Origin of the sequence: Streptomyces sp. BK208 (genome assembly GCF_004364245.1) — a bacterium.
GTDB lineage: Bacteria > Actinomycetota > Actinomycetes > Streptomycetales > Streptomycetaceae > Streptomyces.
Genome location: NZ_SOAV01000009.1, coordinates 57,672 through 115,342 on the forward strand (window position 1 = coordinate 57,672; position 57,671 = coordinate 115,342).

The 57,671-nt window shown below is 69.5% G+C and carries 51 protein-coding genes and 1 tRNA gene (1 of these 52 only partly in view); 22 read left to right on the forward strand and 30 right to left on the reverse strand.

Annotation, left to right across the window (positions count from 1 at the left end; translation table 11 throughout):
* Positions 1–28: 28 nt before the first annotated feature.
* Positions 29–886: an HAD family hydrolase gene (locus tag EV562_RS22295; RefSeq protein WP_208298398.1), complete on the forward strand. Its 858-nt coding sequence runs from the start codon at positions 29–31 to the stop codon at positions 884–886.
* Positions 887–1,308: 422 nt separating this feature from the next.
* On the opposite strand, the gene EV562_RS22300 is transcribed toward EV562_RS22295, so the two are convergent.
* Complete coding sequence (locus EV562_RS22300) at positions 1,309–2,133, reverse strand: Fic family protein (RefSeq protein ID WP_133888612.1); 825 nt, start codon at positions 2,131–2,133, stop codon at positions 1,309–1,311.
* A gap of 111 nt (positions 2,134–2,244) precedes the next feature.
* Here EV562_RS22300 and EV562_RS22305 point away from each other — a divergent pair, with 111 nt between their 5' ends.
* Positions 2,245–3,225: an ATP-binding protein gene (locus tag EV562_RS22305; protein WP_166661947.1), complete on the forward strand. Its 981-nt coding sequence runs from the start codon at positions 2,245–2,247 to the stop codon at positions 3,223–3,225.
* Between the two features lie 55 nt (positions 3,226–3,280).
* On the opposite strand, the gene EV562_RS22310 is transcribed toward EV562_RS22305, so the two are convergent.
* The gene (locus tag EV562_RS22310) at positions 3,281–4,573 is read right to left on the reverse strand and encodes a hypothetical protein (protein ID WP_133888614.1); all 1,293 of its coding nucleotides are present in this window, start codon (positions 4,571–4,573) and stop codon (positions 3,281–3,283) included.
* Positions 4,574–4,826: 253 nt separating this feature from the next.
* On the opposite strand from EV562_RS22310, the gene EV562_RS22315 reads away from it, so the two are divergent.
* From EV562_RS22315 to EV562_RS22340, 6 genes are all read left to right on the forward strand, one after another.
* Positions 4,827–7,385, forward strand: coding sequence for a SulP family inorganic anion transporter (locus tag EV562_RS22315; RefSeq protein ID WP_133888615.1), 2,559 nt, complete (start codon positions 4,827–4,829; stop codon positions 7,383–7,385).
* Positions 7,386–7,653: 268 nt separating this feature from the next.
* A complete protein-coding gene (gene acs, locus EV562_RS22320; protein WP_133888616.1) occupies positions 7,654–9,609 on the forward strand; it encodes an acetate--CoA ligase in 1,956 nt (651 codons plus the stop codon).
* A 177-nt stretch (positions 9,610–9,786) separates the two neighbouring features.
* Positions 9,787–11,211 (forward strand): Na+/H+ antiporter NhaA, encoded by a 1,425-nt coding sequence (gene nhaA, locus EV562_RS22325; protein WP_133888617.1) that lies wholly within the window; start codon positions 9,787–9,789, stop codon positions 11,209–11,211.
* 135 nt (positions 11,212–11,346) lie between these two features.
* A complete protein-coding gene (locus EV562_RS22330; RefSeq protein ID WP_133888847.1) occupies positions 11,347–11,835 on the forward strand; it encodes a phage holin family protein in 489 nt (162 codons plus the stop codon).
* Positions 11,832–12,800: an alpha/beta hydrolase gene (locus tag EV562_RS22335; protein ID WP_133888618.1), complete on the forward strand. Its 969-nt coding sequence runs from the start codon at positions 11,832–11,834 to the stop codon at positions 12,798–12,800. Before EV562_RS22330 ends, EV562_RS22335 begins: the two co-directional genes overlap by 4 nt.
* Before the next feature lie 149 nt (positions 12,801–12,949).
* Complete coding sequence (locus tag EV562_RS22340; RefSeq protein WP_123625497.1) at positions 12,950–13,135, forward strand: hypothetical protein; 186 nt, start codon at positions 12,950–12,952, stop codon at positions 13,133–13,135.
* Between the two features lie 125 nt (positions 13,136–13,260).
* On the opposite strand, the gene EV562_RS22345 is transcribed toward EV562_RS22340, so the two are convergent.
* The 3 genes from EV562_RS22345 to nth are packed head-to-tail and all read right to left on the reverse strand — an operon-like array spanning position 13,261 to position 16,420.
* The gene (locus EV562_RS22345) at positions 13,261–14,466 is read right to left on the reverse strand and encodes a MarP family serine protease (RefSeq protein ID WP_133888619.1); all 1,206 of its coding nucleotides are present in this window, start codon (positions 14,464–14,466) and stop codon (positions 13,261–13,263) included.
* A 45-nt stretch (positions 14,467–14,511) separates the two neighbouring features.
* Positions 14,512–15,255, reverse strand: a complete 744-nt coding sequence (locus tag EV562_RS22350) for a CoA pyrophosphatase (protein ID WP_133888620.1) — start codon at positions 15,253–15,255, stop codon at positions 14,512–14,514.
* A gap of 52 nt (positions 15,256–15,307) precedes the next feature.
* Positions 15,308–16,420 carry an endonuclease III gene (gene nth / locus EV562_RS22355; RefSeq protein ID WP_166661961.1) on the reverse strand — a complete coding sequence of 371 codons (1,113 nt, stop codon included), beginning with the start codon at positions 16,418–16,420 and terminating at the stop codon, positions 15,308–15,310.
* A gap of 437 nt (positions 16,421–16,857) precedes the next feature.
* Between nth and EV562_RS22365 the strand changes: the two genes are divergently transcribed.
* Positions 16,858–17,532 (forward strand): Crp/Fnr family transcriptional regulator, encoded by a 675-nt coding sequence (locus tag EV562_RS22365; protein WP_003975365.1) that lies wholly within the window; start codon positions 16,858–16,860, stop codon positions 17,530–17,532.
* Positions 17,533–17,569: 37 nt separating this feature from the next.
* Here EV562_RS22365 and EV562_RS22370 read toward each other — a convergent pair whose 3' ends face one another.
* The 5 genes from EV562_RS22370 to EV562_RS22390 all read right to left on the reverse strand — a co-directional run bounded on the left by EV562_RS22370 (position 17,570) and on the right by EV562_RS22390 (position 21,412).
* On the reverse strand, positions 17,570–18,412 hold the full coding sequence (locus EV562_RS22370) for an MBL fold metallo-hydrolase (protein WP_133888621.1): 843 nt from the start codon (positions 18,410–18,412) through the stop codon (positions 17,570–17,572).
* On the reverse strand, positions 18,409–19,332 hold the full coding sequence (locus EV562_RS22375) for an NUDIX hydrolase (RefSeq protein ID WP_133888622.1): 924 nt from the start codon (positions 19,330–19,332) through the stop codon (positions 18,409–18,411). The genes EV562_RS22370 and EV562_RS22375 overlap by 4 nt, the downstream gene beginning before the upstream one ends.
* A gap of 59 nt (positions 19,333–19,391) precedes the next feature.
* Entirely contained in the window at positions 19,392–20,369 is a 978-nt protein-coding gene (locus EV562_RS22380; RefSeq protein WP_133888849.1) for an alpha/beta hydrolase, read from the reverse strand.
* Between the two features lie 417 nt (positions 20,370–20,786).
* The gene (locus tag EV562_RS22385) at positions 20,787–21,254 is read right to left on the reverse strand and encodes a RidA family protein (protein WP_133888623.1); all 468 of its coding nucleotides are present in this window, start codon (positions 21,252–21,254) and stop codon (positions 20,787–20,789) included.
* On the reverse strand, positions 21,251–21,412 hold the full coding sequence (locus EV562_RS22390) for a DUF4177 domain-containing protein (protein WP_003975360.1): 162 nt from the start codon (positions 21,410–21,412) through the stop codon (positions 21,251–21,253). Before EV562_RS22390 ends, EV562_RS22385 begins: the two co-directional genes overlap by 4 nt.
* A gap of 106 nt (positions 21,413–21,518) precedes the next feature.
* Here EV562_RS22390 and EV562_RS22395 point away from each other — a divergent pair, with 106 nt between their 5' ends.
* Together EV562_RS22395 and EV562_RS22400 are read left to right on the forward strand one after the other, a co-directional pair.
* Complete coding sequence (locus EV562_RS22395) at positions 21,519–22,496, forward strand: ArsA-related P-loop ATPase (protein ID WP_133888624.1); 978 nt, start codon at positions 21,519–21,521, stop codon at positions 22,494–22,496.
* A complete protein-coding gene (locus tag EV562_RS22400) occupies positions 22,493–23,932 on the forward strand; it encodes an ArsA family ATPase (protein ID WP_133888625.1) in 1,440 nt (479 codons plus the stop codon). The genes EV562_RS22395 and EV562_RS22400 overlap by 4 nt, the downstream gene beginning before the upstream one ends.
* Positions 23,933–23,959: 27 nt before the next feature.
* Here the strand turns inward: EV562_RS22400 and wblA are convergent, their stop codons facing one another.
* The gene (wblA, locus tag EV562_RS22405) at positions 23,960–24,298 is read right to left on the reverse strand and encodes a transcriptional regulator WblA (RefSeq protein ID WP_208298399.1); all 339 of its coding nucleotides are present in this window, start codon (positions 24,296–24,298) and stop codon (positions 23,960–23,962) included.
* 460 nt (positions 24,299–24,758) lie between these two features.
* Between wblA and EV562_RS22415 the strand changes: the two genes are divergently transcribed.
* Both EV562_RS22415 and EV562_RS22420 read left to right on the forward strand, forming a co-directional pair.
* Entirely contained in the window at positions 24,759–27,035 is a 2,277-nt protein-coding gene (locus EV562_RS22415) for a transglycosylase domain-containing protein (protein WP_133888626.1), read from the forward strand.
* 203 nt (positions 27,036–27,238) lie between these two features.
* Entirely contained in the window at positions 27,239–27,745 is a 507-nt protein-coding gene (locus EV562_RS22420; protein ID WP_133888627.1) for a hypothetical protein, read from the forward strand.
* Positions 27,746–27,833: 88 nt separating this feature from the next.
* Here the strand turns inward: EV562_RS22420 and EV562_RS35145 are convergent, their stop codons facing one another.
* On the reverse strand, positions 27,834–28,040 hold the full coding sequence (locus EV562_RS35145; RefSeq protein ID WP_166661942.1) for a hypothetical protein: 207 nt from the start codon (positions 28,038–28,040) through the stop codon (positions 27,834–27,836).
* Between EV562_RS35145 and EV562_RS22425 the strand changes: the two genes are divergently transcribed.
* Positions 27,987–28,205, forward strand: coding sequence for a LuxR C-terminal-related transcriptional regulator (locus EV562_RS22425; RefSeq protein WP_241965560.1), 219 nt, complete (start codon positions 27,987–27,989; stop codon positions 28,203–28,205). The genes EV562_RS35145 and EV562_RS22425 overlap by 54 nt on opposite strands.
* A gap of 16 nt (positions 28,206–28,221) precedes the next feature.
* Here the strand turns inward: EV562_RS22425 and EV562_RS22430 are convergent, their stop codons facing one another.
* The 4 genes from EV562_RS22430 to EV562_RS22445 form a co-directional block, all read right to left on the reverse strand.
* Positions 28,222–28,974 (reverse strand): hypothetical protein, encoded by a 753-nt coding sequence (locus EV562_RS22430; protein ID WP_133888628.1) that lies wholly within the window; start codon positions 28,972–28,974, stop codon positions 28,222–28,224.
* Between the two features lie 4 nt (positions 28,975–28,978).
* Positions 28,979–29,458, reverse strand: coding sequence for a hypothetical protein (locus EV562_RS22435; protein ID WP_133888629.1), 480 nt, complete (start codon positions 29,456–29,458; stop codon positions 28,979–28,981).
* A gap of 5 nt (positions 29,459–29,463) precedes the next feature.
* Positions 29,464–31,704: a glycoside hydrolase domain-containing protein gene (locus tag EV562_RS22440; RefSeq protein WP_133888630.1), complete on the reverse strand. Its 2,241-nt coding sequence runs from the start codon at positions 31,702–31,704 to the stop codon at positions 29,464–29,466.
* A 415-nt stretch (positions 31,705–32,119) separates the two neighbouring features.
* Entirely contained in the window at positions 32,120–32,584 is a 465-nt protein-coding gene (locus EV562_RS22445) for a GatB/YqeY domain-containing protein (protein ID WP_133888631.1), read from the reverse strand.
* A 119-nt stretch (positions 32,585–32,703) separates the two neighbouring features.
* Here EV562_RS22445 and EV562_RS22450 point away from each other — a divergent pair, with 119 nt between their 5' ends.
* The 4 genes from EV562_RS22450 (at position 32,704) to EV562_RS22465 (ending at position 36,069) form a co-directional block, all read left to right on the forward strand.
* Entirely contained in the window at positions 32,704–33,633 is a 930-nt protein-coding gene (locus tag EV562_RS22450) for a metallophosphoesterase (RefSeq protein WP_133888632.1), read from the forward strand.
* A gap of 414 nt (positions 33,634–34,047) precedes the next feature.
* A complete protein-coding gene (locus EV562_RS22455) occupies positions 34,048–34,800 on the forward strand; it encodes a Pr6Pr family membrane protein (RefSeq protein WP_133888633.1) in 753 nt (250 codons plus the stop codon).
* A 67-nt stretch (positions 34,801–34,867) separates the two neighbouring features.
* A tRNA-Pro gene (locus tag EV562_RS22460) sits at positions 34,868–34,941 on the forward strand.
* A 270-nt stretch (positions 34,942–35,211) separates the two neighbouring features.
* The gene (locus EV562_RS22465) at positions 35,212–36,069 is read left to right on the forward strand and encodes a hypothetical protein (RefSeq protein WP_030404619.1); all 858 of its coding nucleotides are present in this window, start codon (positions 35,212–35,214) and stop codon (positions 36,067–36,069) included.
* Here the strand turns inward: EV562_RS22465 and EV562_RS22470 are convergent.
* The 5 genes from EV562_RS22470 to EV562_RS22485 form a co-directional block, all read right to left on the reverse strand.
* A complete protein-coding gene (locus EV562_RS22470) occupies positions 36,057–36,914 on the reverse strand; it encodes an aldo/keto reductase (RefSeq protein ID WP_132900777.1) in 858 nt (285 codons plus the stop codon). The genes EV562_RS22465 and EV562_RS22470 overlap by 13 nt on opposite strands.
* Positions 36,848–38,044, reverse strand: coding sequence for a cupin domain-containing protein (locus tag EV562_RS22475; RefSeq protein WP_133888634.1), 1,197 nt, complete (start codon positions 38,042–38,044; stop codon positions 36,848–36,850). Before EV562_RS22475 ends, EV562_RS22470 begins: the two co-directional genes overlap by 67 nt.
* 89 nt (positions 38,045–38,133) lie before the next feature.
* On the reverse strand, positions 38,134–38,301 hold the full coding sequence (locus EV562_RS35150) for a hypothetical protein (RefSeq protein WP_158716767.1): 168 nt from the start codon (positions 38,299–38,301) through the stop codon (positions 38,134–38,136).
* Between the two features lie 155 nt (positions 38,302–38,456).
* Positions 38,457–38,765, reverse strand: coding sequence for a hypothetical protein (locus tag EV562_RS22480; RefSeq protein WP_051783696.1), 309 nt, complete (start codon positions 38,763–38,765; stop codon positions 38,457–38,459).
* The gene (locus tag EV562_RS22485; protein ID WP_243860115.1) at positions 38,765–39,259 is read right to left on the reverse strand and encodes an ATP-binding protein; all 495 of its coding nucleotides are present in this window, start codon (positions 39,257–39,259) and stop codon (positions 38,765–38,767) included. The genes EV562_RS22480 and EV562_RS22485 overlap by 1 nt, the downstream gene beginning before the upstream one ends.
* Before the next feature lie 251 nt (positions 39,260–39,510).
* Between EV562_RS22485 and EV562_RS22490 the strand changes: the two genes are divergently transcribed.
* The 3 genes from EV562_RS22490 to EV562_RS22500 all read left to right on the forward strand — a co-directional run bounded on the left by EV562_RS22490 (position 39,511) and on the right by EV562_RS22500 (position 43,659).
* Positions 39,511–40,854, forward strand: a complete 1,344-nt coding sequence (locus EV562_RS22490) for a transcriptional regulator (protein ID WP_133888636.1) — start codon at positions 39,511–39,513, stop codon at positions 40,852–40,854.
* 72 nt (positions 40,855–40,926) lie between these two features.
* Entirely contained in the window at positions 40,927–42,099 is a 1,173-nt protein-coding gene (locus EV562_RS22495; RefSeq protein ID WP_133888637.1) for a serine hydrolase domain-containing protein, read from the forward strand.
* A gap of 270 nt (positions 42,100–42,369) precedes the next feature.
* A complete protein-coding gene (locus EV562_RS22500; RefSeq protein ID WP_243860116.1) occupies positions 42,370–43,659 on the forward strand; it encodes a restriction endonuclease in 1,290 nt (429 codons plus the stop codon).
* Positions 43,660–43,740: 81 nt separating this feature from the next.
* Here EV562_RS22500 and EV562_RS22505 read toward each other — a convergent pair whose 3' ends face one another.
* The 6 genes from EV562_RS22505 to EV562_RS22530 form a co-directional block, all read right to left on the reverse strand.
* Positions 43,741–44,502 (reverse strand): DUF6339 family protein, encoded by a 762-nt coding sequence (locus EV562_RS22505; protein ID WP_030404626.1) that lies wholly within the window; start codon positions 44,500–44,502, stop codon positions 43,741–43,743.
* Positions 44,502–45,404 (reverse strand): hypothetical protein, encoded by a 903-nt coding sequence (locus tag EV562_RS22510; RefSeq protein ID WP_133888639.1) that lies wholly within the window; start codon positions 45,402–45,404, stop codon positions 44,502–44,504. Before EV562_RS22510 ends, EV562_RS22505 begins: the two co-directional genes overlap by 1 nt.
* Positions 45,401–47,281, reverse strand: a complete 1,881-nt coding sequence (locus EV562_RS22515; RefSeq protein ID WP_133888640.1) for a hypothetical protein — start codon at positions 47,279–47,281, stop codon at positions 45,401–45,403. Before EV562_RS22515 ends, EV562_RS22510 begins: the two co-directional genes overlap by 4 nt.
* Entirely contained in the window at positions 47,278–48,267 is a 990-nt protein-coding gene (locus EV562_RS22520) for a PD-(D/E)XK motif protein (RefSeq protein WP_243860137.1), read from the reverse strand. The genes EV562_RS22515 and EV562_RS22520 overlap by 4 nt, the downstream gene beginning before the upstream one ends.
* Positions 48,268–48,290: 23 nt before the next feature.
* Positions 48,291–50,873, reverse strand: a complete 2,583-nt coding sequence (locus tag EV562_RS22525) for a Z1 domain-containing protein (RefSeq protein WP_030404630.1) — start codon at positions 50,871–50,873, stop codon at positions 48,291–48,293.
* 271 nt (positions 50,874–51,144) lie between these two features.
* A complete protein-coding gene (locus EV562_RS22530) occupies positions 51,145–52,590 on the reverse strand; it encodes a DNA cytosine methyltransferase (protein ID WP_243860117.1) in 1,446 nt (481 codons plus the stop codon).
* A gap of 137 nt (positions 52,591–52,727) precedes the next feature.
* Here EV562_RS22530 and EV562_RS35645 point away from each other — a divergent pair, with 137 nt between their 5' ends.
* Positions 52,728–53,393: a very short patch repair endonuclease gene (locus tag EV562_RS35645; RefSeq protein WP_238156415.1), complete on the forward strand. Its 666-nt coding sequence runs from the start codon at positions 52,728–52,730 to the stop codon at positions 53,391–53,393.
* Here EV562_RS35645 and EV562_RS22540 read toward each other — a convergent pair.
* The 3 genes from EV562_RS22540 to EV562_RS22550 all read right to left on the reverse strand — a co-directional run.
* A complete protein-coding gene (locus EV562_RS22540) occupies positions 53,374–53,562 on the reverse strand; it encodes a hypothetical protein (RefSeq protein WP_030404633.1) in 189 nt (62 codons plus the stop codon). The genes EV562_RS35645 and EV562_RS22540 overlap by 20 nt on opposite strands.
* Positions 53,563–53,726: 164 nt before the next feature.
* Positions 53,727–55,529: a DUF1998 domain-containing protein gene (locus EV562_RS22545; protein WP_030404634.1), complete on the reverse strand. Its 1,803-nt coding sequence runs from the start codon at positions 55,527–55,529 to the stop codon at positions 53,727–53,729.
* On the reverse strand, positions 55,510–57,671 hold the 3' portion of the coding sequence (locus EV562_RS22550) for a helicase-related protein (RefSeq protein WP_030404635.1). It continues 1,018 nt past the right edge of the window; only the last 2,162 of its 3,180 coding nucleotides appear in the window; the start codon falls outside the window, past its right edge — the gene reads right to left on this strand; its stop codon occupies positions 55,510–55,512. The genes EV562_RS22545 and EV562_RS22550 overlap by 20 nt, the downstream gene beginning before the upstream one ends.

Below are 57,671 nucleotides of genomic sequence, written 5' to 3' on the forward strand. Positions count from 1 at the left end.
CCCACCTTACGCCGAATGGGCTGCGCCTATGCTCAGGGTCGTGGAAAACCACTCCTCGCCCCACTCCGCGCCGCACTCCATGCCTCGCGCGGCGGCCTTCTTCGACCTGGACAAGACGGTCATTGCGAAGTCGAGCACACTCACGTTCAGCAAGTCGTTCTACCAAGGCGGCCTGATCAACCGCAGGGCCGTGTTGCGTACCGCATACGCCCAGTTCGTCTTCCTCGCCGGCGGCGCCGACCACGACCAGATGGAGCGCATGCGCGCGTACCTCTCGGCGCTGTGCCGCGGGTGGAACGTCCAGTTGGTCAAGGAACTGGTCGCCGAGACGCTGCACGACCTGATCGACCCGATCATCTACGACGAGGCGGCCTCCCTGATCGAGGAGCACCACACCGCCGGCCGCGACGTCGTGATCGTGTCCACCTCGGGTGCCGAGGTCGTCGAGCCGATCGGTGAGCTGCTCGGCGCCGACCGGGTGGTGGCGACGCGCATGGTCGCGGGTGACGACGGCTGCTTCACCGGAGAGGTGGAGTACTACGCGTACGGCCCGACGAAGGCGGAGGCGATCCGGGAGCTGGCCGGGTCCGAGGGATACGACCTGTCCCGCTGCTACGCCTACAGCGACTCGGCGACCGACGTCCCCATGCTGGAGGCCGTGGGTCACCCGCACGCCGTCAACCCCGACCGGGCACTGCGCAAGGAGGCCCTCGCGCGCGAGTGGCCGATTCTCGACTTCCACCGTCCGGTGCGACTGAAGCAGCGGTTCGGGCGGTTCTCCGTGCCACCGCGGCCCGCGCTCGTCGCCGCTGCGGCGCTGGGCGCCGCGGCGGCCACGGCCGGCCTCGTCTGGTACGCGAGCCGGCGCCGCTCCCCGTCGGCCTGACCTCGGCGCCCCCGCCGCCCACCGGATCGGCTCCCTGCCCTGCCGGGCCGCCCGATCAGCCGTTTCACCCGCGTGTGAGCGCAAAAGTAAAGAAGTGCGACGAACACTTCCGCTTGCTCCGGCCCAGGAGTACAAAGGAATCAACGGCCCGCGAGACCAAGGACATCCGAAAGGATCACCTTAAACACGCAGTTGGCCCCACGGACCGAGCACGGACACCGGGCACCCACGCGACGTCGACCCGTCGATTACGGGCCAGCCGCACCAGGTGACGGGCGAAGTTCCCGACCTGATGGGCACATCCGAGGACGCTTGGTAACCCGGTGGTCGTGCCAGCGGCGGTACGAGGATTCGTACCGCCGCATTTCTGTACCCGGCTCCGCACCCGGCCTGCCGGACAGCGCGCCGTGCGCGCTACGCCGCTACGCCGCCCCGCGCTGGAGTGCCTCGCACACCGCCGTCGACTCGCGGGCGCCCAGTGCCACCGCCTTGCCGCAGTGGCCGATCCAGGCGGCCATGCCCTCCGGCGTCCCGGACACGTACCCGTCCAGCGCCGCCAGGTAGGCCGCCCGGCCCAGCTCGGCGTGGCCGACCTCGGCCGGGCAGACCGACTTGGGGTCCAGACCGCTGCCGACCAGGACGATGCGCTCGGCCGCGCGCGCGACCAGTCCGTTGTGGGAGGCGAAGGGGCGCAGCGCCAGGATCTCCCCGTGCACCACGGCTGCCGTCACCAGCGCCGGAGCCGAACCACCGGCGGCGATCAGCTCGGCCAGGCCGTCCAGACGGCCGTGCGCCTCCCCCGCGTCGGGCAGGGGCAGCTCCACCAGCGGTTCGTCGACCGGTTCGCCCTGCCGACGCGGCCGTCCCACCTCGTCGGCCTGGGTCGCGGCCGCCACCAGGTGCAGCCGGGCCAGCACCCGCAGCGGCGACTGGCGCCAGATGGACAGCAGCTGTCCCGCCTCGGCGGTGAGCCGCAGCGCGGCGCCCACCGCGCGCGCCTCGTCGTCGCCGCTGAAGTCGCTGCGCCGGCGCACCTCTTCCAGGGCCCAGTCCGCCCCGGACAGTGCCGCCGAACCCCGGGCGCCGCGCAGCGCCGCCTCGGAGGTGATCTCGTTGCTGCGGCGTCGCATGATCCGGTGGCCGTAGACACGGTCCACGGCCTTGCGTACGGACTCCACGGACTCGGACACGCCGGGCAGGGCGCCCAGGGCCGCGAGCGGATCGGCGTTCGCGCCTGTCGTACTCATGGGTAAGACCCTACGCAAACCCGCGCCGCGCCCCACGAACGAGTGGTCTTCTTCACCCCTCACCAGCCTCCGGTGCCACGTACAGCTATCGAGCCACTACCGTTGGTGAACATGAAAATTGCTTTCGTCGGGAAGGGCGGCAGCGGCAAGACCACCCTGTCCTCCCTGTTCGTCCGCCATCTCGCCGCCACCGGCGCACCCGTCGTCGCGATCGACGCCGACATCAATCAGCACCTGGGGGCCGCACTGGGCCTCGACGAGGCGGAGGCGGCCGCGCTGCCCGCGATGGGCGAGCACCTTCCGCTGATCAAGGAGTACCTGCGCGGCTCGAACCCGCGCCTCCCCTCCGCCGACACGATGATCAAGACGACACCGCCCGGCGAGGGCTCGCGCCTGCTGCGGGTGCGTGAGGACAACCCGGTCTACGACGCCTGCGCCCGGCCGGTGGAACTCGACGGCGGGGCCGTCCGTTTGATGGTCACCGGTCCTTTCACGGACGCCGACCTGGGAGTCGCCTGCTACCACTCCAAGACCGGAGCGGTGGAGCTGTGCCTGAACCACCTCGTCGACGGCCGTGACGAGTACGTAGTGGTGGACATGACCGCCGGCTCGGACTCGTTCGCCTCCGGCATGTTCACCCGCTTCGACATCACGTTCCTCGTCGCCGAGCCGACCCGGAAGGGGGTCTCCGTCTACCGCCAGTACAAGGAGTACGCCCGCGACTTCGGCGTCACCCTGAGGGTCGTCGGCAACAAGGTCCAGGGCCAGGACGACCTCGACTTCCTGCGGGACGAGGTCGGGGAGGACCTGCTGGTCACCGTCGGGCACTCGGACTGGGTGCGCGCCATGGAGAAGGGCCGCCCACCCCGGTTCGAGCTCCTGGAGGAGGCCAACGGCCGGGCGCTGCGCGCGCTGCACAAGGCCGTCGACGCGGCCTACGAGCGGCGGGACTGGGCGCGCTATACCGAGCAGATGGTCCACTTCCACCTGAGGAACGCCCGCAGTTGGGGCAACGAGCGCACCGGGGAGGACCTGGCGGCGCAGGTCGACCCCGACTTCGTGCTCGGCGAGGAGGTCACCGCACCCGCGTGACCTTCCACGTGAGACCTCCTCGCGCGACCGCACTCGTCGCCCCGGGCGGGCGGCGCTACTGCTTGGCGGCCGGGGCCCCGGGCACACCCTTCGGCGCCGGTGCGGGCGCCGCCGACAGGAAGGACGCCCAGCCCTTCTCGGGGGCTTCCCCGACGCCGAGGGTGCGCAGCTTCTTCAGGACCTTCGGGTCCTGGGCGTCGAGCCAGTCCGCGAGTTGCCGGAAGGAGACGCAGCGCACTTCCTCCTTGGTGCACACCGTCTCCACGACCTCCTCGACGGCGCGCATGTAGGTGCCGCCGTTCCAGGACTCGAAGTGGTTGCCGATGACGAGAGGCGCCCGGTTGCCGTCGTAGGCCCGCTCGAAGCCCCTGAGGAGGCTGTCCCGCATCTGGTCACCCCAGCCCTCGCGCTTGGCGGGGTCCCCCTGGGTGGCGGTGCCCGACTGGTTGACCATGTAGTTGTAGTCCATGGTCAGTTGCTCGTAGGAGTGGCCGGGGAACGGCACGAGCTGCATCGACAGGTCCCACAGGCCCTCCTTCTTCGACGGCCAGACCTGGTTGTTCACGCCGCTGCTGTCGTAGCGGAAGCCCATCTGGCTCGCGGCCTTCGTGAAGTTCTTCTGACCCTCCAGGCACGGGGTGCGGGCGCCGATCAGCTCCTTGTCGTAGTCGAAGGGGAGCGGCGCCGCGTTCTTCGTCCCGGTGTTGGTCTTCCAGGTCTTCACGAACTGCTTGGCCTGCGTGATCTCCTCCTTCCACTCCTCGACGGACCACTCGCCGACACCGCCGCCGGCGGCGCAGAAGTGGCCGTTGAAGTGGGTGCCGATCTCGTTGCCCTCCTGCCAGGCCAGCCGCAGTTGCTTGACGGTGTCGGTGATGCCCTGCTCGTCGTTGAAGCCGATGTCCGAGCGGCCCGGGGAGTGCTGCGGAGGGCTGTACAGGTCCCGCTTCTCCGTCGGCAGCATGTACACGCCGCTCAGGAAATACGTCATCGTGGCGTTGTTCTCCTTGGCCACTTCGCGGAAGTGGGAGAACAGTTTCTGGCTGTCCTCGCCCGCGCCGTCCCACGAGAACACCACGAACTGCGGAGGCTTCTGGCCGGGCTTGAGGCGTTCGGGCCGGGGCAGGTGCGGCTGGGCCCCGGTGTACGCGGTGGAACCGTCGCCGATGAGCCGCACGGCGTTCTTGGGCGCCGGTGCCGCTTTCCCCTTCTCCTTCTCCGAACCTTGCGTCCCTTCGGAGCCGTTGCCGCTGTCGATCGCGCAACCGGCGAGCGACGCGGCGCAGACCGCGGCGACCACGGCGCGCGCGGCCATCCTGTGGGAAGCCATCCTGCGGGTGGCGGCCATGTCCGCCCACCTTCTTCCTTCTCTCGGGCCAACGCCGACGAGGCGATGTCGGGTGCTGAGCCGGGCCGTGCCGTCAGCGCCGTCAAGGTGACACGGAAATGAGAAGGAATTAGTACGACAAGCCGATGAAATAACTGATTCACCCGAATACGCGGGGCACTACTCCATTCGCGGTAAAAAACTATGCCTCTTCTTTACTCTGAATTACTCTCTATTTACTCGCTGTAATCGAACGAGCTCAGGAGTCGGACACATGTCAGCCTGCGTCCCCGCCCGCGCCGACTCGGCCCGGACCGAACACGTTCACCCACCCCACAGCCCTCCGCCCGGCGGCTCCCGGCGCTTCCGCGTCGCGGGCGCCGACGTCTCGGCCGCGGTCGCGGTCTTCCTCATCGCTCTCCCCCTCTCCCTGGGCATCGCCCTCGCCACCGGCGCCCCTCTCCAGGCGGGCCTCGTCGCCGCCGCGGTGGGCGGGATCGTCGCCGGGCGGATCGGCGGCTGCCCGCTCCAGGTCAGCGGCCCGGCAGCCGGACTCACCGTGGTCACCGCCGACCTCATCCAGCGCTACGGATGGCGTACGACCTGCGCCATCACCGTGCTCGCCGGGCTCGCCCAACTGGGCCTCGGCTGCCTGCGCGTGGCGCGCTCGGCGCTCGCCGTGAGCCCCGCGATCGTGCACGGCATGCTGGCCGGCATCGGCGTCACCATCGCCGTCGCGCAGCTGCACATCGTCCTCGGCGGCACCCCGCAGAGCTCCGTCCCCGACAACCTGGTCGCGCTGCCCGCCCAGCTGGCCGACCTGCACCCCGCCGACCTGGCCGTGAGCGTGCTGACCCTGTCCCTGCTGCTGCTCTGGCCCCGCATCCCCGGCCGCGCCGGACAGCTACTGGGCAAGCTCCCCGCCGCGCTGATCGCCGTCGCCGGGGCCACCGCGGTCGCCGCCCTCGCCGGGCTGAGCCTGCCCAAGGTCGACCTGCCGTCCTGGAGCAGCCACGCCCTGGCCACGCTGCCCGACGGTCCCGTGCTCGGCCTCGTCGCCGCCGTCCTCACCACCACGCTGGTGTGCAGTGTGCAGTCCCTGCTCGGCGCGGTCGCCGTGGACAAACTGGTGGCCGCCCGGCCCGTGTCGACCGGTCACGTCAAGCGCTCCGACCTCGACCGCGAACTGCTCGGGCAAGGCGCCGCCAACATCGTCTCCGGGTCGCTCGGAGGGCTGCCCATCGCCGGTGTGGCCGTGCGCAGTTCGGCGAACGTGGCGGCGGGTGCCGTCAGCCGGAACTCCACGATGCTGCACGGCGTTCTCGTAGTGGTCGCCACACTGCTGATGGTCCCGGCCCTGGAGCTCATCCCGCTCGCCTCGCTCGCCTCCCTGGTCATGGCCGTCGGCCTCAAGATGGTCTCGCTCAACCACATCCGCACGGTGACCCGCCACCGTGAGGTGCTGGTCTACGCGGTCACCACCAGCGGCGTGGTGTTCCTCGGCGTCCTGGAGGGCGTCGCGCTGGGCATCGCCGTCGCCGTCGGGGTGGCCCTGCACCGGCTCACCCGCACCCGGATCACCCACGACGACGCGCAGGGAGTCCATCACGTCCACGTGCGCGGCCAGTTGACGTTTCTCGCCGTGCCGCGGCTCAGCCGCGTCCTGCACCAGGTGCCGCACGGAGCGGACGCGGTGGTGGAGCTGGACGGGTCGTTCATGGACCACGCGGCCTACGAGGCGCTGCAGGACTGGCAGAAGACGCACACCGCGCAGGGAGGCGCCGTCGACATCACCGGCCGTCGGCCCGGCACCCGCATCTCCGAACCGGCCGAGGCCGACGGCTGCCGCTGCCGCCCCTGGACCCCGTGGCGCAACCACCAGTGCGAACGACCGCCGTCGGCACCGTCGCCCGGCACGGACCGGCAGGCCGCCACCGACAGACCCCGCGGCGGGCCCCCGGCCGGCACCCCCGGCGCGGCGACCGGAGCGACGCCAGGAGCCGCCGGTCAGGCCCCCGGCCCTGCCACCGGACCGGACGCACCCGGCACGCCCGACGGCTCAACCGTCCCCACCACGTCCACCGGACCCACCGCGTCCGTCGGTCCCACCCGCTCCACGAGACCCGCCAAAGGCGAACTCGCCCGTGGCATCAGCGCGTTCCACCGCAACACCGCCCCGCTGATGCGCCACGAGCTGGCCCGGCTGGCGCGGGAAGGGCAGCAGCCCTCCCAGCTGTTCCTGACGTGCGCCGACTCCCGGGTCGTCACGTCGATGATCACCTCGAGTGGTCCCGGCGACCTCTTCGTGGTGCGCAACGTCGGCAACCTCGTGCCGCTGCCCGGCGAGGAGAGCGGTGACGACTCGGTGGCCGCCGCGATCGAGTACGCCGTGGACGTGCTGAAGGTGCGGTCCGTCACCGTGTGCGGGCACTCCGGGTGCGGAGCCATGCAGGCGCTGCTCGGCGCCGATCCCGGGGGTGCGCGCACACCCCTCCAGCGGTGGCTGCGGCACGGCCTCCCGAGTCTGGAGCACGTGTCCGCGAGCGAAGACGCGAGCGAGGACGCCGCCGGGGGCGGGACCGGCCGTCCTCGGCCGCCCCGGCTGGCCGGACGCGAGCCCGCCGACGCCGCCGAGCGGCTGTGCCTGGCCAACGTCGTCCAGCAGCTGGAGCACCTGCGCGCCCACGAGTCGGTGGCCCGGGCCCTGGGCGCCGGAGACCTGGAGCTGCACGGCATGTACTTCCACGTCGGCGAGGCCCAGTCGTACCTGCTGTCCGAGGACGAGGAAGGCGGCGTGTTCCAGCTCGTGCTGGAGACGGACCTGACCGCCTGACCCCCCGAGCGTCCGGGCGGTCCCGGAAGAGCCGAGGCGCGGGCCGGTGTGAGCGGCGTTACACGCACTGAACCCCGCGCCGTCGGCGTCCGTGGGTACGGATGACCACTGACCGCGAAGGACACGCGAGGTCACAGGAAGGGCATGCGGCACGGAGGACCGCCGGACAGGTCTAAACCATTTGCCCGTCGACCCTTGTCATCGGCCCCCCGGGTCTGATGAGCTGTGGCCTGGGACACAACGGACAACCCTGAGAAAGGGAGATGTCGTGAGCAACGAATCCTTGGCCAACCTGCTCAAGGAAGAACGCAGGTTCGCGCCCCCCGCCGACCTGGCCGCGAACGCCAACGTCACGGCAGAGGCGTACGAACAGGCCAAGGCTGACAGGCTCGGCTTCTGGGCCGAGCAGGCCCGCAGGCTGACCTGGGCGAAGGAACCGACCGAGACGCTCGACTGGTCGAACCCGCCGTTCGCCAAGTGGTTCGCGGACGGCACGCTGAACGTCGCCTACAACTGCGTGGACCGGCACGTGGAGGCAGGCAACGGCGACCGCGTCGCCATCCACTTCGAGGGCGAGTCCGGCGACAGCCGCGCCCTCACCTACGCGCAGCTCAAGGACGAGGTCTCCAAGGCCGCCAACGCCCTGCTGGAGCTGGGTGTGCAGAAGGGCGACCGGGTCGCGATCTACATGCCGATGATTCCCGAGACCGCGATCGCGATGCTGGCCTGCGCCCGCGTCGGCGCCGCGCACTCGGTGGTCTTCGGCGGCTTCTCCTCGGACGCGCTGGCCACCCGCATCCAGGACGCCGACGCCCGCGTCGTCATCACCGCCGACGGCGGATACCGGCGCGGCAAGCCGTCCGCGCTCAAGCCCGCCGTCGACGAGGCCGTCGAGCGCGCCGGGATCGTCGAGCACGTGCTCGTCGTCCGCCGCACCGGCCAGGACGTCGACTGGGACGCCTCCCGCGACAAGTGGTGGCACGAGACCGTCGACGGCCAGTCCGCCGAGCACACGCCCGAGGCGTTCGACGCGGAGCACCCGCTGTTCATCCTGTACACGTCCGGTACGACGGGTAAGCCCAAGGGCATCCTGCACACCTCCGGCGGCTACCTGACGCAGGCGGCGTACACGCACTGGGCCGTCTTCGACCTCAAGCCGGAGACCGACGTCTTCTGGTGCACCGCCGACGTCGGCTGGGTCACCGGACACTCGTACATCGTCTACGGCCCGCTCGCCAACGGCGCGACGCAGGTCATGTACGAGGGCACGCCGGACACCCCGCACCAGGGCCGGTTCTGGGAGATCGTCCAGAAGTACAAGGTCTCCATCCTCTACACCGCGCCCACCGCGATCCGGACGTTCATGAAGTGGGGCGACGACATCCCCGCGAAGTTCGACCTGTCGTCCCTGCGGGTCCTCGGTTCGGTCGGCGAGCCGATCAACCCCGAGGCGTGGGTGTGGTACCGCAAGAACATCGGCGCGGACGCGACCCCGGTCGTGGACACCTGGTGGCAGACCGAGACCGGCGCAATGATGATCACGCCGTTGCCGGGCGTCACCGAGGCCAAGCCGGGCTCCGCCCAGCGCGCGCTCCCCGGCATCTCCGCGACCGTCGTCGACGACGAGGCCAACGAGGTGCCGAACGGCGGCGGCGGGTACTTGGTCCTCACCGAGCCGTGGCCGTCGATGCTGCGCACCATCTGGGGCGACGACCAGCGGTTCATCGACACGTACTGGTCGCGTTTCGAGGGCAAGTACTTCGCGGGCGACGGCGCCAAGAAGGACGACGACGGCGACATCTGGCTCCTCGGCCGCGTCGACGACGTGATGCTCGTCTCCGGCCACAACATCTCCACCACCGAGGTCGAGTCGGCCCTCGTCTCGCACCCGTCGGTCGCCGAGGCGGCCGTGGTCGGCGCGGCGGACGAGACCACCGGCCAGGCCATCGTGGCCTTCGTGATCCTGCGCGGCGCGGCGGCGGAGAGCGAGGACCTGGTCACCGAGCTGCGCAACCACGTCGGTGCCACGCTCGGCCCGATCGCCAAGCCCAAGCGGATCCTGCCGGTGGCGGAGCTGCCGAAGACCCGCTCCGGCAAGATCATGCGCCGCCTGCTGCGCGACGTCGCGGAGAACCGCCAGCTCGGAGACGTCACGACCCTGACGGACTCGACGGTCATGGACCTCATCCAGTCGAAACTCCCGGCTGCCTCCAGCGAGGACTGAGCCACGCACACCGAGGGCACCCGGCACCGCGCACGTGCCGGGTGCCCTCGCCCTGTGGGAGCACCGGGGCCCGGGTAAGCTGGGGAGGACGTAAGTGACTCATCAAGATCCTCATGGTGCGCCGGGAAGTCTGGTCGGCACGTGTTTTGTGCTGCCCACCGACCGGAGGTTCTCCTCGTGACCGCGCCCCGCACTCCCCGCAAGGCCTTCGGACGGCTGTCCCTGCCGGAGCGCACCTACCTCACGGACGCGCTGCGCACCGAGACCGTCGGTGGCGTCCTGCTGCTCGTCGCCGCGATCGCCGCCCTGGTCTGGGCAAACGTACCGGCGCTGCGCGACAGCTACGAGAGCGTCAGCCACTTCCACTTCGGGCCCGAGGCCCTCGGCCTGAACCTCTCGGTGGCGCACTGGGCCGCCGACGGACTCCTCGCCGTCTTCTTCTTCGTCGCCGGCATCGAGCTCAAACGCGAACTGGTCGCCGGTGACCTCAAGGACCCCAAGGCCGCCGCGCTCCCGGTGGTGGCGGCGCTGTGCGGCATGGTCGTACCGGCGGTCGTCTACACCGTCACCAACACCGCCGGCGGCGGCTCGCTGGCGGGCTGGGCCGTGCCGACCGCCACCGACATCGCCTTCGCGCTCGCCGTGCTCGCCGTCATCGGCACCTCGCTGCCGAGCGCCCTGCGCGCCTTCCTGCTGACGCTCGCCGTCGTCGACGACCTGTTCGCGATCCTGATCATCGCGGTCTTCTTCACCGACACCCTGAACTTCGCCGCGCTGGCCGGCGCGGTCGTCGGCCTGGTCGTCTTCTGGCTGCTGCTGCGCAAGGGGGTGCGCGGCTGGTACGTGTACGTCCCGCTCGGCCTGGTGATCTGGGGCCTGATGTACAACAGCGGCATCCACGCCACCATCGCCGGCGTCGCGATGGGCCTGATGCTGCGCTGCCACCGGCATGAGGGCGAGCAGCACTCCCCCGGCGAGCACATCGAGCACCTGGTCCGCCCGCTGTCGGCGGGGCTGGCCGTTCCGCTGTTCGCCCTGTTCAGCGCGGGTGTGGCCGTCTCCGGCGGGGCACTGGCCGACGTGTTCACCCAGCCGGAGACCCTCGGTGTAGTGCTCGGCCTCGTCGTCGGCAAGACGCTGGGCATCTTCGGCGGCACCTGGCTGACCTCGCGCTTCACCAGGGCGTCGCTCAGTGACGACCTGGAATGGGCCGACGTGTTCGCGGTGGCGACCCTGGCCGGCATCGGCTTCACCGTCTCGCTGCTCATCGACGAGCTGGCCTTCTCGGGCGACCAGGAGCTGACCGACCAGGTCAAGGCGGCCGTCCTCACCGGCTCGCTCATCGCGGCGGCCCTGGCGACGGTGCTGCTGAAGATACGGAACGCGAAGTACCGGGGGATGGTCGCCGAGGAGGAGCGCGACGACGACCTCAGCGGCGTACCGGACGTCTACGAGGAGGACGACCCCGCGTACCACCTGCGCGTGGCCGCCGTCTACGAGAAGAAGGCCGCCGAGCACCGCCGGATCGCCCAGGAGATGGAGTCGGCGCGGCTTGCCGAAGTCGCGGGCGGGGCAGGCGATGAGGGCGAGGGTCCGGCATGATCTGACGAGACGGTACAAAAGACGGGACCGTCAGTAGTCGGAGCTGACACGGGCAGGCCGGAGCAGGGCTGCCCGGGGACGCCCCGACGCCCATGGAACCGTACGCAGATGAGCCAGCAGAAGAGGGAGACCGCGATGAGCGCACCCGACGGCAGCCCGGTCGGCACCGAACGCAGCATCGGCCAGCTGTTCGCCTCGGCGACCACCGAAATGTCGGCGCTCGTGCACGACGAGATCGCACTGGCGAAGGCGCAGCTGAGGCAGGACGTGAAGCGCGGGGCGACCAGCGGTGGCGCGTTCTCCGCCGCGGGTCTGCTCCTGGTGTTCTCGCTGCCGATGCTGAGCTTCGCGCTGGCCTACGGCATCCGGACCTGGAGCCATTGGAACCTCGCGGTCTGCTTTCTGCTGTCCTTCGCGGCCAACGTCCTGATCGCGGGCCTCCTCGCGCTGATCGGCGTCGTCTTCGCCAAGAAGGCCAAGAAGGGCCGAGGTCCGCAGAAGGTCGCCGCCTCGATGAAGCAGTCGGCGGGCGTGCTGCAGAACGCCAAGCCGCACCCGCGTCCGGAACTCCCCGCGGACCGGTCCCCCGAAGCGATCGAGGCTGTGGCACGCTCGACCTCATGACGGGCTCCACCACCCCTTCGGGGCAATCCTCCTCGGCGCAGCACCCCACGTCGGTCGTACGGCTCGGTATCCCGGGCGGACGCGAGGTGACCCACCGGGACGTCGCGGCCAACGGTGCCCGGTTCCACATCGCCGAGCTGGGCGACGGGCCGCTGGTGCTGCTGCTGCACGGTTTCCCGCAGTTCTGGTGGACCTGGCGGCACCAGCTGGTGGCACTCGCCGACGCCGGTTTCCGCGCGGTCGCCATGGACCTGCGCGGCGTCGGCGGCAGCGACCGCACCCCGCGCGGTTACGACCCGGCGGGTCTCGCCCTCGACATCACCGGCGTGGTCCGCTCACTCGGCGAGCCGGACGCCGCGCTGGTCGGTCACGACCTCGGCGGCTACCTGGCGTGGACGGCCGCCGCGATGCGGCCCAAGCTGGTGCGGCGGCTCGCGGTGTCCTCGATGCCGCACCCCCGGCGCTGGCGCTCGGCCATGCTCGGGGACGTGCGCCAGAGCCGGGCGGGCTCCTACATCTGGGGTTTCCAGCGCCCCTGGGTGCCGGAGCGTCAACTGACCGCGGACGACGGCGCCCTGGTCGGCCGGCTGCTGCACGACTGGTCCGGGCCGCGGCTGCTGGACGACGAGGCGGTGGCGGCGTACCGCCGTGCCATGTGCATCCCGTCCACGGCGCACTGCTCGGTCGAGCCGTACCGCTGGCTGGTGCGGTCGCTGGCCCGACCGGACGGCATCCAGTTCTACCGCCGGATGAAGCGGCCGGTACGGGTGCCGACACTGCATCTGCACGGCTCGCTGGACCCGGTGATGCGCACGCGGAGCGCCGCCGGATCGGGCCAGTACGTCGAAGCGCCCTACCGCTGGCGGCTGTTCGACGGGCTCGGGCACTTCCCGCACGAAGAGGATCCGGTCGCCTTCTCCACCGAACTGATCAACTGGCTGAAGGATCCCGAACCCGATCGATGACGGAACCGCTGCCGAACGGTCACCGAACGGACGCGCCCGGTATCCGAACCGGAACGCCTGTCCTATGAACGGCCACTTGCCCGGCGCATAGGCCAATTGGGGGCCCGGGGAGAGGTTATCGACCTTGGGGCGGGGGCAGACGTCCCGGTATGGGCTGGACGCACGACTACAGTGACGTAGCACGCGACGGCCGCTCCACGAGCGGCGTGAGCAGTACCCACCGACGCGGCAGCACCCCGCAACTCGCGGGTGCGGACCTGCGGGTGGGCATCCCGCGCATCCTGCGCCGCCGGGCCCGCTGGGTCTCCGTCCGCCTGCGCCATCCGCGGACCTGACACATCCGGGCCTGACGCACCCGGAGCTGACGCATCCGGCCGGACAAACCCCGGACCCGTGCCGGGACACCTCGGTGCCCGGTACGCCTGCCTCGGCGCTCCCGCGCGCTTGCTGCCCGGCCGGGCTAGAGCGCGCAGCTGTCGCTGTCCACCTGCTGGGTGGCGGTGCGGCCCTTGCCGATGTCCTCGCGGATCTCGTCCGCGGTGAGCGCGTACCCGGTGTCGGGGTCGTCCAGGGACTTGGCGAAGACCACGCCGTACACCTCGCCCCGCGGGGTCAGCAGCGGGCCACCGGAGTTGCCCTGACGGACGGTCGCGTACAGCGAGTAGACGTCCCGGCGGACGGTGTCGCGGTGGTAGATGTCCGGCCCGTTGGCGGTGATGCGCCCGCGCACGCGTGCGGCGCGGACGTCGTACGCCCCGTTCTCCGGGAAGCCCGCGACGATCGCGCCGTCGTCGCCCTGCGCGTCCTCGTCCTCGCCGGTGAACCGCAGCGCGGGCGCTTCGAGTTCGGGCACGTCCAGTACGGCGATGTCGCGCCGCCAGTCGTAGAGGACGACCGTCGCGTCGTACTTCCGGCCCTCGCCGCCTATCTGCACGGTGGGTTCGTCGACGCCGCCCACCACGTGGGCGTTGGTCATGACGCGGCGGTCGGCGAAGACGAAGCCGGTGCCTTCGAGGACCTTGCCGCAGTCGGGAGCGGTGCCCATGACCTTGACGATGGAGCGCTTGGCGCGGACCGCGACCGGGCTGTTCGCCAGCGCCGGGTCGGGCGGCTGGGTGTTGGGGATCGACTCGTTGGCGAACGGGCTGAAGACCTGTGGGAAGCCGTTCTTGTCGAGGACCGAGGTGAAGCTGTCGAACCAGTTGTCGGCGCCTGCGGGCAGCACCTCCTGCACTCCCGCGAGCACCGTGGACTGGCGCACCTCCTTGCCGACCGTCGGCATCGTGGTCCGCGCGAGGGCGGAGCCGAGCAGCCAGGCGACCAGGAGCATGGCGACGACGTTGACCAGGGCGCCGCCGGTGGCATCCAGGGCGCGGGCCGGGGACCACGTGATGTAGCGGCGCAGCTTGTTGCCCAGATGGGTCGTCAGGGCCTGGCCCACGGAGGCGCACACGATGACGACGACGACCGCGACGACGGCGGCGGTGGTGCTCACCTCCCCGTTGTCCGTCAGCGCGTCCCAGACCACCGGCAGCAGGTAGACGGCGACGAGACCGCCGCCGAGGAAGCCGATGACCGACAGGATGCCGACGACGAAGCCCTGCCGGAAGCCGACGATCGCGAACCAGACGGCGGCCAGCAGCAACAGGATGTCCAGCACGTTCACTGATTCAGGCCTCGCCTTGTCGTCTGCGGTACGCAGGCCACCCTGTCATGCGTGCCAGTCCAGCGGGACCTGCTTGTCCCGGTCCCAGGGCCGCTCCCAGCCGGCGAAGTGCAGCAACCGGTCGATGAGGCCGGCGGTGAAGCCCCACACGAGCGCCGATTCGACCAGAAATGCCGGGCCCCGGTGACCTCTGGGGTGGACGGCCGTCACCCGGTTGGCGGGATCCGTGAGATCCGCCACGGGGACCGTGAAGACGCGCGCGGTCTCGGCCGGGTCGACGACACCGACCGGGCTGGGCTCGCGCCACCAGCCCAGCACCGGGGTGACGACGAAGCCGCTCACCGGGATGTAGAGCTTGGGCAGCACGCCGAAGAGCTGGACGCCGGCCGGGTCGAGCCCGGTCTCCTCCTCGGCCTCGCGCAGGGCGGCCCGCAGCGGTCCGTCACCGCGCGGATCCCCGTCCTCGGGGTCGAGGGCGCCGCCGGGGAAGGCGGGCTGGCCGGGGTGGGAACGCAGGGAACCGGCCCGCTCCATCAGCAGCAGCTCGGGCCCGCGCCCGCCCGCCCTGCCGTCCTCGCCCGCACGCGAGCCGTCGCCGAAGAGGATCAGGACGGCGGACTGGCGGCCGGCGCCGTCGGCGGGCGGCAGGAACCGGCTCAGCTGGGTCGGCCGGACCGTCTCGACGGCCCGCACCACCGGGTCCAGCCAGTCCGGCAGCCCCTCCTTGCCGAGGATCGCCCCCCGAGCGTGATCCCGCGTGGGGTCATGCGTGTCGCTCACTCGTGTCATCTCCACCCCCGCCCTGCAGAGTCCAACGCCCGGTACCCCCGAGATCGTTCCGTCACCCGGCCCCCAGCGGCGGCGCCGGCTTCCCGCCCGCGTCCAGGTACGCCTGCGGGGGCTTCAGCCGCTGCCCCGGGAAGCCGCCCTTCTCGTACTTGAGCAGCTTCTTCGCCTTCTCCGGGTCCGTCTCGCCCTCGCCGTACGCCGGGCACAGCGGGGCGATGGGGCAGGCACCGCAGGCGGGCTTGCGGGCGTGGCAGATGCGGCGGCCGTGCCAGATCACGTGGTGGGAGAGGTCGGTCCAGTCGCTCTTCGGGAAGAGCGCGCCGACGGCGGCCTCGATCTTGTCGGGGTCGGTCTCCGCGGTCCACCGCCAGCGGCGCACCAGGCGCTGGAAGTGCGTGTCCACGGTGATGCCGGGGCGGCCGAACGCGTTGCCCAGCACGACGAACGCGGTCTTGCGGCCCACGCCGGGCAGCTTGACGAGGTCTTCGAGGCGTCCGGGGACCTCGCCGCCGAAGTCCTCCACCAGCGCCTTGGACAGCCCTATGACGGACTTGGTCTTGGCCCGGAAGAAGCCGGTCGGGCGCAGGATCTCCTCGACCTCCTCGGGAACGGCGGCGGCCAGGTCCTCGGGGGTGGGGTACTTGGCGAAGAGCGCGGGCGTCGTCTGGTTGACCCTCAGGTCGGTGGTCTGGGCGGACAGCACCGTGGCCACGACCAGCTGGAACGGGTTCTCGAAGTCCAGCTCCGGGTGGGCGTACGGATAGACCTCGGCCAGCTCGCGGTCGATACGGCGGGCGCGCCGGACCAGTGCGGTGCGGGACTCGCCGCCCGGCGGCTCGGCGACGACGGTCTTCGCCGGGGCGACGCCCTTGACGGCGGCCGCGGCCTTCTTCGGGGCGACGGCGGGCTTCTTGGCGGGCGCCTGCCGCTTGACGAGGGGCGCGGTCTTCTCGGCTGCGGTCTTCTTGACTGCCGTCTTCTTTGCTGCGGTCTTCTTGACTGCCGTCTTCTCGGCTGCCGTCTTCTTTGCTGCGGTCTTCTTCGGGGCCGTCTTCCTCGCGGCGGCCGTCTTGGCGGCAGTCTTCTTCGCGGCGGCCGTCTTCGCGCCCGCCGTGCTCTTCTCACCCGCGGCCTTCTTCTTGCTCGCGGCGGTCTTCTTGCCCACGGCCGTCTTCTTGCTCGCCGGGGTCTTCTCGACCGAGTCCGTCTGCTCGCTCGCGGCGCTCTTCTTCACGGCACCCTTCTCCGCACTCACCCTCTTGGCAGGTGCTGACCTCTTTGACGCGTTTGCCGGTTTCCTACCGCCATCGGGAGCCCGTTCGCCCACAGCGGAATCACGACGTACACCCACCCGCGCACCCCCCAGGCCTGTGCTCTCACCGGCGATTTGGACACCCGGCCAGCCTACGACCCGGTACCGTCATCCGCCCCGGACCTCGGAGATCGGCGTCCAATTGGACCCCTGCCGCGTACCCCGGGACATCAGTGCGGCATCCTTGTGACAGATCACACTGTTTGGACTGTCCGGCAAAATGGGCACCACGGACCCCTGGTACACCGGGGGAACAAGATCCTCTGAGCCGGTCGACAAGGAGAGAACTCGTGGACGACGTTCTGCGGCGCAACCCGCTCTTCGCGGCGCTCGACGACGAGCAATCCGCGGAGCTCCGCGCCTCCATGAGTGAGGTGACCCTCGCCCGCGGCGACACCCTGTTCCACGAGGGCGACCCCGGAGACCGCCTCTACGTGGTCACGGAAGGCAAGGTCAAGCTCCACCGCACGTCCCCGGACGGGCGCGAGAACATGCTGGCCGTCGTCGGTCCCAGCGAGCTGATCGGCGAGCTGTCGCTCTTCGACCCGGGCCCGCGCACGGCGACCGGCACGGCGCTGACCGAGGTCAAGCTGCTCGCCCTCGGTCACGGTGACCTCCAGCCCTGGCTGAACGTCCGCCCCGAGGTGGCCACCGCGCTGCTGCGCGCCGTCGCCCGTCGCCTGCGCAAGACCAACGACGCCATGTCGGACCTGGTCTTCTCGGACGTGCCCGGCCGTGTCGCCCGCGCCCTGCTCGACCTCTCGCGCCGCTTCGGCGTGCAGTCGGAGGAGGGCATCCACGTGGTGCACGACCTGACGCAGGAGGAGCTGGCCCAGCTGGTCGGCGCGTCCCGCGAGACGGTCAACAAGGCGCTGGCCGACTTCGCCCAGCGCGGCTGGCTCCGCCTGGAGGCCCGCGCGGTGATCCTGCTGGACGTCGAGCGGCTGGCCAAGCGCTCCCGCTGACCCCGTCTCCGGGCCCCCGGCCCCGGGCCCCGGGGTCCTAGTCGGACAGCTGGATCAGCCCGTGCTCGCCGAGGTACTCCAGCTGCGCCCGCACCGACAGCTCCGCCGCGGGCCACAGGGAGCGGTCGACGTCCGCGTACACGTGGGCGACGACCTCGCCGGGCGTGCGGTACCCGTCCTCCACCGCCGTCTCGACCTGGGCGAGGCGGTGGGCGCGATGGGCGAGGTAGTACTCCACGACGCCCTGGGCGTCCTCCAGGACGGGTCCGTGCCCCGGCAGCACCGTGTGCACCCCGTCGTCGGCCGTGAGCGACCTGAGCCTGCGCAGCGAGTCCAGGTAGTCGCCTAGGCGGCCGTCGGGGTGGGCCACCACCGTCGTGCCGCGCCCCAGGACGGTGTCGCCCGTCAGGACCGCCCGGTCGGCCGGGAGATGGAAGCACAGCGAGTCGGCCGTGTGCCCCGGGGTCGGTACGACCCTCAGCTCCAGCCCGCCCACGCCGATCGCGTCCCCCGCGGCCAGCCCCTCGTCGCCCAGCCGCAGCGCCGGGTCAAGTGCCCGCACGTTCGTGCGCGTCAGCTCGGCGAAGCGCGCGGCTCCCTCCGCGTGGTCCGGGTGACCGTGCGTCAGGAGGGTCAGCGCGACCCGCTTGCCGGCCCGCTCGGCCGTGTCGACGACGCGCCGCAGGTGGGCGTCGTCCAGCGGGCCCGGGTCGACGACGACGGCCAGGTCGGAGTCGGGTTCGGCGAGGATCCAGGTGTTCGTGCCGTCCAGGGTCATCGCCGAGGCGTTGGGGGCGAGGACGTTCACCGCGCGCGCGGTGGCCGGGCCCGACAGGACACCGCCGCGCGGCTGTCCGGGCAGTGCTGCTGCGTCCGTCATGCGGGGGCTCCCCCGGTCGGGTCGGAAGGCGTCGCCGGCGCCGGGTGCGCGGACGTGGGCGTGTCCGTGCTCGGCACGTGCTTCGTGAACTCGTCGTGTCCCGGCCAGGACAGGACGACCTCGTCGCCCGAGAGCCGCGCACGGGCCAGCACGGGCGTCATGTCGCGGCCGGGGGCCGACGCCAGCGCCTCGGCCGCCGTACCGCACTCCGCCAGGCCGCGCAGGGTCGCGACGGTGGGCGGCATCATCAGCAGCTCACCCTTGTCGTACCCGGCGGTCGCGTCCGCCGGCGTGATCCACACCGTGCGGTCGGCCTCCGTGGAGGCGTTGCGGGTGCGCTGCCCCTCGGGGAGGGCGGCCACGAAGAACCACGTGTCGTAGCGCCGGGACTCGAACTCCGGCGTGATCCAGCGCGCCCAGGCGCCGAGCAGGTCGGAGCGCAGGACGAGGCCCCTGCGGTCCAGGAACTCCGCGAAGGACAGTTCGCGCTCGACCAGGGCGGCCCGGTCGGCCTCCCAGTCGGCGCCGGTGGTGTCGCCGACCACCGAGTCGCCGGTCGGGCCCGCGAGCAGGACGCCGGCCTCCTCGTAGGTCTCCCGTACGGCCGCGCAGACGATCGCCTGGGCGCCCGCCTCGTCGACGCCGAGCCGCTCGGCCCACCACGCGCGCGTGGGGCCCGCCCAGCCCACGGCGCGGTCGTCGTCGCGCGGGTCGACCCCGCCGCCCGGGTAGGCGTACGCGCCACCGGCGAACGCCATGGAGGTGCGGCGGCGCAGCATGTGCACGACGGGGCCGGAATCGGTGTCCTTGAGGAGCATGACGGTGGCCGCGCGCTTCGGGGTGACCGGGGTGAGGGTGCCGGCCGCCAGCGCGCGGATGCGTTCCGGCCACTCCGGGGGGTACCACTGACCATTCGCCATGGCCGGAGGCTATCCGGTGACGGGCGGATGTTCGAGTGGCCCCCGGGGCCCCGGGGCCGTCAGGAGGGCAGGCCGGTCAGCCACTCGGTGAGCAGCCGGTTCGTCTCCTCGGGGCGCTCCTGCTGGAGCCAGTGGCCGCAGCCGTCGAGGACGTGCGAGGCGCTCAGGCCGGGCAGGGTCTTCGGGAACGCCTCGATCGCGTCGGACAGCCAGGTGGTGGAGGCGTCCAGGCCGCCGCCGAGGAACAGGGACGGCTGGGTGATCGGGGCACCCTCGTGCGCGGCCAGGTCGGCCCAGTCGCGGTCCATGCAGCGGTAGCGGTTGAGGGCGCCGGTCGTACCGGTGCGCTCGAACTCCCCGGCGTAGACGTCCAGCACCTCCTCGGTCAGCCAGGAGGGCAGCCGGCCGGGGTCCGGGAACCGGTCGCGCATCCTGCCGCCGGGGGCGACGAAGTGCGGGTCGGGCTCCTGGGGGCCGGGCATGGTGCCGGCGGACAGGGCGGCGTAGAGACCGGCGAGCCAGCCGCGTACGTCGGGCTCGATCTCCGCCTCGGCGCGGCCGGGCTCCTGGAAGTAGGAGACGTAGAACTCCTGCCCCGCGAAGGGGCCGGCCGGATCGCTCATGGCGGCGAAGGCCTCGCTGGGCCTCGGGCCGCCCGGCGGGGTGTACGGCACGCTCAGCAGGCCGACCGCGCGGAACACGTCGGGCCGCAGCAGGGCGGAGTGCGCGGCGATGTTCGCACCCCAGTCGTGGCCGACGACCACGGCCGTCCGCTCCCCCAGGGCCTCCACCACGGCGACGGCGTCCGCCACCAGGTCGAGCATCCGGTACGCGTCGACGGCGTCCGGCCGTGAGGAGCGCCCGTAGCCGCGCACGTCGACGGCGGCGGCGCGGAACCCGGCGGCGGCCAGCGCGGGCAGCTGGTGCCGCCAGGAGTACCAGGACTCGGGGAAGCCGTGCACGAGCAGGACCAGCGGCCCGCTGCCCTGCTCCACCAGGTGGATCCGCCCTGCGGGCGACGGCACCAGCCGGTGCACGGGCCGGCCGGGCCGGCCGGAGGACTGCCCGGGCCGGTGGGGCGGCTGGTCGGGCCGGTGGGGCGGCTGGTCGGGCCGGTGGGGCGGCTGGTCGGTCACGGACGGCTGCGGCTGCGGCTGCGGCACGGCTCCTCCTGGCGCGTAGGTCCACGGGGTCGGTACGGCCCCCGGACGGGCCGGGACCGCCGGCCGGGGCCGGTTCCCGCGCCCGTACGGGGCACCTGCACCGCATCCTGCGGGGCCGCGGCCCCGGGAGCGAGGTTTGTTGCCGGCCCGGCAACGCACCCGGCCCGCGCCGGCCGAGGTCACGGCCAGCCGAGGTCACGGCCAGCCGAGGTCACGGCCAGCCGAGGTCACGGCCAGCCGAGGTCACGGCCAGCCGAGGTCACGGCCGGCCGGGGGCACACCCGGTCGCGGCTACGGCTGGACGAGCTCCACCTGGATCTCGACCTCCACCGGCGCGTCCAGCGGGAGGACCGCCACGCCGACCGCGCTGCGGGCGTGCACGCCCTTGTCGCCGAGGACCTCGCCGAGGAGTTCGCTGGCGCCGTTGACCACACCGGGCTGGCCGGTGAAGTCGCTCGCGGAGGCGACGAAGCCGACCACCTTGACGACCCGCGCGACCCGGTCGAGGTCGCCGGCGACGGACTTCACGGCGGCGAGCGCGTTCAGCGCGCAGGTGCGGGCCAGCTCCTTGGCCTCGTCCGGGGTGACCTCCGCGCCGACCTTGCCGGTCACCGGGAGCTTGCCCCCCAGCATCGGCAGCTGGCCCGAGGTGTAGACGTACGGGCCGGACTGCACGGCCGGCTGGTAGGCGGCCAGCGGCGGGACGACCTCGGGCAGTGTCAGGCCCAGCTCGGCGAGCTTCGCCTCCACCGCGCTCATGCCTGCTTCTCCCGCTTCAGGTAGGCGACGAGCTGCTCGGGGTTGTTCGGCCCGGGCACGACCTGGACGAGCTCCCAGCCGTCCTCGCCCCAGGTGTCCAGAATCTGCTTCGTGGCATGGACGAGCAGCGGCACGGTTGCGTATTCCCACTTGGTCATGCGGCCGACTCTAGCCGTTGCCCGACACGCCTTCGCGGGCCGACCGGGGCGACCTTGTCCACAGCCTCCCGCGTACTCGGCGCGCGAACTGGTTACGCTCGAATACGTGAGCAGGCTCCAGGTCGTCAGTGGCAAGGGCGGTACCGGCAAGACCACGGTGGCCGCGTCCCTCGCGCTGGCCCTGGCCACCGAGGGGAAGCGCGCGCTTCTCGTCGAGGTCGAGGGTCGCCAGGGCATCGCGCAGCTCTTCGAAACGGAGGCGCTGCCTTATGAGGAGCGGAAGATCGCCGTCGCTCCCGGGGGCGGGGAGGTGTACGCCCTCGCCATCGACGCCGAACTGGCCCTTCTGGACTACCTCCAGATGTTCTACAAGCTGGGCAGTGCCGGACGGGCCCTGAAGAAGCTCGGCGCGATAGATTTCGCGACCACCATCGCGCCGGGGGTCAGGGACGTCCTGCTGACCGGCAAGGCGTGCGAGGCGGTCCGGCGCAAGGACAAGCAGGGACGATTCGTCTACGACTACGTCGTCATGGACGCCCCGCCGACCGGCCGCATCACGCGCTTCCTCAACGTGAACGACGAGGTGGCCGGCCTGGCGAAGGTCGGCCCCATACACAATCAGGCGCAGGCCGTCATGCGGGTGCTGAAGTCGCGGGAGACCGCCGTGCACCTGGTGACGCTGCTGGAGGAGATGCCGGTCCAGGAGACCGTGGACGGCATCGCCGAGCTGCGCACGGCGCGTCTCCCGGTGGGGCGGGTCGTGGTCAACATGGTCCGGCCCCAGGTCCTGGACGCCACCGGCCTGGAGTCCGTCCGGGACACCCCGCGTACGGCGCTGGCCCGGTCCCTGTCCGGGGCGGGGCTCGGCGGCGCGCGGCGGGGCGGGCACGCCGAGCGGCTCGTCGACCCGCTCCTCGCACAGGCCGGGGAGTACGCCGAGCGGTACGCGCTGGAGCAGGAGCAGCGGGCGGTCCTCGGCGAGCTGGGCCTGCCGACGCTGGAACTGCCGCTGCTCGCGGAGGGCATGGACCTGGCGGGCCTGTACGAGCTGGCCACCGAGCTGCGGAAGCAGGGGATCGCATGAGTCCACAGGACCCGGCCCGCCACCAGGAGAGCGCGCGGCGCCTGACCCACGCGCGCGTGCTCGACGTGGACCGTCTGCTGGAGAACCCGCGGACCCGCATCGTGGTCTGCTGCGGTTCGGGCGGCGTCGGCAAGACGACCACGGCGGCGGCCCTGGGCCTGCGCGCGGCCGAGCGCGGCCGCAAGGTGGTCGTCCTCACCATCGACCCGGCCCGGCGGCTCGCGCAGTCCATGGGCATCGACTCGCTGGACAACACCCCGCGCCGGGTGAAGGGCGTCGACGACGCGGCGGGTGGTGAGCTGCACGCGATGATGCTCGACATGAAGCGGACCTTCGACGAGGTCGTCGAGTCCCACGCGGACCCCGAGCGGGCCGCGGCGATCCTGGGCAACCCGTTCTACCAGTCGCTCTCGGCGGGCTTCGCGGGCACGCAGGAGTACATGGCGATGGAGAAGCTGGGGCAGTTGCGGGCGAAGGACGAGTGGGACCTCATCGTCGTCGACACCCCGCCGTCCCGCTCGGCGCTGGACTTCCTGGACGCCCCCAAGCGACTCGGTTCGTTCCTCGACGGGAAGCTGATCCGTCTCCTGCTGGCCCCGGCCAAGGTCGGCGGCCGGGCGGGCATGAAGTTCCTGAACGTCGGCATGTCGATGATGACCGGCGTCCTGGGGAAGGTGCTGGGCGGGCCGTTCCTCAAGGACGTGCAGACCTTCGTCGCCGCGATGGACTCGATGTTCGGTGGTTTCCGTACCCGCGCGGACGCGACGTACAAGCTGCTCCAGGCGCCCGGCACGGCGTTCCTGGTGGTCGCGGCCCCGGAGCGGGACGCACTGCGCGAGGCCGCGTACTTCGTTGAGCGGCTGGCGGCGGAGGACATGCCGCTCGCCGGTCTGGTGCTCAACCGGGTCCACGGCAGCGGCGCCGACGGGCTGTCGGCCGAGCGGGCGCTCGCCGCCGCGGAAAATCTTGAGGACGCCCGCATTGTGGATCAGGGCGACGGGAAAGCTGGACTTCGTACCTCCCCCGGCAACTCTCCCGATGCACACGGCAGTTCAGGATCAGCCGGCTCAGTACCCGACGACTCGGCCTCCGGCACCTCTCCCGAGGCTCCCGGCACCTCCGCCGAGGCTCCCGGCACCTCCGCCGAGGCCCCCGGCACCTCTCCGGAGGCCACCGGCACCTCCGCCGGGGCCCCCGACACACCGGAGCGGTCCGTCGACGCGCTCACCGCGGGCCTGCTGCGGCTGCACGCGGAACGCATGCACCTGCTCGCGCGGGAGCAGCGCACGCGTGACCGCTTCACCGCGCGTCATCCCGAGGTCGCGGTCACCGAGGTGGCCGCGCTGCCCGGCGACGTGCACGACCTCGCGGGGCTGCGGGACATCGGGGAGCGTCTGGCGACCGGCCGGCCCGAGCTTTCCGAGCCGGACGCCTGATCCGTCCCTGCCGAGCCCTGTCGGGGCTCAGACCACGGCCGCGAAGTTCTCGTACACCTCGTCGTCCTCGAGGGGCACGATGCCGGCCCCCCGCTCGTACTCCGTCCGCGCCGTCTCGAGCAGGCGGCGCCAGGAGGTCACGGTGGGCCGCCTGCGCAGCAACGCGCGGCGCTCCCGCTCCGTCATGCCTCCCCACACGCCGAACTCGACGCGGTTGTCGAGCGCGTCGGCCAGGCACTCGGTCCGCACCGGACATCCGGTGCACACCGCCTTGGCCCTGTTCTGCGCTGCTCCCTGAACGAACAGTTCGTCCGGATCGGTAGTGCGGCAGGCGGCCTGCGCACTCCAGTCGGTTACCCAGCCCATACCGGCGCCGTCCTCTCCCGAATCGAGGCTCCCCCACGGCGGCAGCGGCATATTCACCGCCGCCAGTTGAGGACGTTACGGAAGGTGGGCACAGCGCAACACCCCCTTCGGGCCCAATCTTGAATGGCCCGAACGGACTATGGGTAAGCGGCAGATCACCCGGGGGAGTGAGCTGGCGACATGCGCGACGATCCCGACATTCAGGTCATCTCTGGTACGTCACAACGGACACCGATTGACACACAAGGCGGATTCGGACACGCACCCCACACGCCGTGGCACGCGCCGGCACACACCAACACGCCCCTCAGCGGGGCCCCTCGGAAAAAATTCGAGCGGATCCGGAACGATTCGGGGTCTCCGGACGTATTGATACGTGGCCTCATCGCTGTGACAGTTGAGTGCAGCTTAGGCCAAGGCATATACGCGTGTCCGGCGAATGAGAACGTAGGCTGCCTCCATGCCAAAGAAGCGCTCGGGCGGTGGTCTGTCGCCAACGCAGCAGGCCGCCAAGTTCCTCGGTGTCAGTGTGCTCGCGGGAGCAGTGCTGGCCGGCATCGCGTTGCCCGCCGTGGGCGCGCTGGGGCTGGCGGCCAAGGGGTCGGTGGAGGGCTTCGACGCCCTCCCGACCAACCTGAAGACTCCCCCGCTGAGCCAGCGCACCAACATCCTCGACGCCGAGGGCGGCACCATCGCCACGGTCTACTCGCGCGACCGGACCGTGGTCGACCTCAAGGACATCTCGCCGTACATGCAGAAGGCGATCGTCGCGATCGAGGACTCCCGCTTCTACGAGCACGGCGCGATCGACCTCAAGGGCGTCCTGCGCGCCCTGAACAAGAACGCGCGCAGCGGCGGGGTCTCCGAGGGCGCCTCCACGCTCACGCAGCAGTACGTCAAGAACGTCTTCGTGGAGGAGGCCGGCGACGACCCGACGAAGGTCGCCCAGGCCACCCAGCAGACGATCGGCCGCAAGATCCAGGAGCTGAAGCTCGCGATCCAGGTCGAGGAGGAGCTGGGCAAGAAGAAGATCCTCGAGAACTACCTGAACATCACCTTCTTCGGCCAGCAGGCCTACGGTGTCGAGGCGGCCTCCCAGCGCTACTTCTCCAAGCACGCCAAGGACCTGACCGTGCAGGAGGCCGCCCTCCTGGCCGGCATCGTCCAGTCGCCCAGCCGGTACGACCCGGTCAACGACGAGGCCGAGGCCACCAAGCGGCGCAACGTCGTGCTGAACCGCATGGCCCAGGTCGGCGACATCTCCACCGCCGAGGCGGAGAAGGCGAAGAAGGCACCGCTCGGGCTGAAGGTCAGCAAGCCGAAGAACGGCTGCATCACGGCCGTGGACGGCGCGAGCTTCTTCTGCGACTACGTGCGCGAGGTGTTCCTGAGCGAACCGGTCTTCGGCAAGACCCGCAAGGACCGGGCCAAGGTCTGGAACCAGGGCGGACTGACCATCCGCACGACGCTCGACCCGCAGGCGCAGGAGTCGGTCCAGCAGTCGCTCAAGGACCACGTCAACAAGTCGGACTCGGTCGCCGCGGCGAGCACGCTGGTCGAACCGGGCACCGGCAAGGTCCTCGCGATGGGCCAGACGAAGCCCTACGGCTACGGCAAGAACGAGACCGAGATCAACTACTCGGTCGACCACGCCGCGGGCGGCTCCAACTACGGCTTCCCGACCGGTTCCACGTTCAAGCCCTTCGTCGCGGCGGCCGCGCTCGAGGAGGGTCGCCCGCCCACGCAGGAGTACTCGTCCCCGTACGAGATGCCCTACCCCGAGCCCGTGCAGACGTGCAGTGGGAAGCCCTGGCTCAACACGGCCGGCGAGAAGGTCCCCAACGAGAGCGAGTCGGAGGTCGGGCCGTACAGGCTGAAGAAGGCGATGGCCCTCTCGGTCAACACCTACTTCGTCCAGATGGTGTCCGACATCGGGCTGTGCCCGGTGATGAAGATGACGGACGCCCTGCACGTCGTGCAGGGCAGCGGCGAGAAGCTCCCGGAGGTCCCGGCCATCTCCCTCGGGTCCAAGGGCGTGTCCCCGCTGACGATGGCGAGCGCGTACGCCGCTTTCGCCTCCCGGGGCATGTACTGCACGCCGATCGTGATCGAGTCGATCGCCCAGAAGATCGGCAACAAGCAGCAGTCGCTCGACGTCCCGAAGTCGACGTGCTCGCGCGCGATGAGTGAGAAGACCGCGGACACGGTCAGCACCCTGCTGCAGGGTGTGGTCGACTCCGGCACGGGCAAGGCGGCCGGGCTCACGGACCGTGACAACGCGGGCAAGACGGGTACGACCGACGAGCGCAAGAACGCCTGGTTCGTCGGCTACACGCCGAACCTGTCCGGTGCCGTCTGGGTGGGCAGCGCCTCGCAGCAGGTCCAGATGAAGAACATCACGATCGGCGGGCAGTACCACGAGCTGGTCTTCGGTGGCGCGGTCCCGGGTCCCATCTGGAAGGACGCCATGACCGGCGCCCTGGCGGGCAAGGACTCCCCCTCGTTCAACCTCGTCGACATCCCGGACGAGGACAAGAACAAGGACAAGGACAAGAACAAGGACCGCGACAAGGAGAAGCCCGACGACGGGAACAACGGCGACGACGGGAACAACGGCGGCGACGACGGCTTCATCGGCGGTCTGACCGACGGCGGCAACGGCAACGGCGGCTCGGACGGCGGCTTCCCGGGCAATCTGATCCAGGGCCCGGGCAACGGGCCGGGCGGGCGGCACTGACCGCCCCAACCGGCACCGGCACGGCCAGGACGAAACGGTCCCTTCTCCGAAAACGGGGGAGGGACCGTTCGCCTTGTTTCCAAACCTATTCGACGTGATTACGCCAGCCGTCGAGAGAGCCATTCCGCTCGCACGATGCCGTGACATAGTCGCCTCTGGCCCCCGCCACCGGGTGCCTTTGATTGCTGCACCACGGAGGGGAAATGAAACTTCGCACACGGATCGGCGCGACGTTCGGCGCACTGATCAGCGCTCTCACCCTGGTCCTCATGCTCCCCGGCTCGGCGCAGGCGAGCGCCCAGGCGTGTTCCGGGTTCGGCTGCGACGGCCACGACCCGAACATCCAGTCGTGGCAGACCGGACCGGTCAGCCCGTACGGGCCGTACCAGCTCGGCGGCTCCTTCCTGTACGAGCTGCGGTGGGGGAAGACCGACGGCGACCAGTACAGCTGGGCTCGGCTGCACTACATCAGCGGCTCCAACGAGGGTGACTGGAGCGTGTACGTCCAGCGCTGCACCAAGGACCAGTCCGAGTGTTACTGGCGGCTCGGCCTGAAGAAGGGCGGCGCCTCGGGCTGGACCGGCAAGATTCCCGGCGGGACGAACTACTACTGGACGCGCACCCCGATGTACCACAACCCCTCGACCCACATGATGCGGGCCTGTGTGGAGGACCCGTCGGGCGACCAGAGCTGCACCCCCTGGTACTGAGCCGGCCCGCGGTAGCCGCGACGACGGCGCCGCAGCCGCAGGGCGGAACGATGGAATTCCATCGTTCCGCCCTTTTGTCGCTCATCTTTCATTTATCCGTCTTCCCCGTGCGGGAAAGTTCATTTAAAATGGATCGCGCATAACCGCCGCACATCACATCGGGGTTCTTTTGACCGCCAGACCGGAGAATTGCGTCGACCTTTCCGCCGTCGGCGACGACGACCGAAAGATTCTGAATCTCTTGTATGCGGGCTTCAGTGACGCCTCGATCGCCCGGCGGCTCGGCGTAGGTCACCGCACGGTACAGCGCAGGGTCCAGCGGCTCATGGAGCAGCTGCGGGCCAACGGACGCGTGGCACTGGGAGCGCGGGCCCAGGAGCTGGGCCTGCTCCGTGCCATGCGTCCGCCGTACGAAACGGGAGGGCATCCGCTGGAGCGGACACCCTCCCGCAACCCGTGACGGGCCGACCGGTCCGTCAGCGGTAGCGCTCGGCCCGGCGGCGACGGGAGGGTTCCGTCACGTCGGGGACCACGCCCGCACCCGCGCCCGGGGCCTCGTTCCACGAGCGGATCTTCGCGGCGACGCGTCCCAGCCGCGCGTCGTCCGGCGGTACGTCGAGGTAGAACAGCCCTTCGTACGGGTGGCGGTCGTCGCCGCCCCAGCGGACGACGCCCTCGGTGTCGGCGAGGATGTCCCGGAGGGTCAGCACCTGGGCCCCAGTGAAACCGTCCCGCACGCCCGCCGGATAGGAACCCGGCCTGATCACGACGGCGGTGCCGGACGCCAGGTTCGACTCGGGCCGCCGGGCGTCGCGCACCGCCGACGGCGCCGTCCACCCCTCCAGGGCTCCTGGCCCCGTGCCGGCACCCAGGGCGTCCACCTCGTAGTGGAAGCGGCGGATCACATGGACCAGCACCGTCTGGGTGTCACCCATGCGCAACCGGACGGTCAGCCCGGTGCCCGGCACCGGGCAGGTGACGACGGCACCGTCGGCGTCGACGGCGTTCTGCATCTCCCACCCGTTGGCCGACGGCCGGCCTGTACGCAGTCGGCGATGACGCGCTTGCGCGCGCCGCAGCGCCTCCTTCAACGCGTCGTTCCTGACCGGCTGCGGCCCGGCGGCGGCGGCCGGGGACGCGAGCAGGCCGGTGGTGGTGAGGCTCGCGGCGGCGGTGGCACCGGCGGCGGCGAGGAGGGTGGTGCGGCGGGGAATACCGGAGTTGTTCAACGGCTCATCCTTTCTTCTGTGTCGGCGTGCGCTGCTGGTGGTGCAGGAAGGCGGAGACCGCGGCACCGAGGAGCGCGAGCGCCAGCAGAACGGTGAGGGTCGGATTGACGTAGCCGGGGACGACGACGGAGTAGTCACGGCCGTCCGAGACCTCGCAGACGAGCCGCAGCGGGATGAAGTCCCCTCTGCGGCCGACCAGGACCGCCCCTTCGGGTCGCTGCCGCTCGCACTCCTGCGCCTGCTCCTGGTCCCCCAGGAACAGCAGGTCGAGCAGGCCCCACAGGTAGACGGCGAGACCCGCCGCGACCGCCGTCAGGGAGACGTCCCGCGTCACCCCGGCCGCAGTGCGGTGGCGGCGGGCCCGCGCGGTGAACCGGGAGCACAGATACGCCAGAAGGGCGATCAGCGTCGGTGTCGCCGTGAGGAGCGCCGTGAAGAGAACGGTGTCGTCGTGGCCCTGCCAGGGATCGGCTGCCGTGATCACGCCCGTCAGACCCCGCGGATGGCGAGGTTGTACTTCTCGAAGATCGCGTAGAGCGGCATGCGTTCCTGCGCGTGGGCCTCCGCCTCGGTGCCGAAGCCCTGGTACCGGCGCAGCACCTCGTAGATCTCGGTCTCGGTGTAGTCGAGCGCGGGGCGTCGGATCGGGGTCTCGGCGTGGTCGCCCGCCTTTCCGTCGGCGCCCCAGATGTGCATGTGCGGCACGGTGCTCAGGTTGAACACGTTGTCCTGGTTGACCTTCTGCCACATGGCCCAGCGGTCGTCGTCGTCGGTCGCGTCGAGGATGGTGCCTTCCAGCAGCCCCGCGCGGATCGAGTTGTTGCGCGCCAGGATGCAGGTGCGGCCGGAGATCTTGGCGATACCGGTGCTGCTGTCGACCAGTTGCTCGATCTTGGGCAGGTCCTTGGCCCAGTCGGGGATGATCCCGGTGTGGTAGAGCGTCACACCGGCGTCCTCGGTGAGGTCCTTGATGCTGTAGTGGCAGAACTCCCAGAACGCCGAGGTCTGGATGAGCGCCTTGCGCATCCGGTACCTGCGGGCCCCCGAGGTGATCGCCGCGTCGTGGCTGATGATCGTTTCGAGGCACTCCTGCAGGGTGTAGATGCGCTCCCCGCCGGGCTTGCCGATGCTCGCCATGTACGTCTGGATCTCCTGCAGCAGAGCGGGCAGGAGATCGATGTCGAAGCCGATGTCGAGCTTCTCGGAGGGAGCGGGGTAGAAGTCGCCCTGCCCGGTGTCGCGGCCCGAGGCGATGTTGTTGTCGATCTCGATCTGGCCGCTGCCGGAACCGACCGTCTTGGTGACGATCTGGTCGAAGGACCAGTTCTCGGGCATCGGATATCCGAGGTTGCCGGAGAAGCCGGACGACATGTCCGACACGAAGCTGGCATCCGCGTAACCTGCCGCGGATATCCGGGAACAGGCGTTGCGCGGGCCGTAGACCCCGATCTTGTAGGGACTGCCCAGCCGGTTCATCTCGTCCCTGACGCTCCGGAAATACGGCAGGATGTACGCGGTCACCTCTTCGTCCACCGCGTCGTAGTCGACGGCGAAGTAGATGCGCGTGCCGGGCTTGAACCCGTGTTCCTCCGCCTTGTACGAAGCCGTCATGCAGTCGGTGACGCCCTGCTCGACGCTGTAGTAGTCGACCGAGCGCGCCCACGTCTGGTAGATCGGGAAGCAGCGCAGCCCGTACTCCTTGATGGTCGCGAGCTCGCCCGGCTGGATCTCCTTCTCCGGGAGCGACGTGGTGGACGGGTTGTAGAGGTAGCGCCCGACGTACTTGTAGCCGGCGGCCTTCAGTGCCTGGGCCCGAGCGGCGGTGATCTTCGTGACGCCGTCGCACGCCTCGCCCGCCCGGCTCTGGTCGCCGTAGGAGACGAGCAGGGCGGCCCAGGTCTCGAAATCTCCCTGGCCGTTCACGGCGAGCTTCATGAACGACTGGAACGTACTGACGCTGGAGGCCAGCGAGGACGTGTACGAACTCGTGAAGGACACCGGGCGCTTGTTGAGGACCATCGCCCCGGTGAACAACTGCACCCAGACCCCGGAGGAGCCGGTGGACACCGTATGGCTCTTCAGGCCGGACTGCGTTCCGGGACCGAAGACCCCGTTCGCGACGCCGTCGGCCATGCCCAGTTCGTACTGAATGGCGAAGAGCATCGACTTGGCGACGTCACGGGAGTGATGGCCGTCGCAGGGAATGATGTAGAAGTCCTTGCGGAGCACGTACCGGCCGTTGAGCCACTGCTGGATGGACCGGATGGTCTCCGACCCGTCGTTGACGGTGACGTAGGCGTCCATGTTCATCAGCCCCTTGACCACCTTCGGCCACAGGGAACTGCCGGGATAGGTGCCGCCGACGCCCATGTTCGCGTTCAGCTTCGCCACGGCCGCCTTGACGCGGTCGTTGTAGGTTCCGTCGATGTCACCGCCGTCGTAGCCCTTGCAGTAGAGCGCCGACTGGATGATCCGGCAGAAGTTCGCCGACGGGATGGTGGTCTCGTCGAGCTTGCCGTACTTCTCGGCGATGGTGGCGAGGGTGGTCGGACCGAAGTTGTCCGACAGCGACGGGATGCCCATCTCGTACTGCAGTGCCCGAGTCAGGGCATACATCACGGTCCAGCCGGTGCGACCGTTCTCCTCCAGTTTGGAAATGCCGAGGGTGGCGCCGTTCCCGTATGTGGTGTTGATGAATCTCTGGGCGCGGAGCACCATCTCATCAGCCATGGGGTCCCTTCCTGCCGCCGGAATTCGAAGGCGGGGCGGAAGAGGTCGGCGCACACCGCGTCACCGTCGTCGCGGCATTCATGGGGTCGGGCATGCCCTGATTCCCCCCCGAGAACGACATTTCCCACCCCAGCAGTCCTCAGGACTGCTCTTGACCAGTAGGAACCTAGATCATCGGGGCGGCCACGAGAAGCACTCGGGCACCGCGGAAACACGAAGGCCGAATCTCGCCGTGAACAGACCGACGCAAAGGTCCCAGGGAAAGAGAACTGCGCCGCAAGCGGTTTCTTCCACGCTTTCCAAGCCCGCGTCACGGAAGGGTCGAAATCCGGCTTTCGGCTGTTCTGCCACCGACCCGGGGAACGCCGGACGGCCGGGATGCGAACGCCTCCCGGCCGTCGGTCGTCGTACGTACTCAGCCCGCCAGGAGCTTCTTGACCGCGGCCGCGACCCGGCCGCCCTCGGCCTGCCCGGCCACCTTCGGGTTCACGATCTTCATCACGGCGCCCATGGCCCGCGGCCCCTCGGCACCGCCCGCCTTCGCCTCCTCGACCGCCTGCGCGACGATCGCGTTCAGCTCGTCGTCGGAGAGCTGCTTCGGCAGGTACGCGGCGAGCACCTCGCCCTCCGCCTTCTCCCGCTCGGCGCTCTCGGCGCGGCCGCCCTGGGCGAAGGCCTCGGCGGCCTCACGGCGCTTCTTCGCCTCGCGGGTGATCACCTTCTGCACCTCGTCGTCGGAGAGCTCCCGCTTCTCCTTACCCGCGACCTCCTCCTTGGTGATCGCGGCGAGCGTCAGCCGGAGCGTCGAGGAGCGGAGCTCGTCGCGCTCCTTGATCGCGGAGTTGAGGTCGTCGTGCAGCTTCGACTTGAGCGTGGTCATGGACCTGATTGTCGCAGGTGCGCGAGGACCGGCGCCCGCCGATTTACGCGCCCCGGGCGCGTCCGGGGGCGGGCCGCCTCGCATCTCCGCCTCGCCACCGCTTCTGACACGATGGAGGTATGCGCGCGCGATACGGAGTACCCCTGGGAATCACGGCGGTTGGTGCCGCCGGTCTGATCTACGCGACCGGGATCGAGCCCCGCTCCTTCCGCCTGCGACGGGTGACGGTCCCCGTCCTGCCGTCCGGGATGCGTCCCCTGCGCGTGCTCCAGGTCTCCGACATCCACATGGTCGGCGGACAGCGGGCGAAGCAGCGCTGGCTGCGCTCGCTGGCCGGGCTGCGCCCCGACTTCGTGCTCAACACCGGCGACAACCTCTCCGACCCGGAGGGCGTCCCCGAGGTCCTGGACGCCCTGGGCCCCCTGATGGAGTTCCCGGGCGCCTACGTCTTCGGCTCCAACGACTACTACGGGCCCCGGCCGCGCAACCCCGCCCGGTACCTGCTCGAAAAGGTGCAGGGCCGCCACGGTCTCAACGGCAACCCGCCGGTCGTCGGAGCCGTCCACAACCCGTGGGAGGAACTGCGCGACGGTTTCGACGCCGCGGGCTGGCAGGACCTCACGAACACCCGGGGCCTGCTCAAGATCGAGGGGGTCTCGGTCGAGCTGACGGGACTGGACGACCCGCACATCAAGCGGGACCGGTACCCGGAGGTGGCGGGCGGCCCGTCGAGCGCGGCGGACTTCTCGATGGGCGTGGTCCACGCCCCGTACCTGCGCGTCCTGGACGCCTACGCGGCGGACGGCTACCCCCTGATCGTGGCCGGCCACACCCACGGCGGCCAGTTGTGCATCCCCTTCTACGGCGCCCTGGTCACCAACTGCGACCTGGACACCGGCCGTGTGAAGGGCCTGTCCACCCACACCGCCGAGGGCCGCACGTCCTACCTGCACGTCTCGGCCGGCTGCGGCGCCAACCGCTACACCCCGTTCCGCTTCGCCTGCCCCCCGGAGGCGACCTTGCTGACGCTGGTGGGGCGGGAGCGCTGAGCGGTCCCCGGGGGGCAGGGCGTGACCGGCTGAGCCGCCCCGGGGGCGCTGCATCACGTCCGGCTGAGCCGCCCCGGGGGCGCTGGATCCCGTCCGGCTGAGCCGCCCCGGGGGGCGGGCCGACCGGCTGAGCGGTCTCCGGGGACCGGGAGATCGCCCTCTGAGCTGCCCCGGGGGCGGAGGATCGACCGACTGAGCCGCCCCAGGGGTCGGGGATCGACCGGCTGACCGTCCCCGGGGGACGCGGGATCGTCCGACTGGCCGGTCCCATCGGCGGCCGGGTCGTCCGTGGTCATCGTCCGGCGGCCGGGTCGTTCGTGGTCATCGTCCGGCGGCCGGGTCGTCCGTGGCTTGCGTTAACCCACTCGGCCCACCCACATAGCCCGCTATGTCCGGTCTGTCTACGTTGAGGCCATGACAGCCCCGATACCCAGGGACATCCCGGACCTCCCCCCGATCCCGGGCCACGTGGTCCTGCCGCCCACCGTCGTGCCGGCCCGGGCCGTGCTGATCCCGGCCCGCCGTCGCCCTGTCGCCGTCTTCCGCGTCGCGATCGCCCTGCTGGCCCTGACCGGCGTGACGATCGAGCTGCTCACCGGCGGCGACCCCGTCACGGCGGTCCTGAGCACCTTCACGGTCCAGAGCGGCATCCTGCTGGCGCTGGTCATGCTCGTCTCCGCCCGGTGCGCCTGGTCCGGCCAACACCCCCTGCCGGGTGCCCTCACGGGCGCGGCCCTCTTCTACGTCGCCGCCGCGGGCCTGGTCCAGCACGCACTCCCGGCCGGCGCGTCGCCCCTGTTCGCGACGTCGGGCGGGGCCGGCCCGGCCTGGCAGACCGTCGCGACCCACCTCCTCCACACGGCGGTACCGGTCGCCGCGGCCCTGGACTGGCTCCTCTTCACCGCCCCCGGCCGCCTGCACCTGCGCCACGCCCCCGCGTGGCTCCTGTACCCCCTGGCCTACCTGGCCTTCTCCCTGGCCCGCGGCGAGCTGCTCCGCCCCGGCTCCCAGGACCGCTACCTCTACCCCTTCCTCGACGTCGCCCGGCACGGCTACAAGGCCGTCCTCGGCAACGCCCTCCTCGTCGGCCTCGCCCTCTACGCCCTGGCCGTACTCCTGGTGGCCCTGGACCATCTCCGCCCGAGCCCGCTCCGTCGCCCCCGGTAAACGCGATTTCGTCTCCGGCCACCGGTGGGCTAAAGTAAACGACGTCGCCGCGACGAGCAGCGACGATCGGGGTGTGGCGCAGCTTGGTAGCGCGCTTCGTTCGGGACGAAGAGGTCGTGGGTTCAAATCCCGCCACCCCGACAGTGAAACACCAGGTGAGGCACCTACTCTTAGGAGTAAGTGCCTCACCTGTTTTGCATGCGGGTCCATCTGGGCGACTGCCGCCCCGAAGCGCGCCAAAAGATGCCGTCCATGACCACAGCGCCGGCCTGGATCACGGGGCGGATCTGCTTCCGGGAGACCTCCTCGGGTCACACAGCGCCGACGGGGCACGCTCGGATGGGCATGGTCTGAAACGCTGGTGACCCGCGTAGGACGACCTCTGGCTGCCCCGCTGCTACGGTCGCTTGTATGTCGCTCCCGGTCTCCACGAGCCAGGCTGTTGACCTACGCGTACAGCCGGTTGACGAGGTCCTGGACCGCGTCGCGCGGTCTCTTCAGGTGCGTTTCCTCCCGGACACGGTGGTTCGCAAGCGCCGGTCCGTGGGCGCCCGGACAGACCGTGAAACTTGGGTTCGCATCGAACGACGCCTGCTCGACAAGATCACCGATCAAGGATGGAACGGCGCCGAGTGTGCCGCCCGCCTGGATGGCGTCTCCCAGCCGACATGGCGGGGATGCGTGGTCTGGCGGGACACGAACGCCACGGTGATGTGGCGGGCTGACGAGACCGACCTCCTGCCGGCCCGTCCCGTCGGTAACGCCGTTTTGAGTGAGGACCCCGAGATCCCGAACGAGTGGTGGGCTGGATTGAACGCCTCCCTGGGCGCGCTGGCAGCGCACCGAACCGGGCGGGTCGCTACACCGGATACCGACACCATCACCCAGGCGTCGGTCACCGAGTCCATTCGGGCCGTCTTTTCCGGTGACTTCGAGACGACTGTCCAGCGTTGGGTGCCGGCCCACGCAGACCTGAACTGGGCCAACGTAACGGCGCCGGTGTTCAGTCTCTTTGACTGGGAGGACTGGGGCAACGCCCCGCAGGGGCTGGACTCCGCCTCTCTATGGGGGAGTTCACTAGCCGTCCCTTCTCTGGCCGACCGTGTACGGCAGGAGCGTCGACAGGACTTCGAAAGTCGGGACGGCAAGCTGATGACGCTGTTCGTCTGCTCGAAGATCCTCGGACCGTATGCGCACCCGGAGGATCCTCGGTTGGAGCCCGCGCGGCGCATGGCCGAGCACGTCATCGACGAGCTTCAGACAGGGTGATCACGTGTGCGGACGCGGAGGAGTCTGCGGTACTCCTGGACGGTCCGCTCCTCCACCTGGCCTGCCAAGGCTCCTAGGAGTTCCCGCAGGTGAGCCGGTTCGTCGGTGCCCACAGCGATGGAGGCGACTCGCGGTAGGTGGTAGGCGGTTCTGAACGCCGCCTGGACGGGGGAGAACCAGCCGACGTCCTGAAGGAAGAGGCGCGGGTCGACCTTGTCCCACACAGGGGCACTCGTGCTGCCCCCGAAGGCGCTCATGCCCCAAACCTCACCGCGATTGAGGTCCCACGCGTCGACGAGGGTGTCCGATGCGTCCAGCGTTTTCGCACCGACCAGCAAGCCGGCGCGGACCATGAGAACCGACGGCCTCGGCACGGTCACGTCGACCAGACTCAGCAGCGGGGACGGATCCCACGACGCGACGCCCCATGCAGCGCACAGCCCCTTCTCTGTGGCGTCCTCCAAGGCGGTACACGCCGCGGCGAGCGCCTCCTTGTGGTGCGGGCCGGTTTCCCGGAGCGATTGTTCCGGGTTGTGCAGGAACACCAGATCCGGCTCCCGACCGAGGTCCTTGGCCACGTCTTCCACGGCCGAGGTCAGCCGTAGGGGATCCAGTGAGTGCTCCGCCCCACCGGGCCCTGGGAAGTAACCGACCTTCGTGGAGACCGTGAACTTCGGCAGCAGGTCATCGGCGATCCCGGCCAGGATCCGGTGCGAGCGGAAGCCGAAGTAGTTGGTGCTGGTGTCGAGCGCGGTGACGCCAAGATCCAGCGCTCCGGTCAGAAGCCGGCGCTCGTGACGAGACCGGTGTAGCCCGAGGACAACTCGGGGGTCAGGACCGCGCACAGCTCCTCCTCCACCAGGATCCCGGCGACTTCTGCCGCGTCGGCCCCGACTACGGCCACGGCGTGTTCCAGCACGACCGGCCTACCGCTCAAGAGCAGACGCAGCGCCGGCAAAGCCTTGGCCGCGAGGGTCAGCTTCTTCCCTGCGGCCAAGACGTCGACGGTCTCCCCGCTCTCCCGGATCCGCGGAGGGAAGTGGGTGGTGCACACCACGGCGTCGAGCGGCCCGAGTATGTCGAGAAACGGCACGTGCCGAGGCAGTGTCGTCTCCTGTTCGTACGCGATCAAGTAGTCGGCCGGGGAGCGCGCGTCGAGCAGTGTCGCCGCGGCCTCGGTCAGAGACGCGCCGTCGGGACCTCGCCAGCGGTCGAGATCGTGCCTGAAGATCTCGCGCTCGCGGCACCAATCGGCAAGCCAGGCGAGCCAATTGGCGCCGGTGCGTTTCGTAATGCCGAAGGTGACGTGGAGGCTCTTCCCCGAGCCGCTGCCGGTCCGGGTCGCCTGGTGCCAGTGGCCTCGGGGGATGTGCATGACGTCGCCCGTCCTCATCACGCCGGACCAGATGATCTCGTCATTCGGGGTGTTGTTGGGGTCGGAGTCCCGGTACATGGGGACCTTGCGGGAGGCGGCTCGCACTTCCCATTCCTTTTCGCCTGCGAGCTGCACGATCACGACGTCGTGGTCGTCCCAGTGCAGGGGAAATCCGGCGGCGTCGTTCGTCGTCAGGTACGCGTTGACCTGAACACGCTCCTGGGACCACCACTGCAGCGCTCGGCACGCGACCTCCATCGTCGGGTCGAAGACGTTGGCCTGGTCGAGGATGAGCGTCGCGCCGTCTCGCAGGAGGTTCCCGAGGCTGCGCATGTTGACCATGGGGATGCTCTGGCCTCGGGGGCTGACGCTGTCGGTGTAGTAGACGGCGGGGTGCACCTCCACGCCGTTCTGGAAACACCGGAACTGGGGGCGGTTCAGGCTTCTGCGCATGGCGATGTCGAGCAGCCGGTTGGGGGTCAGGAGGCGGGAGAGCAGTGCGGAGTCGTCCAGCTCGCCCCGCGCGAAGCCCTTGCCCAGCTCCGCGGCCCCACCCCACCCGAGTGCCGTCTCGATCGCTTCGATCAACCGATGTTCCATCGCTGTGCCTCCAACGGTGTGGTCACCTGATGCGGACACGGCTGGGGCCGGCACGGCCATCCGTGACGGCCCCAGCCGCTCGTGCGTACCTACTCGCCGTCGTGCAGGTTGCCGTCGCCGCCCGGCCACGGCGCGTCGCCGGAACTTCCGGAGTTGTCGGAACGGAGACCGTCGTACCGGTCGTGCACGGCGGTCAGCTCTTCGACCGCCATCAGCAGGCCGCTACGGGCCGGCTGTGACGCCGTGCGCTCTTCCACCTCGTGCTCCTTCCTCTTCGGGTCTCCCACCAGGGGCCCGGCGGGAGGTCATGGCCGCCTCACGGCCCTGGGGGAGACGGGTTCCGTGAGGCGCCGGTCTATCGGGTGGCACGGTGAGCCGCAGCTCTGCGCCTACGGCCAGGCGGCTCGGCTGCTCACGGGAGGACGGCCACGTCCCGGCGCATGTTGGCCTCCAGGACGCGCTGGTCCAGTTCGTACAGGCATGCGCGGCACGCGAAGAGATCCGCGTGTATGCCGCTCGACCGAACGGGCCCGATCCACGTCACCTCGACGTCGTCGCGGCCACACCACAGCCAGCACTCGCCGTGCTCCTGCCATCCGTGCCGGTCCCACAGGGCATACGCCGTCGGCTCCCCGGTGACGGGGTCGATGTCGCGGCGGGTGGGGCGGAAGACCACGTCGCGGTCCGGCAGCGGACCCGCTCGCACTGCATGCCTTCCCATCACGCGACTGCCGACCGCGGCGACTCAGGCCTGGGTCCGACCCGGCCCTCGGCCCGCATCGCGGATAAGTCGCGCGGCCCGGCTTCGGCAGGGCCCACCTCCACCGCCATGGGCAGCGCCATCTCCGCCCACACCCGCTTACCGGGGCCGACGGACTCCCAGGCACAGCGCGTCGCGAGCAGCCGGACCAACGCCAAGCCGCGCCCGTTCTCGTCGTCCGCTTGTGTACAACGGCTCCGCGGGACCGCCGGGTGGCCGTCCAGGACGTCGATGACCAAGCGGCCGGGTCGGCTGGACAGCACGACGGTGATCGGCCCCGTCCCGTGGACGACGGCGTTGGTCAGGAGTTCGGAGGCGACCAGTCGGATGGCGTCGGCGGTCGCCTCGTCCAGCGGCACACCCCATGCGCGCACCTTGTCGACGATCTCGCGTCGAGCCGGGGGCACCTCGGATGCGGCACCCGTGAGGACGAACCGATGGACGAGCGTGGGCATGGCGGACGCCTCCGAAGAGCTGGAGAGCGGTTCCATCCCCGACGGGGACGCGGGAATGGAACCGCCGATCTGAGGAGCCTCTCCGCGAGCGTCCAACCGAGTTCGCTCGCCGACGGCTGATACCCAGTCAACGGCGCAGATCGGCCCACCGGAACGTTTCTAGGGGGTTTCTGCCGGGGACGCCCTCCCCGTACTCGGACACGGGAAGTAGCCTTCCAACTACGCCTTGAGCGGACGACAGGAGTGATGACGTGCCTACCGAGCCGTTAGCAGTCCACCCGCTGACCTTCCTCCTCCAGACGCGCGGGTGGGGCAAGGCCGAATTCGCCCGGCTCATGCAGGAGCACGGGAGGAAGCTCGGTCTCCCGCTCGCGACCAACCGGACGACTGTATGGAAATGGGCACAGGGCCAGGAGCCGGACGCGGACGCCCAGCGCGTCCTCGCAGACCTGCTGGGCGTGCCGTACGAGCAGGCGCGCGCGGAGGGATGGCCCCGCTGGCTCCCCGTCTGGGAGGTGACAGGGCTCACCGCTCCGTGGACGGAGGCCGGTACCGTCGAGGCGTTGTCCGACCTGGTCGGGAGTGGACGGATGGATCGCAGAGGCTTCCTCACCATCACGGGAGCCGCCCTGACCAGTCTCGCGGCGAGCTGGGTGGACGCGCCCTCCGCCATGGCCGCGGCGCTCAACGGTGACCGGGTCACGGACACGATGGTCTCGACGATCGAGCAGCGCATCAGTACTCTCCGCACGCTCGACGACCAGCTCGGCGGCGCTCGACTGCTGGAACAGGCGCGAGGCGACCTGGCTCTGGTCACCGGTCTCCTCGGCGGTGGCCGTTACACCGACGCGGTCAGGATCCGGCTGTACGCGCTGGCGGCCCGGGTGTCGCACCTGACCGGTTGGATGGCCTACGACGCCGGCCTACGTTCCGCGGGCCAGCGCTACTACGTCGGCGCCCTGCGCAGTGCCCGCACCACCGGCGACGACGCCTTCGGCGCTTTCATCCTCGCGGAGATGGGGGTGCACGTCTCCGAGGCGGGACGCACCGCCGAGCGTGTCGGTCTCGTCTCGACCGCAATCGACAATGCGCCACACTCCCTGTCGCCCTGCACCCGGTCGTTCCTCTACCTGCACAAGGCGGAGGCCCTCTCACGAGACGGCACGCACCGCGAGGCGGGCACGGCCCTCAACCGTGCCACCTCACTGTGGGAGCACAGGGAGACGGACGACAACCCCGACTGGCTCGACTGGTTCGGTGAGGCACAGCTGCGGTCGACCGAGGGGAAGGTGCTCTTGCGTTCGGGGCAGCTGGAGCGGGCGACCAGTTCCCTGGAGACTTCCGTGACGAGAGCCGCTCCCCGGGACAAGGCGGTACGGTCGAGCCGTCTCGCAGAGGCGCGGCTCGCCGGTGGTGACCTGGAGGGGGCATTGGACGCCGCGAACTACGGCGCCGCGCTCCTGGAGGACAGCGTCAGCTCCATTCGGGCCCTGGACCGCCTCAGAGAGTTCTCCACGAAGCTGGAGCCGCACAGGTCGGTACCCTCCGTCCGCGAGTTCCGCGAACGGTTACTGGAACTGTCCGTCGCCGCCTGATGTCGACTACCCGGCCACCGGGCAAGAGCCGGTCTCCGTGAGGACGGCTGCGGGACTGCCAGGATGGCCGACATGACGATGATCTACGGCGAGGTGGCACCCGGATTCGAGTCGGTACGGGCGGCGTTCGCGGAGAACTTCACCCGGCACGGCGACCTCGGCGCGGCGGTGTGCGTGTACAGGAACGGCCACCCGGTGGTGGACTTGTGGGGAGGCGTGGCCGACGCCGAGACCGGCCGTCCCTGGACGCGGGACACACTGCAACTGGTCTATTCGGCGACCAAGGGGGCGACCGCCACCGCCGTGCACATGCTGGTCGAGCGCGGCGCGCTCGACCTGGACGCACCCGTCGCGAAGTACTGGCCGGAGTTCGCCGCGAACGGCAAGGCGGACATCCCCGTGCGCTGGCTCCTGTCCCACCGGGCCGGCCTCGTCGCGCTCGATCACCCGGTGCCGTTGAAGGAGGCGCTGGCCTGGCACCCGATGGCGGAGGCACTGGCCGCTCAACGCCCCCTCTGGACTCCGGGTACGGCGCACGGTTACCACGGCCGGACCTGGGGCTGGCTGGTCGGCGAGGTGATCCGACGAGTATCCGGCCGCTCGCCGGGACGCTTCTTCGCCGACGAGATCGCGGCTCCACTGGGCTTGGACTTCTTCATCGGCCTGCCCGCCGTTGAACGCGACCGAGTCAGCCGCATGGCGTACCAGCGGCCAGACGTCGACCTCACCACCTTGCCCGCCGAGTCGGTCCCCGAAGAACTCCGCGAACAGGTCGCCGCCTGGCGGGACCCGAACTCATTCAGCAACCGGGCCTACGCGGTCACCGACCCAGCCTCGATCGACTTCGACTCACCGGAGGTACAGGCCGCGGAGCTCCCGGCCTCCAACGGCATCGGTACGGCCCGCGCGCTTGCCCGCATGTACGCCGCGCTGATCGGTGAGGTGGACGGCGTGCGCCTGTTCTCCTCGGCCGTCCTGGCGTCGGCGGCCGAGGAGCAGGCCGGCGGGAAAGATCAGGTCATGCTGATCCCCAGCCGCTTCAGCGCCGGGTACATGCTGCCCACCGCGAGCAACCCGATGTTGGGGTCAAGCTCATTCGGCCACACGGGTCGAGGAGGGTCGCTCGCCTTCGCCGATCCGGAGCACGGTGTCGCCTTCGGGTATGCGATGAACAACATCGTCGGGGGCATCGGCGATGTGCGTGCGTCCTCCCTGGTCGAGACGGTGCGCGAGGCTCTCGCGTAGCCGGTCGGCGTCCCTGGCGGTGAGACCGCGGGAGATTCTTCGGTCATCCGCTTGGCCACCCGGGGCGATGGACGCCAGGCACCGCCCTTCGACCCGACCTGCGTCAGCCGGGCATCGCCGTAGCGCGCCCGTCTGCCGCCGGCGGGGACCCTCCGAGCTCCTCGACCCCGGAGCAGGCACACCGCTCTGTCAGTACCCGCCGCTACTGTCGTGATGACGCATAGGGGAGCGAGTCCAGGGAGAGGGCCGGCTGTGGGTGGGAAGCTGCGGGTGGGACAGGTCTACCGTTACGCGAGCGGCAAGGACCCGAAGCCGGAGTCGCTCGACGGCTTCCCGAACTTCCACCACGTGACGCACTCGTCGGGCCACAAACGGCCTCTTCTGGAAGCCGGCATCAACGGGATGGCCAAGGTCTCCACCCCCGACGGCATACGGCGCCCGGCGATCCTCATCCGCTCCAGTCCCTGGAAGGCCGGCACCGAGCAGACGCCTTGGCACGACGTCTTCGACATGGACAACGGCCACGTCCGCTATTTCGGCGATCACAAGGCCGGTTCGAGCGTTCCGCCCGGCACGACCACCGGCAACGCCGCCCTACTCGACGCTTTCACCGATCACCAGGGGCGAACCGCCGATGAACGAGCCGCCGCCACGCCTCTGCTGCTGTTCCGCGCAGTCCCCCGGAACGGCAAGCCAAAGGGCCATGTGGCGTTCTGTGGGCTCGGCGTCATCGAGCGGACCGAACGCTTGGTGCAATGGGGAGGCCGCGAGCACACCCCGTTCGTGAACTACGTCTACGACATCGCCCTCATCGACCTGACCTCCGAGGACGACACGGTCGACTGGGAATGGATCGGGGCCCGCAGGGACAAGGGCGTGTCCCACGCTCAAGCACTCGACCTCGCGCCACGGGCATGGCGGGAGTGGGTCAAGCACGGTTCCTCGGCCCTCCCGGGACTTCGTCGCCGGGTCGCCCGGGCTCAGGTGGCCAAAGTGCGTGATCAGCGCCCGAAACCAGGCAGTGGTGAAGCCGCGGACCTGGAAACGATCTACAAGTACTTCGACGGCCGCAAGCACGACTTCGAGGCTCTGGCCGCCGCGGTGGCGGCCCGTGTACTGCGTGGGGCGGGTCACGGGTACGTGGAAGGCTGGCTCACACGTCGGTCGGGTGACGGCGGAGCCGATTTCGTCGGACGTCTCGACCTCGGCGGCGGAAGCGGCCTGGCGGGCACGAGCCTCGTCGTGCTCGGACAGGCGAAGTGCGTCAAACCCGACACACTCATCACGGCGGAGCAGATCGCCCGGGTGGTAGCCCGGCTCCGACGCGGATGGATCGGGGTCTACGTCACCACCGGCGCCTACTCCGAGTCGGCACAGACCGAGATGGTGGAGGATCAGTATCCGATCATCCTCCTCAACGGCACGAGCCTGGTCGCGGAACTGCGGAGCATGGCCAGGGACGACCACGGCGGCGACCTGGCGGCGTGCATCGAGCACGTCCTCGCCGGACGGGAGGTCGCGATCACGAACCGACGCCCCGAGGAAATCCTGCTGCAGTAGCCGGCCACCGGCCGTCCTTACGCACGGTGAACCCCGGCAGCTCTTCTTCCAGGGTGAACGCGCCTGACGGCACTCGGCGATTCACCCTCCGGCCACCACGGACAGCGACTCCCGGAACACGCCTTCCAGCTCCTCGTCGAGTACTTCCGCCGGCAGCGAGTCGAAGGAGATGAAGGCGTTGAGCCTGAGCACACGCATGAGGAAATCGCGGAGTACCCGCCTCTCCGCGTTGGGCGGAACGTCGAGCGTTTGCCACACCCTGACGATCGCCCGCACCAGATGCGGGCTCCCGCCGATCGAGGTGCGTCGGGCGTAGATCTGGTCGAAGTCCGACTCGTTGAGCACGGACAACGAGGCGTAGAGGTCCTCCCTCCCTCCGTCCTCGTCGTACAGAAGGTGTGCTCGCCACCACAGCCGGCCGAAGACGTGGCGTGTGACGTCGGTCCCCAGCACCCGGTCGCGATGCAGGTCCGCGAATCTCCACGCGGACACGTCCGGCAGGACGACGAGGGAGAGGAAGGCCCAGAGGTCACCCGCGACCGCCTCCGCCGGCACGATGCCCGAGTCTCGGTGGAGGACCGTCGCCACGTCGATGTCGAAACCCGCCGCCTGCCTCCTGCCGGGTTTGGCGGGATAGCCGCGTTCGGTGGCGCACGCGAGCACCGCCTCGCGTAGGGAGCCGAGGCTCCGCTCGGGAAGACGGGACCCGCCGGTGGCCGCGTAGAACATGGCCGGGTGGGAGAGAGCCGAACGATCACGCAGGTACTCGACGGAACGGTGCAGACACTCCTCCCGGAGGCGGGCCGCGGCCGCGGGCAGAAGCCGCGGATACAGGTGCACCATCACGTTTCCTTGGAGAAGAGGCCGACGGCGTGCTGGATCTTCGCCGAGAAGAGCGCCGGATCCGTGCGACGCGTCATGCGCAGGGAGGTGAGGGATGTACCGGGGAGGAAGGTACGCAGAAGGCCGAGCAGTGTGTGACCGAGCGTGTCCTGCTCGAACCGGGACGAGTCCGTCAGCTCCTCGTCGGACACGGCCCGCTCGATCATCAGGCGGACGACGTCCTGTCGGACGGCGGACTGGATGAGCCGTTCCGCGTACGACGCCTTCTCCGCCCGGCGAAGCGCGTTGAGCACGACCGGCGTGCCGCTGTTCACGAGCAACACGACGGCGCCCATCGTCGCCGCCTCCAGGTTCGAACCGACGTCGAGATACCAGGGAGCGTTCTCCGGGTAGCCGGCACTCTTGAAGTCGACCACGGCCATGGGGAACTGCGACGCGTCGCCCTGCAGCCGCACACCGGCCCGGTGCTGCCAGAGCACGGACCCCGCGCGTCGGGGACCGGTCGGATCCGGATTGTCCAGGGCCTTCGCGAGAACCAGTTGGGTGTCGACGGACAATCGGCCGCCGCTGTCGCGTCCGATCACGGTGAACGAGAGCTGCGCCGAGCGGGTGCCCCCACCGTGCAGTGTGATTCGGTGGGCCAGTCGCCGAAGCCCGCTGCCGGTGGAGCTCCAGATCGCGGATAGGGCGAGCTCGGCCTCGTAGGGGAGTCCGGCCGAAGCCCTGACCGAGTCGAGGTCAACCTTGACCTCGGTCTCGAGGGACAGGTCTGTCTGGAAGTCCCAGTCGGGTATGAAGGCGGGCAGCGGAACGGCTTCCCCATCCTCGGACTTGAGGGACCACTCGGCCATCGTCACCGACCCGACGGCCGCGCTGCGATAGGGGTAGGCACGACGGTTCACCGATCCTCACCCCCTGCCTCGGCCACGACCGTCACCTCGGTCATGGTGTCGGGGGCCGGCCGGACGACCAGCGACCAGACCGTGCCGTCGCCGCCGACCGTGTGCAACGAGGACCCGTCCGTCACGGGTCCGCTCCCCGCACGCCATCCCAGCACAGTGGGGATCGACGCTCCGATGGGCGGCTCCGTCTCGACACCGCGCCCGTCGCCCAACGCGACGGCGGAGCGACCGTGGACGACGTAGGAGCCCGCGTCGGGCAGGGTGAATCGCTGGACGATGACGGCTTCACCGTCCACCACGTCGTGTTCGGGGGCTCCGTCGTACAGAACGCGCCTGCGACCGGAGAGGACACTCGATCCTCCTCTGGGACCGGGGATCCCACCGGCTCCGGCCGGCCCCCCGGAGCCCCGTCCGGTGCCCGAGGAACCTCCCGGGGGCGTCGTACCCGCGGCGAAAACCGCCTCCGCCCCCTCCCCCGTCGTACCCGCCATGAGTCCAGCCATGAGTCGGCTCATCCCCGCGAGGGAGACGCCTTCACCCGCCTCGTTCGCCACCCGGGCCGGCCCGGAAGCCTCCTTCATGGCGTCGTTGATCTTCCGGAGGGCGTGCTTGGCCAGGCGCTGGTCGTCGCCACTGAGCTTGTCCACCAACCAGGCGTCGTGCGATGCGGGCTCCGCCGCCGCGAAGACCCGGTCCACTGCGGCGTCGGCACGGAAGACCGCGGCGTAACCCCCGCTCTCCTCGAAGAAGGGGGGACCTTCGAGGTACTTCACCACCAGGTCGACCGGCCGCATGAGGCACGTGTGGTGAAGCCGGTCCCCGATACCCGCCTCCTGCGCCACCCGAGGGGGCCTTCCCTGCGGGGAGATGAACTTCCGCATACCGAGTCGGCCGAGGACGCGCCCCATGGACTTGTGCTCGACGAGGCGGGTCATGTCGTCGTAGGCCCAGACGAACGGTCGCAGGTGGGGCACCTCCGACGGCCTGGGAACGGGGACGGCCAGGCCCTCGTGGTGGGCGGAGAAGCGCATGGGGGCGTCTCCTCCCTCCGGGAGCATCTTCGGCCAAAGGTTCCAGACCATCGCGTCGACGATCCACCTCATGGCCTCGGCGTCGTCGCGTTCGCCGAAGACCGGGTCGAGAATCGCGACGGAAGTCCCGGTGTCGCCGTCGGGGAGGGAGTTCAGGCCGAGACTTCCGGCGACCTCGTCCGCTTCATCCCCGACCAGCGGCTCGACGTAACCGCGGCGGACCCTTCCCCAGAAGTGGCGGCCGGTGAACGTCTTCGCACCGTCGTCGCCTTCCACGGTGTAGCTCTCGTGGACCGCCCACCCGATGAGTCGGGTCTCCAATCGGTCGTCCACCCGACAGCGCGTGTTCACGATCACCGTGTGCGATGCGGAGAGGAGGTGGAAAACCGCCTTCCCGAAACCGTAGGTGCCGCCACGGCCGGTGACCTTGCTGGAGCTGCCGGTCTTGCGGACGAACGACGCGAAGTCCGACTGCCCGGGAACCGCGACGTCGGCGCGGGTGGGTCCGCCCAGTCCCCTCGTCCCCGTGTCGGTCACGGTCAGGATGCGCGGGGCGGGACGTGCCAGCGAGGCCCGGAGCTTGAGGTGGCGCAGCTGAGGCGCGCCCGCGGCCAGGAGTTCGCGCCACACCGGAGCCTCACTGGGTCCGAGGGTGCGCAGTTCCACTCGGTAGTTCACCGGACCGTCCCCGGTTCGTGCGTCCCAGCTGTTCTGAGCCGACTCCCTCACCAGAAGTGTCAGCGGGTCGAGCTCGGTGCCGTCGAGGTTCTTCAAGGCCCCTTCGGCCGTCCCTCCGCCGCCGGGGGCGTAGGGCTCGGACGACCAACGCGGGGATTCCGCGCTCATGGCGTCCACCCCAGCTCGTCCAGGAAGGCATCCACGGCCGCGTCGTCCAGCACCGGCGAGTGGACACCGGCCAGGTCGACGGTGTAGCGAACGTCCAGGAGTGCGTCGGGTACCGGCTCCGTCAGCGAAGCCGCCGTGAGGCGGGGGAAGGCCCCGTCGACCTCGTACCAACGTTCTTCAAGCGGTGACACGCGCAGTGCGCCTTCGTCGTCCGTCTGTCCGTGCCGATAGCCGACACGTGCCAGTCGAAGCCACAGCTCCGACTCGTCGTCGCACATCCGGGCCGCCTCCGCGGCGAGCTCACCGACGGTCCGCCCCCGCGGGCTCTTTTCGAACCGCTGCCAGGCCAGCATCAGACGACCGTCCTGCGGTGCCTCCAGCTGGTCGATTCCGTGGACGTCGAAAGTCCTACGCTCCGAGGTCGTGTGCGTGCTCTTCACCTCCACGGCGCGGAGGCCGTCGGAGAAGTCGTGCCGTCCTCCCTCGGGGCCGGCCCACCACCTCACGGCGCCCGGGTCCTTGACGAGCAGGCGGAGGAGGACCGACAACTCGCCGACGAGGCCGATCTCCTGCGTCTCGGTGAGCGTGCGGGGTATGCCGCTGAAGAGCTGACGCCAGCGGTTCACCACCGCCAGCGTAGTGCGGTAGGGCTGCCGCCCGTCCGCCTCCAGTGCCACGAGGACGTCGGCGCACAGCCCCGTGAAGACGTCGTCGAGATCCCTGCGGGTGCAGACGATATCCGCGAAACGTCCGTAGGTCTCGTCGTCCTGCAACGCCCGCTCCATGACGCGGAGTGTTCCGCCGATCCGCCCGGTGGGGATACGTCGACGTCCCCGGAGGGGGATCAGCAAGTGACGCAACGAGTCACCGTCGGTAGCCGCAGCGACCGCCCCGTGCTCGGTGACGACGGGGAGCGGAGAGGTCCTGAGAGCAGCTCCTGGGCCGAGTGGGGCGAGATCCAACTCGGCCCAGTGCCGGTCGAGCACACGCCGCAGATCGGCGCCCCCGCTCAACTGTCGTCCTCCTCGAAGAGCAACGACAGGTCTTCCTCCTCGTCGTCCTGTACGCGGGACAGGTCGGCGCTGTAGTACTCCACCTCACTGTCCTCACCCCGAGGCATCGGGAAGACCAGACCGACGCCGATCACGTGGTCGACGGCATCGAGCGGGGCACGCCTCTCGCGGTTCGTCGGTGACGGCGATAGAGCGTCGATCGGGTACAGGGTCAGCAACGCGGTGTCGGGCGCCTGCTCGCGCCTGGCGTTCTTCAGCGCCGCCTCGTTGATCTCCGTCAGCGCACCGAGATCGAGATCGACGCCGGCATCGCGACGGCTCATCAGGGTCTTGATGTCGGCGGCGTCGCCTCCGCTCTCGCCGAGCTTCGCTCGGATGACGCGGTCCACGGCGAGCCCGGGGCCGAACTCGTACCGCTTTTCCGGATCATCGCTGAGCGGATTGCCGATGATCGCCACGTTCCAGCGCTTCAGCGAACCGCCGCCCCCGGACCGCACCCGACGCTCTACGTAACTGCGCAACAGACCCGCGTCGCACTCCAACGACTTGCCGTGGAAGCGGTATTCGTCGAGGAAGTCCAGGATGATGTCGTAGGGCACACCTCGGAGGATGTGCCTGCCCTGCATTCCGTTGTCCTGGTGTCGGGCTCCCGCCAATCGCAGGGAGCGGTCGACGAGGTCGTGGGCGGCCTGCCGGTTGGCCCGCAACCACTCGGCGTCCCGCGTACGGAAGTAGCGGGTCTGCACACGCTGCCCTCCGTACGCCGCACTCGCCTTCACCGCGTCCCGCATCTTGCCCGCCGCCGTGATACGGAGTGACGGGTGGGTCCGCATGCGGACGGCGAAGGTCCTGGGCGTCTTGTCCTCGACCATGTACACATCGATGTCCCGACGCATCTCCGACTCGACGGTGGCGATGTGCCTGAACCAGTCGCGCATCCCGTCCGTCATCCAGATGCGCGGCAGGTCTGCGTACCCTTCGCGGAAGCCGAACCAGCGGCCCATCTGCAGCAAAGAGTCGTACGTCGTGGCGTTTCGCACGAAGTAACTGACGGCGAGCCCTTCCAGGGTCAAGCCACGCGACAGAGTGTTGCCGCCCACGGCGATGGCGACGACCGGGCCGGCCTCGTAGTCCAATCGCTTCACGCTCTTCGAGTTGTCCAGGATGATGCGACAGTCGTCCACCACACCGGCCAGCAACGGAAGGAGAGCGTCGAAGGGAACGGGTGTCTCCCCGAGGTCCGGCTCGTTACCGGGGACACGGGCGATCTCGGCCTCCCAGAGCCGCCTCAGCTCCTCGAGCAGTTCCCCGTCCGCGGCATCGAGCCACCCCGCCGTCCGCTTACGAAACGCCTCCAAGGGCCTTTCGAAGCTCTCGTGGACGACGGTGCTGACACTCGTGTGGATGAGCATCGTGGAGTGGGGAACCCCCGTACCACGCACCCGTCGGGCGGCCGTGACGAGCCAGAAGTACAGGACTGCCGTCCTCAAGGCACCGCTGATCTCGGGTACGAACCCCTCGATCTCGTCTCGTCCCGGTCGAACGAGGGGCACCTCCTCGTCAGGGACCGTGCGGATCATGTCGTATCCGTCCGGTACCTCCTGGGGGTCCTCGCCGTCCAAAGCGTCCCGGCCGAACAGAACCTCGGTGCCGAAGTGTCCGCGTGGCTTCGGCAGATTGACGACGAAGTCCTCCGGATAGAGGTCCTTGGCGGCGGGGTCGATCAGCAGGTTGGCGAAGGGCGTGGCGGTGTAACCGACGTATCCCCCGCGGGGGAACAGGTCGATGATCTCCCGGATCAGCGGATTGGTGCTACGTGACGCGACACTCGCCTGGTCGGCCTCATCGTCGATGATCAGTGTCGGGCAGTTGCGCAGGTAGTCGGGCGCCTTTTCCAACCACGCCTTGAGCTTCCGCAGCCTGGGCACGTTCTTCTTGATCACGCAGAGGACGTGCTGCTGACTCTTGTCGCCGAAGAAGGCCGCCGGGTTGCCCGCGGGAGGCTCGAAGTCCCCGACGCGACCGGTGAGCGGGTGCCACTGGTCTATCACCGGCTCCACGAGCTGCCGCTCGAGTCGGAGCTGTGTCTGCAGTCGCAGCCCGTTGTGGACGCCGGCGAGGACGATGAAGAACTTGTATCCGGCGTCGGCCGCCTTCGCGATGAGCGCGGTGAAGTTGCTGGTCTTACCCGACTGCACGTAGCCGACGACCAGCCCTCTGGTAGAGAACGCGCTCTCTAGGGGGTGGTCGAGCATAGAAACGACCTTGGTCGAAGCGGAGTCGAGGCCGCGCAGGCTGTCCTCGTCCCACGACTGTTTCGCCAGCAGGTTCCTGAGAGCGGGCCAGCACCTGTCGTCGTCCTGGGGGCCGACGTACCAAGTCTCGCGGTTGTTCCGGACGACGGAACCGGGCTCCCGCTTCTCGCGGACGGCGATGGTCTCCTGCTGATGACGCTCCGCAATGCGCTTGGCGAGCTCGTCGGACATACCGAAGAGCTTGATCGTCGCCAACGCCTGTTCGGGCGTGTGCGTTTTGATCAGGCGCTTGAACGCCTCGTACTGATCCTCGAACTCCTGCAAGCCCCACCCCTCGGATACACGGCGTACCGCGATCGTAGGGGTGGCCTACGGGTCGACCGCCATACGAGCGGCGTCCGACCCGCGCGCCCGTCGGCCGCGGACGTCAGGTCGGCCACGGCCACCACCGTTCACCCTCCCCTAGGTGAACCAACGGCTGAGGCCCCGGCGTCGGTGTCCAATGAAACAACTCTATATCCGCGCGCACCGACAACCGGGCCCGGATGCGGGAAGTTCCCCGTACGGAATCACCGAACGTTCTGCGCAGGACCGATCAGGCAGCCGCCGCCAGCTTTCGTCGCCGCTTGGGCGGACGGGACGCCTTCACCGTGGTCGTTGCCTGAGGGTCCCGCTGAGCGAGTAGCAGCGGGGCGAGGTGCTCGGCGATGGCCCGTCCCAGCCCGACGGGCACGGCGTTACCGATCTGCCGTGCGATGTCGCTCCTGCTTCCACACCATTGGAAAGACTCCGGGAAGCCCTGCAGTCTGGCCGCTTCCAGGTGTGTGATGGGCCGATGCAGCCAAGGGTGCAGGTAACGGCCCTTCTCCGGTTTAAAGAACTCCGTACGGATGGTGACCGACGGCTTGTCGCGGTGCAGTCGCCCCATGACGTCGGCGGAACCGCTCTTGTGCTTCTTCCAACAAGGCGCAAGCAATTCGAAGGGGATATCGAACCGGTTTCCCCCCTCGGGAATGGAACGATAGCGCGCCATCGAGATCGGCTTTATGCCGTTTCGGCGCAGATGAAGCTCGTCCATACGGAACGGGCCGGCGATCTTACGCCCGTTAGCGGACACCTCGCGTGTGGGTAGATCGGAGGAGAGCTTGCGCAGCACGAGGTCGGAAATCGTCTGCCATACGGTGCGTTCGGGCCCGGCAGCCGGAGTCGGGATGAGCGCGGCCTGTAGTTCCATGTCCGTCAGGTCATCGATTAGACGAGCCGAGTCCACGGCGGATCGTAGATCCTTTCGGATTCCGACGACAATCGCACGGAAACGTCGTTGCGGCACACCATAATCAGCAGCGTTGAGAAGATCATCGTAGATGAAGTATTCGGAGAGAGCTCCCCCATCCCGAACTTCTCTGCGCAAGAGTTCGAATTCGGTAGAATTCCTGAAGGCGTCGACATTCTCCATAACGAAAGCCATCGGCCGGACGGTTGAAACCACATCCAGATAATGGCGCCAAAGCTGGTTGCGCGCATCGTTCGGATCTTGGTTTCCAAGCCTCGAAAACCCCTGGCAGGGCGGGCCACCCAACACGATGTCGGCTTCGGGGAGTCCTCCGGGCCTGTCGACCCAGTCCGCGATATCCCCTTGGTGGATATGCGCCCCGAATTTCTCGGTGAAGTTCACCGCGTACGTAGCCGCCGCCGCCCGATCGAGCTCGACGGCTGCGACGGGCCGGTACACCGGACGGCCGCCGCACTTCGCGTCGACGAAGCCCTGCGTCAGCCCACCGCAGCCGGCGAAGAGGTCGATCGTCCTCAGCGGAGCGAGACCGGGATCCCCCGCCTCCACTTCGGAGGCGTCGACTTCATTGTGTGGTTGGCGCATTGGCGCACTGTAGCCGGCCACCAGGCCGGAAGGCAATCTCCCAACTGTACAGCTCAACAGCGTTTCGCGCCGGCCCCCAATCAGGTCCATTTCGGACTGCTCGATCAGGTCATGCAGCACCTTAAGCTCGAGGAGTGGACCTTGGGCACCCTTCACGCGGATCATCCGACGGCCCCGCGAGCCGACGGCGCACCTCTGCCTACCGCCCGCCCTCCCGCGCTTGGCGCCCAAGGGCCGGGATGACGAGGACTGATCGCAAACGTGAACAGGATCGAGCCGCCGGAGGTCACGCCAAGCGTTTCGTGAGCGACGAGTCCGGCGTCAAAGTACCCGCCACCGTCGTCCTGACCGAGTCTCGAAGGACGGGGCACGTCGTCGCCAGACTCGAATGGGCTGTCGCAGGACGCAGACGCCGATACTCCCTCGGCGAAGTGGACCACCCCACCCGGAGCGCGAACCTTCGTGCCGCTTGGCTCCTGGCCGAAGAAGCCGGGCTCCTGGTGGCGGAGGAGATAGGGAACTCCTGGGCCTCGTCGAGCGGTACCCGGGCGTCGATGCGTTCCAATCGAGCACGCGACACCAAGCCCGAGCTCAGGCTCCGCTCCTCTCTGCATCGGGAAGGGCTGCGCTTCAGGGTGAACGCCAGGCCGGTGGCCACGTTGCGCCGAACCGCGGACGTGCTTTTCACCAAGCACAAGGTGGCGGTGTTCGTGGACGGCTGCTACTGGCACGGGTGCTCCACCCACCGGTCGATCCCATCGACGAACAGGGAGTTCTGGGTGTCGAAGATCGAAGGCAACAAGAGCCGTGACAGAGAGACGGACAGCCTCCTGGTGGAACACGGCTGGTTCGTGGTCCGAGTCTGGGAGCACACGCCGATCGACGACGCGGCCGCCCTCGTACGACTCGGACTGGAGGAGTCCAAGTCGAAGCACGCCGCCCGTGTGCTCAGAGCGGACGTCCGTTGAGTAGATCGTCCAGGGCGTCCGCCTCCCTTCGCAGCACGATTCGCCCGTCTCCGTCGCTGTAGGCGAGGAGCCGGGCGCCGGGGGCCAGCCCGGCCTCGACGAGAATCCCCATGGGAAGTTCTACGGAGCCGTCCTCACGCACCAGGGCCTCAGCCGGTTCTCGGATCATGCCGCCAGGATCGCACGCCGCTCCCACCCCCGTATTTGCCCTGGGGGCGGCAGGCGCATCCAGCGTGACCAGACCTCGTAGTCGCTCTGCACGGGTTCGCAATCCGCAACGAGCCGCTTCGGCCCGTCCTACATTGCGCGTCGCATGACGGCCTGGAGGCCACATCACCTGGGCTGTCGGACCTCCGCCAGAACATCGTCCAAGAGTCCCCTCACATCGCTTCCGCCCAGCACCAGCTGTCGATCGAGCAGCCGGTTCCCGGTTTCGCAGGAGGTCTCGCTCACAAGGGAGCAACCGTGGCAGGCCGAGAGGTTCAGCTGCGAGGCTCCCTGCCGATCGCTCTCGATGCAGACCGGGTCGTTGGAACAGATGTCCGCGTCGTCCAGAGCGGCCACCAGGAGCGGGATCAACTTCTCGGGGGCCCCGAGTCTGACGAGGCCGCCGAGGGTCCCCTGAGCGTCCCCCGCCGCGGTGTAGATCAAGATCCCGGCGGTCTTGTCCGTACGGTCGGAGTTAGCGTAGATCCGCTCCTGCAGCGCGGCGGATGCATAACCGCTTGCGAACGCCAGTCGCCGGATAAGCAGGTGCGCCAGCGTGTGCAGGGCGATGTACCTGGGTTCCGGCATGTCGAGGCGGCCGGCCCAGGGAGAGTCGGCCCTGCGCTCCTTGAGAATGCCGGCGCGTGCCTCCACCTCCGGTTGCGCCTCCCACTCGGCGAGCTTCCGCTCGTCGAACCGCAGGAAGATCCCCTCCCCGTACAGCTCGATCGCCGGGTAGGTGGGCCAACGCCGCTGGTCCGAGCCCAGATCAACGCTGATCATCGCCGCTTCTGCGTCATGACGCCGGAATCCTCGTAGAGCACGGACCTCACGGACCCTGCGCACCTGCCCGATGCCGCTGATCTTGCCGAGCAGACTCTGCGGCCCTGTGACGCCTCCGAGGCTTCGTCCGTCGACGACGAAGTCGCTTCCCGAACCGTCGCGTCCACCGTCCAGCTTCTTCAGGAACGCCGCCCACTCACCATCCTTGAGATCGAGCAGCATCTCGTCCGGTGCGGTCTCCTCCCCCGCCGCCACGGCGAGGACGGTTTCCGACGTAACTCCGAGATCGTCGGCGATCCACTCCGCCACCTGCTCCGACAGGGGCCCGCCGTTGTCCGTCACCACCTTCTCGAAGAACACGTGCCCGCGGATCTTGTCGGCCGCCTCCGCGGACTGCGGACGTTCCTCGGGTATGTCGAGAGCCGAGATCCTCTCGGCGATGTAGTTGCCCGTGGCACCGCGCTGAACGGCGACCAGCTCATACGGGCAGGGCTTCTTGACGGAGTCCTCCGGCTCCCAGGGTTGCCGCCCCGCGCAACGGATCCCGTCCCGGTGCAGAGCCCCCTTCGTCACGAGTTCCGCGAGCCTGCGTTCGTTTCCGCATCCATAGCACTTCACCACCAACGCCGCGAGACCTTCGCCACGGGTAGCCAGCTTGTGGAACCTGAGCGCCTTGTAATCGCGGCAGAAACGGACCGCTTCGCTCAGGCTCGCCCCGCGCCCACGATGCGCCCACTTGAACCAGTTGACGTCCTGGGCGTGGCTGCCCTTCTCACAGACGGCGATGTAGCGCATCGGTACGAGGGCGCCGCCACACTCACAGGCGTTACTCCACTTACCTTTCTTTTTCCCGGTCAGCTTCGAGAGCTTGTCGCAGCGTTCGCAGAACCGCCAAGCGGGAAAGCGCCAGTAGGGCAACGCGGGAGTGTCCTTGCCGGCGCGACCCGCGTGTTCCGGCGGTTGCCTGAGGACGCCGGCACCGAGGCGCGCCATCAGACGCTCACAGCTGATCTCATGGGCGAATCTCTTGTCCCACCAGGACGTGTCCGGCGCCATGAGCGACTCACCCCGGACGTCGACGATCGCTCCCACACCGAACGGCGAGATCGTCTCGGAGAGGCGCAGGTCATGCCTGATCTTCTCCACGGTGCACCTCCTCCTGCGGCTCCTGGACCTCGACCGCCACGTTTGGCTCCACAGACCTCATCGAGTCTCCGACGAGCCACCCTTCTCCGGGCTGACCGAACCTCTTCAACAGAGCTGCTTGATCCTTCTTCGTGCGCTGGTAGTACAGCGGCTCGTCCGCCTCGCGTGCCTGTGCCGCCCGCCGGTCCCAATCCCTTAGAAGGCTGCCCACCGCAGAGCGCGTCTCCTCCGCTTCGAGACCGTCGGCGCGCGTCACGTAACCGAGAAACCCGTCGACGAGTCGGTCGACCGCTTCGCGGATCTTGTCGTCCCCGAGGTCGAGCCGACCCGCTGCGTCGTTCGGGGCGAGCGCGCTGAACGACTGCCTCAACAGCGCCACGAGTGCGCCGGCGAGCGAGCGGTTGCGCGAGGCCAACGACCACGGCGTGACACTCGTGGGCTCTACGCTCCGGTAAAGAGCCTCGTGATAACCGCGGAAGGTCTCGAAGTGCGATCGGTCGCGGGCCCTGCTCGACCGGAACAGCGTGACGACGACGCCTTGCGTGTCTCCACGCCCGACACGGCTGGTGGCCTGGATGTACTCGGCCGTGGTCTTCGGCTGCCCCACCATGAGCATCAGCGCGAGCCTCGGAATGTCGATGCCCACGGAGAGCATGTTCGACGAGAGGACCACGTCCACGGCGTCCGACGACTCGTCGACCCCGATCCGGAGCGCACGGAGGTCGTTCGGCAGTTCCTCCGCTCCGCGGCGACTCGTCAGTTCGAGGACCTTTCCGGCCCTGACGGGACGCAGCGGGAAACCGAGCCTTTCGGCACGAGGCTCCAGACGGCCGTTGACGTCGTCGACGACCAGCGTTCCGGTACGCCCGAGCTCGCGGAGGCTGTTGTGGTACATGACCAGCGTCCAGTACGCGTCCCGTGGCGCGGCGGACGGAGCGCGGGCGGCGAGTGCCTCCGGCATCTCCACCATGGGAGTGACGGCGGCGATGACGGCCGACGGTTGCGAGACCGACTGCGGCATCAAACCGACGTAGAGACGCCCTTCTCCGCTCTCCACGGGGCGGGAAAAGAACGTCCGGTCGTCGTCGAGCCCCGACGGCGGGTACAGGGCGACTTTTCGTCCGTAGAGCCCTCCCACCTGTTCCTCGGACGCGCGGATGGTGGCCGTCGAAGCCACGATCTTGGGGCTGACCCCCGACCGGCTCAGCAGGAGCTGGATCACCGCGTCGAAAACGGCGACGGTGGTCCCGAGCGGCCCCGAGAGCAGGTGCAACTCATCCTGAATGATCATGGACGGTTGCTTGAAAATGGTCCCGAGACCGAGCAGCCTCCCGGCTTCCGGCTTGAACTGCAGACGTGCGAACTTGTCGACGGTGGCCAGCAGGATCGTGGGCGGTTCCTCGTACAACACCTCGTCGACGACCGCGAGCGGAAGCCCGTCGGTGAACTCGCACGACTCGTCGACGCAATGGAGTACGACGTCCGGTCCCACCAGACGCATGCCGTAGGCATGCGGCTTGTCGCTCCTGAGCTTCGGCACCATCGGCGTCAAACACCACGGGCAGCTCTCGACCTGGAACTCGTTCGCCTCTTCCGGACGCGCGGCCTTCTGAAGACGCTTGAGCGCGTCACGCGCCTCTCCACGCGTACCGGGGGTGACTTCGTTGCCGACCCACAGACCGATCGAGAAAGGCGCCATCCCCTTCGCCCGGCCGTCCGTGGCCCGCAACCTCTCCATCGCACAGACCAATGCCGCGGCCCGCTGGAATTGCTGAGCGGTCAGGAGCCGCAGGGTATAGCGGGTGATGACGGCGGTTCCCCCACCGGCCGTACCGTGGTCGAGCCGTCGGCGGAAGACCTCGATCGCGGCGAGACCCAGGTATGCCTCGGTCTTACCACCACCGGTCGGAAACCAGATGAGGTCGACGAGTCCCCGGTCCTCGTGCCTCTCGTCAACGGTGGAAGCCAGCGAGACTAGCAGGAAGCCGAGTTGGAACGGCCGCCACTCCGGTTCCCGCACCTGGTCCTCCGGCTCCCCACGGTTGATCGCCCCCTGCCGCATCTGAAGGCGCATGGCGGCCATGCCGAGTGAGAATGCCGTTCGGAGATGTTGCTGTTCCGGTGACCGGAGGAGGTCGACGC

What these genes read in the sequence shown, in the direction of transcription:
- EV562_RS22390 (WP_003975360.1), bottom strand. Translation starts at nt 21,412, where the DNA reads ATGACCAAGTGGGAATACGCAACCGTGCCGCTGCTCGTCCATGCCACG.
- EV562_RS22370 (WP_133888621.1), bottom strand. Translation starts at nt 18,412, where the DNA reads ATGACGGACGCAGCAGCACTGCCCGGACAGCCGCGCGGCGGTGTCCTG.
- EV562_RS22495 (WP_133888637.1), top strand. Translation starts at nt 40,927, where the DNA reads ATGACGATGATCTACGGCGAGGTGGCACCCGGATTCGAGTCGGTACGG.
- EV562_RS22475 (WP_133888634.1), bottom strand. Translation starts at nt 38,044, where the DNA reads ATGGAACATCGGTTGATCGAAGCGATCGAGACGGCACTCGGGTGGGGT.
- EV562_RS22485 (WP_243860115.1), bottom strand. Translation starts at nt 39,259, where the DNA reads ATGCCCACGCTCGTCCATCGGTTCGTCCTCACGGGTGCCGCATCCGAG.
- EV562_RS22340 (WP_123625497.1), top strand. Translation starts at nt 12,950, where the DNA reads ATGGGCTGGACGCACGACTACAGTGACGTAGCACGCGACGGCCGCTCC.
- EV562_RS22295 (WP_208298398.1), top strand. Translation starts at nt 29, where the DNA reads ATGCTCAGGGTCGTGGAAAACCACTCCTCGCCCCACTCCGCGCCGCAC.
- EV562_RS22530 (WP_243860117.1), bottom strand. Translation starts at nt 52,590, where the DNA reads ATGATCCGCGTGAAGGGTGCCCAAGGTCCACTCCTCGAGCTTAAGGTG.
- EV562_RS22330 (WP_133888847.1), top strand. Translation starts at nt 11,347, where the DNA reads ATGAGCGCACCCGACGGCAGCCCGGTCGGCACCGAACGCAGCATCGGC.
- wblA (WP_208298399.1), bottom strand. Translation starts at nt 24,298, where the DNA reads ATGGGCTGGGTAACCGACTGGAGTGCGCAGGCCGCCTGCCGCACTACC.
- EV562_RS22440 (WP_133888630.1), bottom strand. Translation starts at nt 31,704, where the DNA reads ATGGCTGATGAGATGGTGCTCCGCGCCCAGAGATTCATCAACACCACA.
- EV562_RS22400 (WP_133888625.1), top strand. Translation starts at nt 22,493, where the DNA reads ATGAGTCCACAGGACCCGGCCCGCCACCAGGAGAGCGCGCGGCGCCTG.
- EV562_RS22505 (WP_030404626.1), bottom strand. Translation starts at nt 44,502, where the DNA reads ATGGTGCACCTGTATCCGCGGCTTCTGCCCGCGGCCGCGGCCCGCCTC.
- EV562_RS22420 (WP_133888627.1), top strand. Translation starts at nt 27,239, where the DNA reads ATGAAACTTCGCACACGGATCGGCGCGACGTTCGGCGCACTGATCAGC.
- EV562_RS22315 (WP_133888615.1), top strand. Translation starts at nt 4,827, where the DNA reads ATGTCAGCCTGCGTCCCCGCCCGCGCCGACTCGGCCCGGACCGAACAC.
- EV562_RS22465 (WP_030404619.1), top strand. Translation starts at nt 35,212, where the DNA reads ATGTCGCTCCCGGTCTCCACGAGCCAGGCTGTTGACCTACGCGTACAG.
- EV562_RS22415 (WP_133888626.1), top strand. Translation starts at nt 24,759, where the DNA reads ATGCCAAAGAAGCGCTCGGGCGGTGGTCTGTCGCCAACGCAGCAGGCC.
- EV562_RS22335 (WP_133888618.1), top strand. Translation starts at nt 11,832, where the DNA reads ATGACGGGCTCCACCACCCCTTCGGGGCAATCCTCCTCGGCGCAGCAC.
- EV562_RS22515 (WP_133888640.1), bottom strand. Translation starts at nt 47,281, where the DNA reads ATGAGCGCGGAATCCCCGCGTTGGTCGTCCGAGCCCTACGCCCCCGGC.
- EV562_RS22450 (WP_133888632.1), top strand. Translation starts at nt 32,704, where the DNA reads ATGCGCGCGCGATACGGAGTACCCCTGGGAATCACGGCGGTTGGTGCC.
- EV562_RS22305 (WP_166661947.1), top strand. Translation starts at nt 2,245, where the DNA reads ATGAAAATTGCTTTCGTCGGGAAGGGCGGCAGCGGCAAGACCACCCTG.
- EV562_RS22385 (WP_133888623.1), bottom strand. Translation starts at nt 21,254, where the DNA reads ATGAGCGCGGTGGAGGCGAAGCTCGCCGAGCTGGGCCTGACACTGCCC.
- EV562_RS22300 (WP_133888612.1), bottom strand. Translation starts at nt 2,133, where the DNA reads ATGAGTACGACAGGCGCGAACGCCGATCCGCTCGCGGCCCTGGGCGCC.
- EV562_RS22375 (WP_133888622.1), bottom strand. Translation starts at nt 19,332, where the DNA reads ATGGCGAATGGTCAGTGGTACCCCCCGGAGTGGCCGGAACGCATCCGC.
- EV562_RS22540 (WP_030404633.1), bottom strand. Translation starts at nt 53,562, where the DNA reads ATGATCCGAGAACCGGCTGAGGCCCTGGTGCGTGAGGACGGCTCCGTA.
- EV562_RS22310 (WP_133888614.1), bottom strand. Translation starts at nt 4,573, where the DNA reads ATGGCCGCCACCCGCAGGATGGCTTCCCACAGGATGGCCGCGCGCGCC.
- EV562_RS22350 (WP_133888620.1), bottom strand. Translation starts at nt 15,255, where the DNA reads ATGACACGAGTGAGCGACACGCATGACCCCACGCGGGATCACGCTCGG.
- EV562_RS22480 (WP_051783696.1), bottom strand. Translation starts at nt 38,765, where the DNA reads ATGGGAAGGCATGCAGTGCGAGCGGGTCCGCTGCCGGACCGCGACGTG.
- EV562_RS22455 (WP_133888633.1), top strand. Translation starts at nt 34,048, where the DNA reads ATGACAGCCCCGATACCCAGGGACATCCCGGACCTCCCCCCGATCCCG.
- EV562_RS22445 (WP_133888631.1), bottom strand. Translation starts at nt 32,584, where the DNA reads ATGACCACGCTCAAGTCGAAGCTGCACGACGACCTCAACTCCGCGATC.